Annotated in this window: 57 protein-coding genes and 1 pseudogene (1 of these 58 running past the window's edge); 38 read left to right on the plus strand and 20 right to left on the minus strand. The window is 34.5% G+C overall.

The window, feature by feature from the left end; all coding sequences use genetic code 11:
* Window positions 1–1,171, minus strand: a pseudogene (locus ACRHOC_RS00005) (hypothetical protein); the annotation flags it as partial.
* Window positions 1,172–1,428: 257 nt separating this feature from the next.
* Between ACRHOC_RS00005 and ACRHOC_RS00010 the strand changes: the two are divergent.
* The 5 genes from ACRHOC_RS00010 to rodA are packed head-to-tail and all read left to right on the plus strand — an operon-like array spanning window position 1,429 to window position 7,009.
* Complete coding sequence (locus ACRHOC_RS00010) at window positions 1,429–2,457, plus strand: rod shape-determining protein (RefSeq protein WP_431156434.1); 1,029 nt, start codon at window positions 1,429–1,431, stop codon at window positions 2,455–2,457.
* Window positions 2,458–2,467: 10 nt separating this feature from the next.
* The gene (mreC, locus tag ACRHOC_RS00015) at window positions 2,468–3,289 is read left to right on the plus strand and encodes a rod shape-determining protein MreC (protein ID WP_431156435.1); all 822 of its coding nucleotides are present in this window, start codon (window positions 2,468–2,470) and stop codon (window positions 3,287–3,289) included.
* On the plus strand, window positions 3,282–3,788 hold the full coding sequence (locus ACRHOC_RS00020) for a rod shape-determining protein MreD (RefSeq protein WP_431156436.1): 507 nt from the start codon (window positions 3,282–3,284) through the stop codon (window positions 3,786–3,788). Before mreC ends, ACRHOC_RS00020 begins: the two co-directional genes overlap by 8 nt.
* The gene (gene mrdA / locus ACRHOC_RS00025) at window positions 3,785–5,725 is read left to right on the plus strand and encodes a penicillin-binding protein 2 (protein WP_431156437.1); all 1,941 of its coding nucleotides are present in this window, start codon (window positions 3,785–3,787) and stop codon (window positions 5,723–5,725) included. Before ACRHOC_RS00020 ends, mrdA begins: the two co-directional genes overlap by 4 nt.
* 3 nt (window positions 5,726–5,728) lie before the next feature.
* A complete protein-coding gene (rodA, locus tag ACRHOC_RS00030) occupies window positions 5,729–7,009 on the plus strand; it encodes a rod shape-determining protein RodA (RefSeq protein WP_431156438.1) in 1,281 nt (426 codons plus the stop codon).
* A 69-nt stretch (window positions 7,010–7,078) separates the two neighbouring features.
* On the opposite strand, the gene ACRHOC_RS00035 is transcribed toward rodA, so the two are convergent.
* The 6 genes from ACRHOC_RS00035 to ACRHOC_RS00060 all read right to left on the minus strand — a co-directional run bounded on the left by ACRHOC_RS00035 (window position 7,079) and on the right by ACRHOC_RS00060 (window position 14,882).
* Window positions 7,079–7,276 carry a PLDc N-terminal domain-containing protein gene (locus ACRHOC_RS00035; protein WP_431156439.1) on the minus strand — a complete coding sequence of 66 codons (198 nt, stop codon included), beginning with the start codon at window positions 7,274–7,276 and terminating at the stop codon, window positions 7,079–7,081.
* Window positions 7,277–7,368: 92 nt separating this feature from the next.
* Window positions 7,369–8,805 carry an NADP-dependent isocitrate dehydrogenase gene (locus ACRHOC_RS00040; RefSeq protein ID WP_431156440.1) on the minus strand — a complete coding sequence of 479 codons (1,437 nt, stop codon included), beginning with the start codon at window positions 8,803–8,805 and terminating at the stop codon, window positions 7,369–7,371.
* Window positions 8,806–9,016: 211 nt separating this feature from the next.
* The gene (locus ACRHOC_RS00045; protein ID WP_431156441.1) at window positions 9,017–10,363 is read right to left on the minus strand and encodes a GntP family permease; all 1,347 of its coding nucleotides are present in this window, start codon (window positions 10,361–10,363) and stop codon (window positions 9,017–9,019) included.
* Window positions 10,360–11,760 (minus strand): NADP-dependent phosphogluconate dehydrogenase, encoded by a 1,401-nt coding sequence (gndA, locus tag ACRHOC_RS00050; protein ID WP_431156442.1) that lies wholly within the window; start codon window positions 11,758–11,760, stop codon window positions 10,360–10,362. The genes ACRHOC_RS00045 and gndA overlap by 4 nt, the downstream gene beginning before the upstream one ends.
* Window positions 11,761–11,762: 2 nt before the next feature.
* Window positions 11,763–12,242 carry a gluconokinase gene (locus ACRHOC_RS00055; protein ID WP_431156443.1) on the minus strand — a complete coding sequence of 160 codons (480 nt, stop codon included), beginning with the start codon at window positions 12,240–12,242 and terminating at the stop codon, window positions 11,763–11,765.
* 9 nt (window positions 12,243–12,251) lie between these two features.
* On the minus strand, window positions 12,252–14,882 hold the full coding sequence (locus ACRHOC_RS00060; RefSeq protein ID WP_431156444.1) for a valine--tRNA ligase: 2,631 nt from the start codon (window positions 14,880–14,882) through the stop codon (window positions 12,252–12,254).
* Between the two features lie 186 nt (window positions 14,883–15,068).
* Between ACRHOC_RS00060 and ACRHOC_RS00065 the strand changes: the two genes are divergently transcribed.
* Complete coding sequence (locus tag ACRHOC_RS00065; protein ID WP_431156445.1) at window positions 15,069–15,497, plus strand: DUF1573 domain-containing protein; 429 nt, start codon at window positions 15,069–15,071, stop codon at window positions 15,495–15,497.
* A 29-nt stretch (window positions 15,498–15,526) separates the two neighbouring features.
* Here the strand turns inward: ACRHOC_RS00065 and ACRHOC_RS00070 are convergent, their stop codons facing one another.
* Window positions 15,527–16,855, minus strand: a complete 1,329-nt coding sequence (locus tag ACRHOC_RS00070; RefSeq protein ID WP_431156446.1) for an aspartyl protease family protein — start codon at window positions 16,853–16,855, stop codon at window positions 15,527–15,529.
* Between the two features lie 141 nt (window positions 16,856–16,996).
* On the opposite strand from ACRHOC_RS00070, the gene ACRHOC_RS00075 reads away from it, so the two are divergent.
* The 4 genes from ACRHOC_RS00075 (at window position 16,997) to ACRHOC_RS00090 (ending at window position 20,723) form a co-directional block, all read left to right on the plus strand.
* The gene (locus ACRHOC_RS00075) at window positions 16,997–18,187 is read left to right on the plus strand and encodes a pyridoxal phosphate-dependent aminotransferase (RefSeq protein WP_431156447.1); all 1,191 of its coding nucleotides are present in this window, start codon (window positions 16,997–16,999) and stop codon (window positions 18,185–18,187) included.
* Window positions 18,187–19,200, plus strand: coding sequence for a UDP-N-acetylmuramate dehydrogenase (gene murB, locus ACRHOC_RS00080; RefSeq protein WP_431156448.1), 1,014 nt, complete (start codon window positions 18,187–18,189; stop codon window positions 19,198–19,200). The genes ACRHOC_RS00075 and murB overlap by 1 nt, the downstream gene beginning before the upstream one ends.
* Window positions 19,201–19,386: 186 nt before the next feature.
* Window positions 19,387–19,920 carry an RNA polymerase sigma factor gene (locus tag ACRHOC_RS00085; RefSeq protein WP_431156449.1) on the plus strand — a complete coding sequence of 178 codons (534 nt, stop codon included), beginning with the start codon at window positions 19,387–19,389 and terminating at the stop codon, window positions 19,918–19,920.
* Window positions 19,921–19,931: 11 nt separating this feature from the next.
* Window positions 19,932–20,723, plus strand: coding sequence for an RNA polymerase subunit sigma-70 (locus ACRHOC_RS00090; protein WP_431156450.1), 792 nt, complete (start codon window positions 19,932–19,934; stop codon window positions 20,721–20,723).
* A gap of 53 nt (window positions 20,724–20,776) precedes the next feature.
* Here ACRHOC_RS00090 and aqpZ read toward each other — a convergent pair whose 3' ends face one another.
* Window positions 20,777–21,463, minus strand: coding sequence for an aquaporin Z (aqpZ, locus tag ACRHOC_RS00095; protein ID WP_431156451.1), 687 nt, complete (start codon window positions 21,461–21,463; stop codon window positions 20,777–20,779).
* Window positions 21,464–21,586: 123 nt separating this feature from the next.
* Here aqpZ and ACRHOC_RS00100 point away from each other — a divergent pair, with 123 nt between their 5' ends.
* From ACRHOC_RS00100 to ACRHOC_RS00130, 7 genes are read left to right on the plus strand one after another with little or no spacing between them, the layout of a single operon-like run.
* On the plus strand, window positions 21,587–21,790 hold the full coding sequence (locus ACRHOC_RS00100; protein ID WP_431156452.1) for a membrane or secreted protein: 204 nt from the start codon (window positions 21,587–21,589) through the stop codon (window positions 21,788–21,790).
* Window positions 21,791–21,796: 6 nt separating this feature from the next.
* Window positions 21,797–22,909 carry a glycosyltransferase gene (locus ACRHOC_RS00105; protein ID WP_431156453.1) on the plus strand — a complete coding sequence of 371 codons (1,113 nt, stop codon included), beginning with the start codon at window positions 21,797–21,799 and terminating at the stop codon, window positions 22,907–22,909.
* Entirely contained in the window at window positions 22,900–23,445 is a 546-nt protein-coding gene (locus ACRHOC_RS00110; RefSeq protein WP_431156454.1) for an RNA polymerase sigma factor, read from the plus strand. The genes ACRHOC_RS00105 and ACRHOC_RS00110 overlap by 10 nt, the downstream gene beginning before the upstream one ends.
* Complete coding sequence (locus ACRHOC_RS00115; protein WP_431156455.1) at window positions 23,445–24,689, plus strand: Nramp family divalent metal transporter; 1,245 nt, start codon at window positions 23,445–23,447, stop codon at window positions 24,687–24,689. Before ACRHOC_RS00110 ends, ACRHOC_RS00115 begins: the two co-directional genes overlap by 1 nt.
* A gap of 49 nt (window positions 24,690–24,738) precedes the next feature.
* Window positions 24,739–25,611, plus strand: coding sequence for a lipoyl synthase (gene lipA, locus ACRHOC_RS00120; protein WP_431156456.1), 873 nt, complete (start codon window positions 24,739–24,741; stop codon window positions 25,609–25,611).
* Window positions 25,611–26,609 carry a type I glyceraldehyde-3-phosphate dehydrogenase gene (gap, locus tag ACRHOC_RS00125; protein WP_431156457.1) on the plus strand — a complete coding sequence of 333 codons (999 nt, stop codon included), beginning with the start codon at window positions 25,611–25,613 and terminating at the stop codon, window positions 26,607–26,609. The genes lipA and gap overlap by 1 nt, the downstream gene beginning before the upstream one ends.
* Before the next feature lie 47 nt (window positions 26,610–26,656).
* Window positions 26,657–28,897, plus strand: a complete 2,241-nt coding sequence (locus ACRHOC_RS00130) for an ATP-binding protein (RefSeq protein ID WP_431156458.1) — start codon at window positions 26,657–26,659, stop codon at window positions 28,895–28,897.
* Here the strand turns inward: ACRHOC_RS00130 and lpxK are convergent.
* Window positions 28,894–29,892, minus strand: coding sequence for a tetraacyldisaccharide 4'-kinase (lpxK, locus tag ACRHOC_RS00135; protein ID WP_431156459.1), 999 nt, complete (start codon window positions 29,890–29,892; stop codon window positions 28,894–28,896). The two genes, ACRHOC_RS00130 and lpxK, sit on opposite strands and share 4 nt — an antisense overlap.
* 40 nt (window positions 29,893–29,932) lie before the next feature.
* On the opposite strand from lpxK, the gene ACRHOC_RS00140 reads away from it, so the two are divergent.
* The 3 genes from ACRHOC_RS00140 to msrA all read left to right on the plus strand — a co-directional run bounded on the left by ACRHOC_RS00140 (window position 29,933) and on the right by msrA (window position 32,605).
* Window positions 29,933–31,027 (plus strand): Nif3-like dinuclear metal center hexameric protein, encoded by a 1,095-nt coding sequence (locus tag ACRHOC_RS00140; protein WP_431156460.1) that lies wholly within the window; start codon window positions 29,933–29,935, stop codon window positions 31,025–31,027.
* Between the two features lie 2 nt (window positions 31,028–31,029).
* Window positions 31,030–31,815 carry a zinc ribbon domain-containing protein gene (locus ACRHOC_RS00145; RefSeq protein ID WP_431156461.1) on the plus strand — a complete coding sequence of 262 codons (786 nt, stop codon included), beginning with the start codon at window positions 31,030–31,032 and terminating at the stop codon, window positions 31,813–31,815.
* Window positions 31,816–31,942: 127 nt separating this feature from the next.
* Window positions 31,943–32,605, plus strand: coding sequence for a peptide-methionine (S)-S-oxide reductase MsrA (gene msrA, locus ACRHOC_RS00150; RefSeq protein ID WP_431156462.1), 663 nt, complete (start codon window positions 31,943–31,945; stop codon window positions 32,603–32,605).
* A gap of 26 nt (window positions 32,606–32,631) precedes the next feature.
* On the opposite strand, the gene ACRHOC_RS00155 is transcribed toward msrA, so the two are convergent.
* Window positions 32,632–33,432, minus strand: a complete 801-nt coding sequence (locus tag ACRHOC_RS00155; RefSeq protein WP_431156463.1) for a class I SAM-dependent methyltransferase — start codon at window positions 33,430–33,432, stop codon at window positions 32,632–32,634.
* A 69-nt stretch (window positions 33,433–33,501) separates the two neighbouring features.
* On the opposite strand from ACRHOC_RS00155, the gene ACRHOC_RS00160 reads away from it, so the two are divergent.
* Window positions 33,502–34,152, plus strand: a complete 651-nt coding sequence (locus tag ACRHOC_RS00160; RefSeq protein ID WP_431156464.1) for a hypothetical protein — start codon at window positions 33,502–33,504, stop codon at window positions 34,150–34,152.
* 144 nt (window positions 34,153–34,296) lie between these two features.
* Here ACRHOC_RS00160 and ACRHOC_RS00165 read toward each other — a convergent pair whose 3' ends face one another.
* Window positions 34,297–34,716, minus strand: a complete 420-nt coding sequence (locus tag ACRHOC_RS00165; protein ID WP_431156465.1) for a (4Fe-4S)-binding protein — start codon at window positions 34,714–34,716, stop codon at window positions 34,297–34,299.
* A gap of 107 nt (window positions 34,717–34,823) precedes the next feature.
* Between ACRHOC_RS00165 and kynU the strand changes: the two genes are divergently transcribed.
* The 10 genes from kynU to ACRHOC_RS00215 all read left to right on the plus strand — a co-directional run bounded on the left by kynU (window position 34,824) and on the right by ACRHOC_RS00215 (window position 44,571).
* Window positions 34,824–36,095, plus strand: coding sequence for a kynureninase (gene kynU, locus ACRHOC_RS00170; RefSeq protein ID WP_431156466.1), 1,272 nt, complete (start codon window positions 34,824–34,826; stop codon window positions 36,093–36,095).
* The gene (locus tag ACRHOC_RS00175; protein ID WP_431156467.1) at window positions 36,088–37,506 is read left to right on the plus strand and encodes an FAD-dependent oxidoreductase; all 1,419 of its coding nucleotides are present in this window, start codon (window positions 36,088–36,090) and stop codon (window positions 37,504–37,506) included. The genes kynU and ACRHOC_RS00175 overlap by 8 nt, the downstream gene beginning before the upstream one ends.
* Window positions 37,507–37,512: 6 nt before the next feature.
* A complete protein-coding gene (locus tag ACRHOC_RS00180; protein ID WP_431156468.1) occupies window positions 37,513–37,917 on the plus strand; it encodes a RidA family protein in 405 nt (134 codons plus the stop codon).
* Window positions 37,918–37,935: 18 nt separating this feature from the next.
* Complete coding sequence (locus tag ACRHOC_RS00185; protein WP_431156469.1) at window positions 37,936–39,444, plus strand: M20/M25/M40 family metallo-hydrolase; 1,509 nt, start codon at window positions 37,936–37,938, stop codon at window positions 39,442–39,444.
* Window positions 39,445–39,460: 16 nt separating this feature from the next.
* Window positions 39,461–40,903: an aldehyde dehydrogenase gene (locus ACRHOC_RS00190; protein WP_431156470.1), complete on the plus strand. Its 1,443-nt coding sequence runs from the start codon at window positions 39,461–39,463 to the stop codon at window positions 40,901–40,903.
* A 60-nt stretch (window positions 40,904–40,963) separates the two neighbouring features.
* A complete protein-coding gene (locus tag ACRHOC_RS00195; protein WP_431156471.1) occupies window positions 40,964–41,491 on the plus strand; it encodes a PsbP-related protein in 528 nt (175 codons plus the stop codon).
* Window positions 41,492–42,274, plus strand: a complete 783-nt coding sequence (locus ACRHOC_RS00200) for an SDR family oxidoreductase (RefSeq protein WP_431156472.1) — start codon at window positions 41,492–41,494, stop codon at window positions 42,272–42,274.
* 32 nt (window positions 42,275–42,306) lie between these two features.
* Window positions 42,307–42,783, plus strand: coding sequence for a 3-hydroxyanthranilate 3,4-dioxygenase (nbaC, locus tag ACRHOC_RS00205; protein WP_431156473.1), 477 nt, complete (start codon window positions 42,307–42,309; stop codon window positions 42,781–42,783).
* Between the two features lie 61 nt (window positions 42,784–42,844).
* Complete coding sequence (locus ACRHOC_RS00210) at window positions 42,845–43,930, plus strand: amidohydrolase family protein (RefSeq protein WP_431156474.1); 1,086 nt, start codon at window positions 42,845–42,847, stop codon at window positions 43,928–43,930.
* Window positions 43,930–44,571, plus strand: coding sequence for an O-methyltransferase (locus ACRHOC_RS00215; protein ID WP_431156475.1), 642 nt, complete (start codon window positions 43,930–43,932; stop codon window positions 44,569–44,571). Before ACRHOC_RS00210 ends, ACRHOC_RS00215 begins: the two co-directional genes overlap by 1 nt.
* Before the next feature lie 2 nt (window positions 44,572–44,573).
* On the opposite strand, the gene ACRHOC_RS00220 is transcribed toward ACRHOC_RS00215, so the two are convergent.
* From ACRHOC_RS00220 to ACRHOC_RS00240, 5 genes are all read right to left on the minus strand, one after another.
* On the minus strand, window positions 44,574–44,864 hold the full coding sequence (locus tag ACRHOC_RS00220; RefSeq protein WP_431156476.1) for a Sec-independent protein translocase subunit TatA/TatB: 291 nt from the start codon (window positions 44,862–44,864) through the stop codon (window positions 44,574–44,576).
* A gap of 76 nt (window positions 44,865–44,940) precedes the next feature.
* Window positions 44,941–47,238, minus strand: coding sequence for a M1 family metallopeptidase (locus tag ACRHOC_RS00225; protein WP_431156477.1), 2,298 nt, complete (start codon window positions 47,236–47,238; stop codon window positions 44,941–44,943).
* Between the two features lie 64 nt (window positions 47,239–47,302).
* Window positions 47,303–47,809, minus strand: coding sequence for a DUF6702 family protein (locus tag ACRHOC_RS00230; RefSeq protein ID WP_431156478.1), 507 nt, complete (start codon window positions 47,807–47,809; stop codon window positions 47,303–47,305).
* 40 nt (window positions 47,810–47,849) lie between these two features.
* Window positions 47,850–48,647, minus strand: coding sequence for a hypothetical protein (locus ACRHOC_RS00235; RefSeq protein ID WP_431156479.1), 798 nt, complete (start codon window positions 48,645–48,647; stop codon window positions 47,850–47,852).
* Window positions 48,634–49,449, minus strand: coding sequence for a carboxypeptidase-like regulatory domain-containing protein (locus tag ACRHOC_RS00240; RefSeq protein WP_431156480.1), 816 nt, complete (start codon window positions 49,447–49,449; stop codon window positions 48,634–48,636). Before ACRHOC_RS00240 ends, ACRHOC_RS00235 begins: the two co-directional genes overlap by 14 nt.
* 127 nt (window positions 49,450–49,576) lie before the next feature.
* On the opposite strand from ACRHOC_RS00240, the gene pepE reads away from it, so the two are divergent.
* Window positions 49,577–50,284: a dipeptidase PepE gene (gene pepE, locus ACRHOC_RS00245; protein ID WP_431156481.1), complete on the plus strand. Its 708-nt coding sequence runs from the start codon at window positions 49,577–49,579 to the stop codon at window positions 50,282–50,284.
* Between the two features lie 289 nt (window positions 50,285–50,573).
* On the opposite strand, the gene ACRHOC_RS00250 is transcribed toward pepE, so the two are convergent.
* Window positions 50,574–51,005 carry a GNAT family N-acetyltransferase gene (locus ACRHOC_RS00250; RefSeq protein WP_431156482.1) on the minus strand — a complete coding sequence of 144 codons (432 nt, stop codon included), beginning with the start codon at window positions 51,003–51,005 and terminating at the stop codon, window positions 50,574–50,576.
* A gap of 130 nt (window positions 51,006–51,135) precedes the next feature.
* On the opposite strand from ACRHOC_RS00250, the gene ACRHOC_RS00255 reads away from it, so the two are divergent.
* The 3 genes from ACRHOC_RS00255 (at window position 51,136) to ACRHOC_RS00265 (ending at window position 54,239) form a co-directional block, all read left to right on the plus strand.
* The gene (locus ACRHOC_RS00255) at window positions 51,136–51,903 is read left to right on the plus strand and encodes a M48 family metalloprotease (protein ID WP_431156483.1); all 768 of its coding nucleotides are present in this window, start codon (window positions 51,136–51,138) and stop codon (window positions 51,901–51,903) included.
* A gap of 368 nt (window positions 51,904–52,271) precedes the next feature.
* Entirely contained in the window at window positions 52,272–53,789 is a 1,518-nt protein-coding gene (gene gpmI / locus ACRHOC_RS00260; RefSeq protein ID WP_431156484.1) for a 2,3-bisphosphoglycerate-independent phosphoglycerate mutase, read from the plus strand.
* Window positions 53,790–53,831: 42 nt separating this feature from the next.
* A complete protein-coding gene (locus ACRHOC_RS00265; protein WP_431156485.1) occupies window positions 53,832–54,239 on the plus strand; it encodes a BT0820 family HAD-type phosphatase in 408 nt (135 codons plus the stop codon).
* Here ACRHOC_RS00265 and ACRHOC_RS00270 read toward each other — a convergent pair whose 3' ends face one another.
* Window positions 54,240–55,505, minus strand: a complete 1,266-nt coding sequence (locus ACRHOC_RS00270) for an acetyl-CoA hydrolase/transferase family protein (RefSeq protein ID WP_431156486.1) — start codon at window positions 55,503–55,505, stop codon at window positions 54,240–54,242.
* A gap of 123 nt (window positions 55,506–55,628) precedes the next feature.
* Between ACRHOC_RS00270 and map the strand changes: the two genes are divergently transcribed.
* The 3 genes from map to ACRHOC_RS00285 are packed head-to-tail and all read left to right on the plus strand — an operon-like array spanning window position 55,629 to window position 57,538.
* Window positions 55,629–56,447 carry a type I methionyl aminopeptidase gene (map, locus tag ACRHOC_RS00275; protein ID WP_431156487.1) on the plus strand — a complete coding sequence of 273 codons (819 nt, stop codon included), beginning with the start codon at window positions 55,629–55,631 and terminating at the stop codon, window positions 56,445–56,447.
* Window positions 56,444–56,767, plus strand: coding sequence for a cupin domain-containing protein (locus ACRHOC_RS00280; protein WP_431156488.1), 324 nt, complete (start codon window positions 56,444–56,446; stop codon window positions 56,765–56,767). The genes map and ACRHOC_RS00280 overlap by 4 nt, the downstream gene beginning before the upstream one ends.
* Before the next feature lie 6 nt (window positions 56,768–56,773).
* Window positions 56,774–57,538, plus strand: coding sequence for a class I SAM-dependent methyltransferase (locus ACRHOC_RS00285; protein ID WP_431156489.1), 765 nt, complete (start codon window positions 56,774–56,776; stop codon window positions 57,536–57,538).
* A gap of 100 nt (window positions 57,539–57,638) precedes the next feature.
* On the opposite strand, the gene ACRHOC_RS00290 is transcribed toward ACRHOC_RS00285, so the two are convergent.
* Window positions 57,639–57,671: the end of an FAD:protein FMN transferase gene (locus ACRHOC_RS00290; protein WP_431156490.1), read on the minus strand. Its footprint extends 948 nt past the window's final position; 33 of the gene's 981 nt are visible here — the last part of the coding sequence; the start codon falls outside the window, past its right edge — the gene reads right to left on this strand; it ends in the stop codon at window positions 57,639–57,641.

Here is a 57,671-nt window from a genome sequence, read left to right on the forward strand (position 1 = left end):
TCGATAAATCAAAACATCCTGATAGGTCTGCAACGTTTGTTGCTGTTCCTAATCCAATATCTCCTGTATATCTTAAATACCATATATCACATATTCCCGTTGGAGCGCCTTCTAAGCTGAATCCTCCTGCTGGTTGCATGGCTGGTGCGCCTAAGATATCACCTGTTGCTTGGTCTGTAATCACCCATGTTGAACTGTCTCCTGAAAGTACACTCATGTCTACAAACTCTACTTCAATAAGATCATCAGTCCCTTCACCTACACAGATCTCTGCTGTGGTATCTGTTGTGCCTACAATCTGAATGGCACCACCATTTACTGCATTTCTTGATACTGAGATTGGGTTCGATAAATCAAAACATCCTGATAAGTCTGCAACATTTGTTGCTGTTCCTAATCCAATATCTCCTGTATATCTTAAATACCATATGTCGCATATTCCAGTTGGAGCACCTTCTAAACTGAATCCTCCTGCTGGTTGCATGGCTGGTGCGCCTAAGATATCACCTGTTGCTTGGTCTGTAATCACCCATGTCGAACTGTCTCCTGAAAGTACACTCATATCCACAAACTCTACTTCTATAAGATCCTCTGTACCTTCACCGACACAGATCTCTGCTGTCGTATCTGTTGTGCCTGCAATTTGGATGGCTCCACCTTCAGCATCACAAGATGCCCAAGCCGCTGCGGATTCACCACTAGTAGTGGTGTAGGGTCCGTTTCCTGTAACAAAATTGTTAGCATCATCCCAACGGCCAGCAGTTACTGCCTGTCCTACCCTAGCCTGATTGGCAGCACCCCATTGTACATAAGACACTAAAATTGCAGGATCAGAAGAACCAAATGAGTTGGTACTAAACAAACTTAACCCGTCTTGAGCCTCTGTAACATTGTACACCAAGGACACAGATTCGTCTGGCGATAGCATAAAATCTCCTTCTGTTGGAGTAACTGTACCTACCCTAACGTAAGTACCTGGTCCTAAACAAAGCCAGTAATTAGAGACGTCTTGAAAAGACGCTCCAGTATTGGTCATCGTTAGCAAATCTGTTGCAGGATCGACACTTGTAAAAGTAACACCTTGAGCAAAACTTGATAAGGTTCCCACAATAGATAATGACAAAACAAGAAGCTGTCTCATCATCTTTTGAAATTGTAATTTTTGTTTCATTTTATAATTGCTTTTTTAATTTTCTAAAATTAATTTGAGCATTTAGTATAAAATGTTAGCTATCTAACATAACCTCAAAAATTATATTACTATCATTAAAAATTTGAAAAATACACTCTAAATTTTATGTCACTTTAGTCTATTTCTTCTGAAGTCATTTATCCTTGTAAGATTCTCAATTTAACTGGTGATTATTATTTAGTATTTATTACATTTACATACTAATACATAACCCAAATAACATAACATACTAGCACATGGGATTTTTTGATTTCCTAACAGAAGAAATTGCTATAGATTTAGGTACTGCAAACACCCTTATTATTCATAACGACAAAGTAGTTGTTGATAGCCCTTCAATTGTTGCAAGAGACAGAATCAGCGGAAAAATTATCGCTGTAGGTAAAGAGGCCAATATGATGCAAGGGAAAACCCATGAAAATATTAAAACCATTCGTCCTCTTAAGGATGGTGTAATTGCAGATTTTGACGCTTCTGAACAAATGATCAGTTTGTTTATTAAAAATATACCAGCACTAAAAAAGAAATTCTTCAGTCCAGCACTTCGTATGGTGGTTTGTATACCGTCTGGGATTACTGAGGTTGAAATGCGTGCAGTAAAAGAATCTTGTGAAAGAGTTAATGGTAAAGAAGTTTATCTTATTCATGAACCTATGGCTGCTGCAATTGGTATTGGTGTGGATATTATGCAACCTAAGGGTAACATGATTGTAGATATAGGTGGTGGTACAACGGAGATTGCAGTAATTGCATTGGGTGGTATCGTTTGTGATAAATCTGTAAAAGTTGCTGGTGACGTTTTTACCAACGATATTATCTATTACATGCGTACTCAACATAATTTATATGTTGGTGATCGTACTGCTGAAAAAATAAAAATCCAAATTGGTGCTGCAACTGAAGATTTAGAGTTGCCACCAGAAGATATGAGTGTTCAAGGTAGAGACTTGTTAACCGGTAAACCAAAGCAGGTTCAAATATCATACAGAGAAATTGCCAAAGCACTTGATAAATCAATTTTAAGAATTGAAGATTCTGTTATGGAGACCTTATCACAGACACCACCTGAATTAGCAGCTGATATCTATAATACTGGTATTTATCTTGCTGGTGGAGGGTCTATGCTTCGCGGACTTGACAAACGATTATCTCAAAAAACAGATCTACCAGTCTATATTGCTGAAGATCCATTACGAGCTGTTGTTCGAGGTACAGGTATTGTACTTAAAAACTTACCTAAATACAAAAGCGTATTGATTAAATAAGAGGTAAATAATGCAACAAATCATCAATTTTATAATACGAAACAAAACGTTTCTATTGTTCTTGTTGCTATTTGGTATTTCACTTACCTTAACGATTCAATCACATTCTTATCACAGAAGTAAATTTATAAATTCGGCAAATAGCCTGTCCGGTGGTGTATACGGCACCTTTAATTCAATTGGTAAATATTTCAATTTAAAAGAGCAAAATGAGATACTTGCTGAAGAAAATAAACAACTCAGAAATTTGCTCTTTAATGCACAAAAAAACAAAGATTCGATTTATGTCGATTCCTCTTTTGCAGAAGGACATTATAAAGTTATAACTGCCGAAGTGTATAAGAATAGTTATGCCTTAACGGATAATTATCTTACCATTAATAAAGGGAGAAATGATAGTATTAAGCAAGATTTTGGAGTTATATCCTCAAAGGGAATTATTGGTATTATAGACAATACATCTAATAGTTATGCAACCGTCTTGTCAATACTCAATACTAATAGTAGAATTAACGCAAAAATAAAAGCCACCAACCACTTGGGTACGCTAGAATGGAATGGTTTGTCACCACATATTGCACAACTTGTTGATGTTTCAAAATTTGCTCCTGTAAAATTAGGTGATACCATTGAGACTGGTGGACAGTCTGCAATTTTTCCGAAAGGCATTGGAATTGGTATAGTAGAGAAATTCGAAACAGATATTAGTGGCGATACTTATAATATTGAAGTAAAACTCTTTAACGACATGACCAATCTTGGTACTGTTTATATTATTGAGAATCTTGATAAGGATGAAATTAAAACCCTTGAAAATACTGTAAATGACTAGTTTTGCTGGTATATTGACCTTAAGATTTTTTGCATTACTACTTGTACAAGTTGTCATCTGCAACAATATCAACTTTTTCGGATTTATCAATCCGTACATTTATATCATTTTCATTTTCTTATTCCCAATCCGAGATAGTAGACTCATCCTTCTAACGGTTAGTTTTTTATTAGGTATGATGGTTGATATGTTTTCAGACTCTGGTGGTGTACATGCTGCCGCATCAGTTAGTTTAGCATATGTAAGACCTTTATTACTAAAGGTATCCTTTGGAATGTTATATGAACATCAGAGTGTAAAATTCAGTAACACAGCCCTTGGGAGTTTAATTGGCTATGTAGCACTTGGTACTTTAATACATCATTTTATTCTTTTTACACTTGAAGTTTTTAACATAGGGAACATACTTTTAATTTTAAAAAAGACGTTATTCTCAAGTATCTTTACAGTTATTGTAAGCATCTTAATAATCGTTTTATTTAGTAGGAATAAAAAATGAGAAAACTCCTCTTACTTACTACTGCTATTTTAGTTGGTCTTGTTTTTATTGCACGCTTGTTTTATTTACAGGTCTATGGTGGCTATGAGTATGATGTATTTGAAGACTCCGCAATTAGAAAGGTTTATAATTACCCAAAACGTGGCTATGTATATGATAGAAATGGTGAACTGTTAGTCGCTAATCAACCTTCCTACGATGTCATGGTAATTCCAAGGGAAGTTGAACCTATGGATTCAAGTGAGATTGATGAATTTTGTGACCTATTAAAAATCACTAGAACGGACTATGATAAAAAGCTTGAAAGGGCAAACCGTTACTCACCTCGTTTACCTTCACCTTTTGTTCCGCAGCTCTCCAAATTAGACTATGCTGTCCTTCAAGAAAAAATGAGGAAATACGAAGGCTTTTACATACAAAAACGTTCATTGAGGTTATATCAGACCGATATTGGCGCAAATGTTCTTGGTGACATTGGAGAGGTAAATCGTAGTATAATTTCTAAACAACCTTATTACAATATGGGAGACCTTATTGGAAAACAAGGTATCGAAAAGACCTATGAGAAAACTCTGAGAGGTGTTAAAGGCATTAAGTTCATTCAAAAAGATCGGTTTAATAAAGATATTGGACCATTCCAAGAAGGAAAACTAGACACCTTACCAGTTCCAGGCAAGGATATTAAAATTACCATAGACTCCAAATTACAGGCTTATGGCGAGTTACTGATGAAGAATAAACGAGGTGGTATTATTGCAATTGAACCTAGTTCTGGTGAAATTTTAACTATGGTATCTGGCCCTTCCTACAACCCAAATTTACTCGTAGGAAGAGACCGTTCCAAAAATTTCAATAAGCTATATAGAGACAGTATAGCAAAACCATTATTTGATCGAAGTCTACAAGCGATGTATCCTCCAGGCTCACCCTTTAAAACCTTAAATGCTCTAATCGCTCTTCAAGAAGGTGTTGTGACTACAAGCGATAAATTTAGTTGCTCATTAGGTTATAGATACGGAAACAGAAAAATGGGTTGTCATGTACATCGTAGTCCAGCAGATATGAATCTTGGTATTTATGAGTCTTGTAATGCCTATTTTGCAAATGTTTACAGAAAGATTATTGACAAGTATGATAGTCCCTCTGAAGGTATGGATAAATGGAGCGAACATATAAAGAGCTTTGGTTTAGGAAATTATTTAAATAATGACTTGTCGGTTGGTCAACCTGGTAAAGTTCCATCTGCAGCAACTTATGACAGAGGTTATGGAAAAAACCGATGGTATACCACATTTACAATATCTAATGCAATTGGTCAAGGTGAAGTATTAGCAACACCTATTCAATTAGCTAATATGGCTGCAGCTATAGGTAACCGAGGGTATTACTATACACCTCATATTATTAAAGAAATTGAAAACCAAACTATCCCAAAAAAATTTACTACACCAAAGTACACCACTATAGACAAGGAACATTTTGAACCCGTAATACAAGGCATGTTTGATGTTTATAATAAAGGAACGGCAAAATATGTACAGGTACCTGGTATAGAAATATGCGGTAAAACAGGAACAGCTGAAAACTTTGCCATTATTAATGGGGAGAAAACGCAATTGACCGACCATTCTATCTTTGTTGCTTTTGCACCAAAAGACAATCCAAAAATTGCTATCGCAGTTTTCGTAGAAAACGGGTATTTTGGGAGTAGATTTGCTGGTAAAATGGCCAGTTTAATGATTGAAAAATACATTAATGGCAGTATTACAAGAACTGATTTAGAAACATTTGTTTTGAGCCATACACTTGAACATGAATATGCCAAGCCATTTTCAGAAGAACCCTTTGGCATTAACAGACAAACTACTTTAGAAACTGTTTCACCAGAGGAATATCAAGAATTATTGAATATTAAAGCCAACATCTCCAGCAAGTAGCATATGTTAAGAGAAAACCAAAGGCGATTTAAATTTGATTGGATAACCATTATCCTCTTTATTCTTCTTGTTGGTTTTGGCTATGTAAACATCTTATCAGCTTCGCATATTGGTGAAATTACCAACTACTTTGACATGAGCCAACCATATGGAAAACAAACTGTTTTCATTGGCCTAAGCTTAATTCTTATTGTTTTAATTCTCTCTTTTGAGGCTAAATTTTATGAACGGTTCGCAAGTCTTATTTATATCGTTGCCATACTTTCTCTTTTAGGACTTTTTGTTTTTGGTAAAGATGTTAATGGCGCTAGATCGTGGTATGGCATAGGCAGTATGACTATTCAACCAAGTGAGTTTGCAAAATTTGCCACTGCTCTTGCAGTTGCAAAATATATAAGTGATCTGCAAACCAATATGAAAACTCTTAAAGACCAAATTAGAGTTGCAGCGATAATATTTACACCAGCTTTGTTAATTCTACTCCAGAATGATGCAGGTAGTACTATTGTTTATTTAGCCTTCTTTTTTGTCTTTTACCGTGAGGGTTTACAACAAGTATATCTAGCAGTTGCCTTAGCATTGATTGTTCTTTCGGTTCTCGTCTTAAAGTATGGTATTGTGGTTACGGCTATCGTTTCTGCAATAGTTTTAGGGACACGTTATTTTATGCGAAAGAAAAAGCGTGCCTCACTCATACAATATATCCTTGTTTTAGGTATTAGTATTGGTTTTGCCTATGGTGTCAAGCTCTTTTATGAACATGCCTTAAAACCACATCAACAAAACAGAATAAGCCTTTGGTTGCGACTAGAAAAGGATCCAATTAAACTCGAAAGAATGAAAAAGGCCGAGGCTTACAACCTTATTCAATCTGAGCAAGCAATTAGTTCGGGGCATTTCTACGGTAAGGGATTTTTAAAGGGCACCAGAACAACCGGTAAATTTGTACCAGAACAGCACACGGACTATATTTTTAGTACAGTTGGCGAAGAATGGGGATTTTTAGGAAGTAGCTTTGTAGTGATTTTGTTTGTCACACTCATCGTAAGGATTCTTTACCTAGCTGAATCCCAAAAGTCACAATTTAGTCGTGTTTATGGATATGGTGTGGCTTCTATTCTTTTTGTCCATTTTACCATTAATACAGGTATGGTAATGGGATTAATCCCAACAGTTGGTATTCCATTACCATTTTTCAGTTATGGCGGTTCAGGTCTTTGGGGATTCACCATCTTACTTTTTATTTTTATCAAACTCGATAGCAATAAAATAAACGAATGGTAAAAGAAAAGACTGCCTTCAATTAGACAGTCTTACTACTAGATACATCATCACTGCTATTAATCAATATATCTAAACCTTAATCTTAAATGTTATTGACATTATGTAAAAAAAGACACCAAGCACAGGCAGAAACAGTAATAATACTAACCAAATTACTTTATCTCTAAAACTATTCTGTGATCTAAGCACAACGATACACAGAAACAAGATAATTAGTATGTAACAACCTATGAAAAAATTTACCAATCCTGAATCTACAAGTGTCATGGCGTCTTTATAATTTATTTACATCACAAGAATTTCCAAATACTAACTCTCTAAATTTATTTAAAGGCTTGGGATGTAAATAATTACTTAATCTATTGACCTTGTCCTAGCGAATAGCCACGGACTCCATCAAAAGTGTATAAGTTTTCAGTCTTAATAGCATCTATATCGTGCTCTATAGCCGCTTGTAATACTTCTACAATTTTTCTTTTTGACAATTCTCTCCCTTCTTTAGATGCGTATCTGCATCTCCAATGGTCGGTACAAAACGTTTCATTAAACCCATTAGGCCAAACCTTTATACCTCTATTTGTGATTAGAGACAACTCTAATTCATCATTATTTAATTTTTCTAATTTCTTTGCAAGTTCATTTGCATCTGTTCCATGCCAATCCACAAACAAATCTACACCCACTACTTTTTTATCTCTTGAAGGTCTTCTTTGATACTTTGGAAGCACTAATGGTGTATTATCTTCAAAATGTACTTCTGGAAGTTGTTTTGGTTTATTACCAAGATTAGCAATTACCGCCTCAGCAAATTCTTTTGTACCGACACGTCTAGTGCTCATGATAGGATCATAAATATCATTTGTATGCACACCATCTTCGATTGTACGCAACCATGCATTCTGAATTTTTTCAGCAACATCATTTTGACCAATATGATTCAGCATCATAACAGCTCCATTTATCAGCCCAGATGGATTGGCTACATTTTTACCTGCGATATCTGGTGCTGAACCATGAATTGCTTCAAACATTGCACATTCTTGACCAATATTAGCCGAACCTGCAAGCCCAACTGAACCTGTAATTTGCGCTGCAATATCTGACATCACATCACCATATAAATTCGGCATTACAATGATATCAAAATCTTCTGGTGAGTCTGCAAGAAGTGCTGCACCTATATCAACAATCCAATGCTCGTTGATGATATCTGGGTATTTAGCTGCTACCTCATCAAAAACCTGATGGAACAAGCCATCAGTCTGTTTCATAATATTATCTTTTGTGAAACATGTTACTTTTTTGCGACCATATTTTTTGGCATACTCAAATGCATAGGTTACAATTTTTTCACAACCTGGTCGACTGATTAATTTAAGACACTGAACAACCTCATCTGTTTGTTGATGTTCAATACCAGCATAAAGATCCTCCTCGTTTTCTCTAATGATGACTACATCCATATCTGGATGTTTTGTTGCAACAAAAGGATGTAAACTACGACATGGTCTTACATTCGAATAAAGACCTAGGGTTTTTCTCATGGTTACATTAAGGCTTTTGTAGCCTCCACCCTGAGGTGTTGTTATTGGTGCTTTTAAAAGCACTTTATTTTTTCTTATAGATTCCCAAGCTTCATCAGATATTCCAGTAGAATTTCCTGATAAATACACCTTTTCACCTACCTCAATTTCCTCAAAAGTAAGGTCTGCTCCTGCTGCTTGAAGAATATTTAATGTGGCGTCCATAATCTCAGGACCTATACCATCACCTTTTGCTAAAGAAACTTTTATCATTGTGTTTATCGATTAATTTCTGGACAAAGATGATTAATAATTCGCATATACTATTATATATGTTTTTTATAATAATTATAAATAATAGTTATTGAAAACGATTTCGTATTCGGACAATTCTCAGAAAAATGAAGATTGAAACTTTAAGCGTAGTGAGATTTTTTAAGAAACTTTAACTAATCCTAATTAAGAAGTAGAAAAAGAAAATGCCTTATGTTATAAAAGCAGATAGAATTAAAGCACAAGTAAAACCAGTTATAGCTAATATTGTTGTCATCATCGACCAACTCTGAAAAGTCTGCTTTTCATTTAGACCTAGATATTTTCCAACAAGCCAAAAACCACTATCATTAACATGTGACATAATGCTTGCTCCAGCTGCGATTGAAATGACCAGAAGTGCCTTTTTAGGTTCTGAAACATCATTTAATAATAAGGGAGCAGTTAAACCAGCAGCTGTAATCATTGCAACAGTGGCTGACCCTTGAAGAATTCTAATAATTGCAGCTGCAATAAACGCAAACACGATTATACTTATGCCCTTATCAGCAAAATAATCTGCTAGCATTGTACCTGTTCCTGTATTGACTAAGACCTGTTTAAAAACACCTCCTGCGCCGGTAATTAAAATAATAATGCCTGCTGGTCCTAAAGATTTAGAAGAAATATCTAATAATTGATTCTTAGTAAAACCCTTTTTAATGCCTAATAAATACCATGCAATAATATTGGCAATAATCAGAGCCGAAAAGGGATGACCTATCATACCAATCCAACTAAGAATGTCCTCCGAAACCCTTTCTTTACCCACTAATGGACTATTAAGTATTGTATTTAAAACAATTAGTAAAATAGGAATGGCAATAATAGCAATGATGGATCCTACTGGTGGAAGCTCCTTCTTATTTTTTTCAAAAACCTCAAGCTCTGGAGCTACAACATTAATACGTTTAGAAATATATTTAGCGAATAATGGGCCGCAGAAAATGGCAGTAGGAAAACCAACTATGACACCAAAAAGTATGACCCAACCCAAATCTGCTTTAATAATGTCTGCAACTGCAATTGGACCAGGAGTTGGTGGTATAAAACTATGTGTAATGGCCAATCCTGCTAATAATGGAATACCATATAATAAAAGTGACTTGCCCGTTTTGCGTTGCAAAGCATAAATCATAGGAACCAAAATAATGAAAGCGACATCAAAAAAAACTGGAATAGCAATTATAAAACCCGAAAGCATAAGTGCCCAAGAGGCATTCTTTTCTCCAAATTTTGATAAAAGAAATGTTGCCAATGCTTCTGCTCCACCAGAATTTTCGAGAATTGCTCCAAAAATGGCACCTAAACCTACAACTACAGCCACAAATCCAAGTGTATTACCCATTCCTTCTTGAACGGTTTTAATAATCGAAAGTGGGTCCATACCAGATAAAACACCCACAGTAATACTAGCTATTAGTAATGCAATAAATGCCTGAATTTTAAATCTAAGAATCAGTACCAGTAGTAAAATAACACCGACTAAAACAGCACCAAGCAAAGAATAATCTATCATATCGTTTCCCAGTTAGTATGAAAAAACTCGTCGTAACTATGACCTATTTTCTGGTAAGTATGCGCTCCAAAATAATCGCGTTGCGCTTGAATTAAATTTGCAGGAAGTCTTTTAGTAGTCATAGCAATCCAGTAATCATAAGCAGAATGAAAAGCGCTTAAACTTATCCTTACCTTTAATCCTGTGCCCAAAATATCTTTAATATCTACTTCAAATTTATGAAGCAAGTTTATCACTGATTTGTGATCCAAATAACTTTGTCCATCATTTAATAAATCTATAGATTGTTCCATAAATACCGATCTAATGATACAGCCATTGGTCCAAACTCTAGCAATCTCTGATAAATTCAAGCTCCAATTATAAGCTTTAGAAGCTTGTCTCAATATTTCAAATCCTTGATAATGGTTTATTATGCGTGCAAATTTATAGGCCGATTTTAATGTTTCCAGATTTAGTTCCTCAACTTCTCTCTTAGTCGAAATTTGTTCTGATAGAATTTCACGTTGTGTTTTAAACGAAGAAATATATCTTGCAAAAACGGCAGACGCCATCATCGTATTAACCGATCCTAAATCAAAAGCCACTTTTGAGGACCATGACCCAGTACCCTTATTCCCTGCTTTATCAAGAATGGAATCAATAATATATGTACCATTCTCCTTTTTGGTAAGAATTTGAGCCGTTATATCTAATAGGTAACTGTTTAATTCACTCTCATTCCATTCGGAAAAAATTGAAGCTATCTGATTATTAGAGTATTGTGTTGACAATAATGCATACAATTCGGCCAGAAGTTGCATTTCGACATATTCGATTCCATTATGAATCATTTTAATGAAATGACCCGAACCTTCAGGTCCTAGCAACGCACAGCAAGGCTCATTGTCTTTATCCTTGGCCGCAATACTCTCAAGAATTACTTTTACTTCATTATAAGCTCCATGAGTTCCTCCAACCATTAAAGATGGACCATTTAATGCACCTAAAGCACCACCTGAAACACCACATCCAATATAGCTTATGCCTTTTTTCTCAAGATATGTCTTTCGTCTATTGGTATCCTCATAGTAAGAATTTCCACCATCGATTACAATATCATTTTCTGAAAGTAGTGGCAATAGTTGGTCTATTAGATAATCTATAGCACTTCCAGCTTTAATCATTATAAATATCTTTCTAGGACGCTCTAATGAAGCAACAAACTCTTCTAGTTGGGTTGTACCAAAAACACTATCTTCTGTTTTATCTTCATTTAAGAAATCGGTGACTAAATGAGCTTCACCTTCTACAGCACGATTATATACAGAAAGTGAAAAGCCGTTTTTTATAATATTATGACTTAGGTTACTTCCCATAACACCTAAACCAATAACACCAAATACCGACTTTGCCATATTTATAATTTTGTAATAATTTCTTTTATCAACATATCAGGAGTTTGAGAGATATCTACATGTATACCATATTCTGGAACCTCTAAATCTGCAAATTGAGAGTTTAATAATTTAGAAGACATATAGTGTCCTTTTCTATTATCCATTCTCGCTTTAATGACCTCCTTAGTTCCTGCTAAATATACCCAGTTTATTTTAGATGAACTTTCAGAACTTAAAATTGCTCTATAGTTTTCTTTTAAGGCCGAACATGCTAAAACTCCACCTTTACCCTTTGACCAATCACCAATATTTTTTGCTAGAATCTTTAACCAAGGTAAACGGTCTTGATCATTAAGGCTTTTACCATTTGACATTTTTAAAATATTCTCTTGAGGGTGAAAATCATCTGCATCATAATAAGGAATACCAAGTTCTTCCGATAAGCCACTCGCTATAGTAGACTTTCCTGAACCACTCACTCCCAATACAATAATTACCATGCTTTAGATTTAGTTGCTCAAACTCGAAAGGCTAGTTTTTATAGTTTCAATCTTAGCTTTTGCGTCGGCTTCCTTTTTACGTTCTGATGCCACAACCTGTTCAGGTGCATTATTAACAAAACGCTCATTTGAAAGTTTCTTCTGAACAGATTTTAAAAATCCTTCAGTATAAGACAACTCTTCCGTAAGTTTTTTAAGCTCAGCTTCCACGTCGATACTGCCTGCCATAGGAATAAAATACTCATTGGACTTTGCTCTAAATGTTAAGGCGCCATCTACTGCCTTATCGACACCATCAAACTGACTTAGATTTCCTAGTTTGATTATAACGGCATTAAAGGTATCCTTACTCTGCTCGTTATTAATAAAAAGACATTCGATCTTTTCTTTAAAAGGAATGTTCTTTTGTTTTCTAATATTTCTAATGCCTGAAATTACTTCTGCGGCAAAATCAAATTCAGCAATAATACCCTCATTAACATCAGTTTTTTCAGGCCATCTTGAGATAATCAGTGCTTCTTCCGGCTCACGTTCTTCTATATATTGCCAAATCTCTTCGGTTAAGAACGGCATAAAAGGATGAAGAATTTTTAGAAGATCTTCAAAAATGGATATTACACCATCTAAAGTTTTTTTGTCTATTGGTTGTTGATATGCTGGCTTAATCATTTCTAATGTCCAGCCACAAAAGTCATCCCATATTAATTTATAGGTTGCCATTAGGGCATCACTTAACCTGTACTTACTAAAATGATCTTCGATCTCTAGTAAAGTCTTTTGAAATTTAGATTCGAACCATTCTAAGGCAATTTTACTCGAGGTTGGTTGCGCTATCGCTTCGTCTACATCCCAACCTTTTATAAGTCTAAAAGCATTCCAAATTTTATTAGCAAACTTCTTTCCTTGATCACATAATTCCTCATCAAACAAAAGGTCATTACCTGCTGCAGAGCTTAAAAGTAGTCCAACTCTAACACCATCAGCGCCATATTGTTCTATGAGCTTCAATGCATCAGGAGAATTTCCTAATGACTTAGACATTTTACGCCTTTGTTTATCCCTAACTAAACCAGTTAGGTAAACATTTTCAAAAGGTCTTTCATTTTTATATTCATATCCAGCAACAATCATCCTGGCTACCCAGAAAAATAAAATATCAGGCCCTGTTACCAAATCATTAGTTGGGTAGTAGTATTTTATTTCTTCATTTTCAGGATTACGTATACCATCAAATACACTCATTGGCCACAACCAAGAAGAAAACCATGTATCTAATGCATCCTTATCTTGACGTATATCTTCTTTTGAAATTGATATCCCTTTTTCATTAATCTGAGAATAGGCTTCATCTAAATTATTAGCTACCACAAAATCGTTCTTACCATCACCATAATAGTAGGCCGGAATTTGTTGTCCCCAATATAACTGGCGGGAAATATTCCAATCTCGAATATTCTCCATCCAATGTCTATATGTGTTTTCAAATTTCTTTGGAAAAAGCTTTACTTCTCCAGTTTGCAATACGGCTTCCAAGGCTGGTTTAGCTAAATCTGTCATTTTTAAAAACCACTGATCACTAAGTCTTGGCTCGATTACAGCTTTTGTACGCTCAGAGGTTCCTACCTTATTAATGTAATTTTCAGTTTTTACCAATTGCCCTATTTCTTCGAGCTCCTTTGCTATTGCTATTCTAACAGCAAATCGGTCCTTACCTTCATAATGCAATCCAAAACTATTTAGGGATGCATCCTCATTAAAAATGTCTATAACCTCTAAATCATGCTTATCACCCAGAACTTTATCATTTTCATCATGAGCTGGTGTTACCTTAAGACAACCCGTTCCAAATTCTATGTCAACGTATTCATCTTCTATAATTGGAATAACTCTACCACAAATAGGAACAATAGCTTTTTTACCCTTCAAATGCTCAAAACGTTCATCATTAGGATTGATACAAATCGCGGTATCTCCGAAAATGGTCTCTGGTCTGGTAGTTGCAATCGTTAACGTTTCGTCACTACCTTCAATTTTGTATTGTAAATAATAAAGAAGTCCTTGTTTTTCAACATATTCAACTTCTTCGTCAGATAAAGTAGTTTTTGCTTCTGGATCCCAATTTACCATTCTATATCCACGATAAATTAGGCCTTTGTTATAAAGGTCAATAAACACACTTATTACTGCTTCTGACATATCCTCATCCATAGTAAATTTAGTGCGTCGCCAATCGCAAGAACATCCTAATTTTTTTAACTGCTCTAGAATAACTCCTCCATACTCATGCGTCCAATCCCAAGCATGTTTTAAAAATTCATCTCTCGTAAGATCATTTTTATCAATACCATCTTCTTTTAATTTTGCAACCACCTTAGCCTCAGTTGCTATCGAAGCATGGTCTGTCCCAGGTACCCAACACGCGTTTTTACCTAATAATCTCGCACGTCTTATCAATACATCTTGAATCGTATTATTTAGCATATGTCCCATATGTAATATTCCTGTCACATTTGGTGGCGGAATAACAATAGTATATGGTTCTCTGTCATCTGGTTTGGAATGAAAAAACTCATTATCCATCCAGTAGTCATACCATTTCTTTTCTACTGACAATGCGTTATATTTCGATGGGATTTCCATGTTTTGGTATTGTTTTTGCTAAGTAACTGACAAAAGTACTTATATTTCTTTTTTTGAAAAATTATTAGTCCATATATATGTATTCAAGTTTTGAAATACTGTTAAATAGAATGCATTACGTCTAATTAATTTTGAGGAGATTAAAAAAGTAAGTAGCTTTGATTATATCAATTTAAAATTTAAATGATGAAAAAATTAGTAGCAATTTTGTTTGTAGGTGTAATGAGTCTAGGCCTTTATGCACAAGACAAAAAAGTAGCAAAGATTGAATTTAAGACAGAAATTATTGATTATGGCACAATAGAAAAGGGTGCTGATGGTGTAAGAGTTTTTGAATTTACAAATACTGGAAATGCTCCATTAATAATCTCAAACGTAAAATCTACTTGTGGTTGTACAGTACCAAAGAAACCTAAAGGTCCTATTATGCCTGGTGAAACTGGTGAGATTGAGGTAAAGTATGATACCAAAAGAGTTAACCCAATTAGAAAAACAATTACAGTAATTTCTAATGCTGAGCGTCCTACTGTGGCGTTAAAAATTAAAGGTCTTGTTGTTGATCCTGATAAAACAAGTGTATTAGAAAAGAAAAGTAAAAGTATGATCGAGCAATAAATTTGATCACATTATAAAGATATGAGCTCTCAATTTGAGGGCTCATTTTTTTTGAAGGCATCATCTAATTTAAACCTAAAGGACATACTCTTACCATCTCGCTCAACGCGCAATCGAATTTGTTTCCCTGTTTTACCATGAAATATCCTGTTGATTTCAGGTAACTTATAATCGTAAGCATGTTTACCATTAATATTTATTAAAATATCACCAACCCTAAGTCCCGATAGAAAGGCATTAGACGATTTTCTAAGTTCTACAATCTTATAAGCCGGCTTTAATTTCATTATGTAGTTAATCGAAAAATTAATCTGAACCGAATTGTTGTTATTATTATCACTGTAATTATCATAGGATGGCATTCTTATTTCTTCCTTCACAAACATAGATCCATTATGCTCTAATACTATACCACTATTATTATAAGTAAAGGGATCCTTAAAAAAACTATTCTTTCTTAAATACAATTTCTCATTGGAGTAATCAAAAAACATATTGAAACGCTTTAATATATCACCTCCTAGACTTCCGTTTCTTTCCTTGTAAATTTTAGTCTTGTCTATCGAGAGCGAATCAGGAAAGGCGACATTTGCTTTAGGTAAATTAAAATCGCTTATTGTGAAATTTTCCACTTTAGAACGATCGCCATAAACAGAACCACTTAAACCTTGACCCAAATAATCTACAAATTTCATATCTGGCCTTACCGTAATGTTTTTATCCATATCTTCAAATAACCATAAGGCATCGCTACTACCAGTATCAATTAATAACTTCACATCAATTTCTTCTGAATCTATAATGACTTTAGTATCTACAAATGGCTTTTTACCATGAATTGTCATTGGCAATGTTCGCCACTTTTTTGAAGTTTTAGGCTCAAAATCCTCAGTATTATGAAGCTTTAAATACTTGCCTGTATAATTAATCTCAACTACAAAATCTTTAAACACATCATAACCGATTATGCCATGTACTAAAAACCCTATTCTTGGAGTGAAATTTATAGCATCATCAAAGACAACAAATAAATCCTGATTATCACTTATGGCATTACCAATTTTAAATTTATTCTCTGTTGATCGCAACGCCTTTAATTTACCCTCTGCTCCAAGTCCATGTAAGTAAAATGTTTTTGCGTTTTTAAGGTCTAAAGAATCTTTATCGGACAAATTAAAAAGTATCGGCTTGCTTACTCCTGTGTCTAAGACGAAAGACAGCTCTACACCATTCACTTCTATGGGAATAATAATGAGATTACTAATAAACTCAAAGTCTATTCTATTACTACTCTTTTCCTTTAAAACAAATTTCCCTTGTGCATTTAAAACAAAAGCACCAAGCAGAAGCAAAGACAATATTGTTTTTTGGATGAAAGGTTTCAAGATTGATGTAATTTATTTTAAGTTACAAATCTTTAACTTATAACATTTTTTATGAGTAATTTTTTAAATAAACTTTAAGAAATTTAAGACCTTTGTATCTTAAAGTTATAATGAATGCCAACGATTTCTTCAAAAGGTTTTAAAATGCCTCAATCACCAATTAGAAAATTGGTACCATACGCTGAGGAAGCACATAAACAAGGGAAGACTGTGTATTATTTAAACATTGGCCAACCCGATATTAAAACTCCTGCCATAGCTCTTGATGCTGTAAAGGTACATTCCCTAGATATTTTAGCATATTCTAGATCTGAAGGTTCAGAAGAGTATAGAAAAAAAATTGCCCAATACTATGATCGCAACGCCATTAGTATATCTTATGAAGATATTATTGTAACAACTGGCGGTAGTGAAGCTTTACTTTTTGCTTTTGGTAGCATCATGGACGAGGATGATGAGATTATTATTCCTGAGCCATTTTATGCTAATTACAATGGGTTCTCTACGGCATCAGGTATTAATGTAGTTCCAGTAATTTCTAAAATTGAAGACAATTTTGCATTGCCACCAATTGAAGAATTTGAGAAGTTAATTACGCCAAAAACAAAGGCTATTCTTATTTGTAATCCTGGAAATCCAACAGGCTATTTATACTCTAAGGAAGAAATTAAAAAACTTGCTTCTATTGTAAAAAAACATGATCTGTTCTTAATAGCAGATGAAGTTTATAGAGAGTTTGTTTATGATGGTGTTCAGCATTATTCGGTTTTACAAGAACCTGGATTAGAAGACCATGCTATCGTTGTTGATTCGGTTTCGAAACGATACAGTATGTGTGGCGCTAGAATTGGCTATCTCGTATCAAAAAACAAGGAGGTAATACAAACTGCATTAAAATTTGCACAAGCACGATTAAGTCCTCCAACCTTAGCCCAAATCGCAAGTGAGGCCGCCTTAGATACACCTCAAAGTTATTTCGATGATGTCATTGACGAATATGTGAAAAGAAGGGATCTTCTTGTGAGTGAGCTGGAAAAAATTGAAGGTGTTAAGGTTGCAAGACCAAATGGTGCATTTTATTGCATCGCCGAATTGCCGATTAAAAACTCTGACCATTTTGCACAATGGCTTTTAGAATCTTTTGATTATGATAATAATACGGTAATGGTTGCTCCAGCAGCAGGTTTTTATTCTACACCTGGTGTAGGACAAAATCAAATTAGAATTGCCTACGTATTAAATGAAGATAGTTTAAGAACTGCTGTTAAAGTTCTTTCTGAAGCGCTTAAAATCTATAAGGATTAATGAAAATTCAAAAAAATATTTCATTAAAACCATTCAATACTTTTGGCATTGATGTTAATGCTAGTAATTACTGTGACATTAGGTCTAATGATGAGCTTATTTCATGCCTCGATTCTATTCCTGAAAAGGAAATAGTTATTCTTGGTGGCGGCAGCAATATGCTACTCACTAAGGATATAGATGCCTTAGTAATACATTTAAATCTTAAGAGTATAACTGTAGAAGAAGAGAATGACGATTCTGTTATCGTTAAGGCTCTTGCAGGAGAGAATTGGCACGAATTTGTATTGTGGTGCTTAGACAATGATTTTGGAGGCGTAGAAAATTTATCCCTAATACCAGGAAATATTGGTACTGCACCCATACAAAATATTGGTGCTTATGGTGTTGAGCTTAAAGATGTTTTTGTGAGTTGTGAAGCTTTAGAAATAGAAACGAAACAGATCAAAACATTTACGGCTTCAGATTGTCAGTTTGGCTATAGAGACTCTATATTTAAGAATAGCCATAAAGGAAAATACATCATTATAAGCGTAAATATTAAACTTAGTAAAAAGAATCACACACTTCATCTAGACTATGGTGCCATTAAAGACCAATTAAAAGAATCTGGAATTTTAAGTCCAACAATTAAGGATGTCTCTGAGGCTGTAATCGCTATAAGGCAAAATAAGTTACCTGATCCTAAAAAGATAGGAAACAGTGGTAGCTTTTTTAAGAACCCAGTAATATCAGTTGAATTATTTAAAGCATTACAGAATAACTTTGATGATGTCCCTCACTACAAGATTTCTGAAAGCGAAATAAAAGTTCCTGCAGGTTGGTTAATCGAAAAAGCGGGATTTAAAGGAAAAAGATTTAACAATTATGGTGTTCATAAAAATCAAGCCTTAGTGCTAGTTAATTATGGTGGTGCTAAAGGGGAAGATATTTATAAATTGGCTTTATTAATTAAATCAACCGTAAAACGCCTTTTTAACATAGACATAGAGCCTGAAGTGAACGTTATATAAAACAAAAACCACATTGCTACCAGTGGCTTTTGAATCTAGAATAATTTTATAATATGCTATTAATCAGTCTCTTATAAAAAAGTAATTATTCTAAAAAATTATAACATCGATACTACTAAAAGTGTATTTGCCTATATTTACGCATTGAATATCAATTACGGATGTTTAAAAAAATAATTTAACACTTTGAGTATAACGCCTACAGAGAAAAAGATCATCGAATTACTTCAAAAGGAAGACCAACGTGCTTTGAATTTACTTTATGAGCATTACTCAAGTAGTCTGTATGGTGTCATTTTAAAAATTACAATTAACGAAGAAATTGCCGAAGATGCCTTGCAAGAAACCTTTGTAAAGGTTTGGAAAAATGCAAGAAAGTATGACCCAAGTAAGGCTAAATTATTTACTTGGCTGTTTCGAATAGCACGTAATACAGCCATTGACAAACTTAGAAGTTTCAATAATCGATTTCAAAAAGAAGTCCAAATTGACACTTCGAACGTATATATCTTACCTTCTAGCAATTTGAACCAAGATGTTTTAGATATAAAAGAGCATGTTGGCCGGCTAGAAGAAAAGTACCAGGTGGTGTTAAAAGCCTTATTTTTTGAAGGGATGACCCAACAAGAAGCAAGTGAAGAACTCGATATTCCACTAGGTACGATTAAATCGAGATTAAAAATAGGATTAAGAGAATTGAAAAAAGTCTATGATCCTTAAACAATATTAAAATGGAAAAAGAACTACATAATTTTTTGGAGTCTGACCTGCTAAACAAATATTTAGTTGGTGATACTACAATAAAAGAAACTCAAGAGGTGGAGTATTTTATTTCCAAATACCCTGAGGCATCAGATGCATTTGATAAACTTCAGAAAAATTTAGAAATAATTGCTAAAGCTGGTGCAGTAGATGTACCTAAGCATATTTTAAAGGATATCCTCAATACTCTTGAGGAAGACAACTCACCAAAGGTCATTCAACTTGTGCAACACAAAAAGACACCATGGTATAGTATTGCGGCGAGTGTTGCAGCAATACTATTTGCTGTGACTTCTTTCTTTCTTTATCAGAAAAATCAAAACTTACTAGAAGAGAACAATATTGTTATTGATGAAATTTTTGATTTAAGGGGTGATATTGAAAATAATAACTTAAAATTGGGAGAATTATCGGAGCAATTAATGAAGCTCAACAATCCTGATGCTAAAAAATATGTCATCAATGGAAATGAAAGAGCTAAAAACTTAAAAACCGTTGCCTATATAAATCCGGTTGATAAAACCTCTATGATCGATGTTATTACCTTACCACAATTACCAGAGGAACAACACTATCAGATTTGGGCAGAGTTGCAAGACCGAATGGTGAATCTAGGAATCATTAATGAAGCTGACCGTAAACTTAAGCCAATTCCGTATATGGAAGATGCACTAGCGCTTAGTATTAAAATTGGTAAAAAGGGAGAAGAAACTAACGAAAATAATACAGAGGTTGCAGAAATATCTCTGAAGAATGAGTAATTATAAAGTACAATAAAAAAGGCGCTAAATAGCGCCTTTTTTTATTTTCAATATTATTCTTTTTCGAATAGTACTTTGTGGATAAGCCCACCAATAATTGCACCTACAATCGGTGCTACCCAGAATACCCATACCTGAGCTAAATGACCACCATCTGAAAATAATGCCTGACTTAGAGATCTAGCAGGATTAACCGATGTATTAGATATTGGAATACTTATTAAATGTATAAGTGTTAAAGCTAGCCCTATTGCAATCGGAGCAAAACCTTTAGGTGCTCTAGCATTAGTACTTCCTAAAATAACCAACAAGAAAAATGCGGTTAATACAATTTCTGCAATTAACACTGCTGTTAAACTATAACCATCAGGTGATAAATCACCATACCCATTTGAAGCAAATCCTCCAACGGATTCAAAACCAGATTTACCTGAAATAATTAAATAAAGAACTGAAGCCGCTGCAATGGCACCAACGACCTGTGCTATTATGTAACCTATTAAATCCTTAGCTTCAAATTTACCTCCAGCCCAAAGACCTATAGATACAGCTGGGTTAAAATGTCCACCTGAAATATGACCTACTGCATAAGCCATGGTTAAAACAGTTAAACCAAAAGCTAAAGCTACTCCAGCAAATCCAATACCTAATTCTGGGAAACCAGCGGCAAATATTGCACTACCACAACCACCAAATACCAGCCAAAATGTTCCAAAAAATTCTGCGAAAAGTTTTTTCATAATTGATATAATTAATTAGTTAATATTGTTAATAAGACACACTTAATTTTCTTTAAGTCACAAATCAATGTTTCTAAAAAAATAAAGTAAAAGCGTATCTTTGCACAGTATTAAGGTACGAAAATGAAATTATTACTTCTCACATTAGGATTATTAGCATTGGCTGTAGCAGGTATAGCCATTAAAATTTGGGCAAAAAAAGACGGTGAATTTGCGGGCACTTGCGCAAGCCAAAACCCTATGCTCAATCAAAACGGTGAAGCTTGTGGTTTTTGTGGTAAAACACCAGACCAGTTTAAAGACTGTAAAGAACCTCAACATTCTTAAACTTTAATGAGTTTTACAACTACTCTGCTTACTTTATTAATTATTATAGTTAGTATACAGGTAGGCTACTATCTTATTTTTCTTTTTTCGTTTGGACTAAAAAAAACAGGTAATAAATTAAAACGCAATCTGCCAATATCAGTTATTATTTGTGCTAAAAATGAAGCTGAGAATTTAAAAATTAACCTCCCATACATACTAGATCAAAATCACAGTAATTTTGAGATTGTACTGGTAAACGATAGTTCTTCTGATGATACTTTAGAAGTAATGGAGTCTTTTCAGTCAGAAAACGAGAATGTTACCGTTGTTGATGTAAAAGTAAACGAAGCCTTCTGGGGCAATAAAAAATATGCGCTTACTCTTGGTATTAAGGCATCAAAAAATGATTTTTTGGTTTTTACAGATGCAGATTGCCGACCAGATTCTAATGATTGGTTAGCACATATTTCAGCTTGCTTTTCTAATACAAAATCTATCGTACTCGGCTATGGTGCTTATGACAAGAAAAAGTATTCGTTTCTAAATAAAATTATTAGATATGAGACATTAATTACAGCAATGCAATATTTCTCATACACCAACATTGGAATGCCATATATGGCTGTTGGCAGAAATTTGGCCTACAGAAAAGAAGTCTTTTTTAATAATTCAGGGTTCAACAATCACATGCATATTAAATCAGGTGATGATGACCTTTTTATAAATGAGGTAGCAAATAAATCTAATACAATAGGATGTGTAACAGAAGGAAGTTTCACAATTTCTAGTCCTAAAACTTCCTTTAAAGATTGGATAGCTCAAAAAAGAAGACATATTAGTACTGCAAATCTCTATAAGACCAATCATAAATTAATTCTAGGGCTTTATTATTTAAGTCAACTTATGTTTTGGATATTAGCTTTACTTTGTTTTCTTTTTTATGAAAACTGGCCAATTATATTGGGATTAGTTCTTACTCGGATAATAGTACAATACATAGCAGTAGGTCTAACAGCCAAAAAATTGAAGGAATTGGATTTAATTGTCCTCACACCGATTTTAGATTTATTTTTAGTTATCTCTCAATTATTTATCTTTAGCAATAATCTTATATCTAAACCGAAGCATTGGAAATAGCAGAAGCAATTAAAAAGGCAAAAAAGAATGATCAGATTGCTTTCAATTTTCTTTTAGATACATTTTGGAATGATGTTTATTCTTTTCAATTAAAGCGCACCAAGAACGAAAATGATGCCGAGGATATAACCATTCAGACATTCTCTAAGGCATTCGATAAAATAAGCACTTACAACGAAGATTATAAGTTTAAGACCTGGTTAATTACCATTTCCAAGAATATCCACATCGATCTTATTCGGGCTCAAAAGAAATCGATTCGAAATACCTCAAAAGATAATGAGGAGACCTATTTTGATATTGTCGATGATTCGCCTACTCCAGAAGATAAGATTATTACAGAACAAAATCTTGCGAAACTATTAAGAGACATTAAAAAATTGAAACCGCATTATCAAGAGGTTATTAACTTAAGATTTTTTCAAGAGTTGAGTTATAAGGAAATTTCAGAGGAACTGAAAGAACCAATGAATAATGTGAAGGTTAAACTTTTACGCGCCAAAAAACTTCTTGCAGAAATTATTACTAAGAACTAATGTTCAATGCACTTAAGAAATTAGGACCAGGACTTTTATTTGCAGGCGCTGCAATTGGCGTTTCTCATCTTGTACAATCCACCAGAGCAGGAGCTGATTTTGGTCTAGGTTTACTTTGGGCACTGCTCTTAGTAAACATTTTCAAATATCCATTCTTTCAATTTGGACCTCGTTATGCCGCAGCTACTGGCGAAAATTTACTTCAAGGCTACTATAAACTAGGAAAGGGCTTTCTCATCATTTACTTCATTATAAGTTTAGCGACCATTTTCACCATACAAACTGCAGTTACAATTGTTACCGCTGGTTTAGCGAATTCTTTGTTTGGCGATGTTACACTATTTAATGGTAACTTTTTGGGTGCAACAAGTATTCAGATATGGACACTAGTTATTCTAAGCGTTTGCTTAATATTCTTATTTATAGGCAAGTATAGTACACTCGATAAATTTATTAAAATCATAATAGTCACACTAACCATAAGTACTTTAGTAGCTGTTGGATTTGCAATTAATGGTGCATCAAGTATTATTTCAGTTGCTCAGGTACTGCCAAAAGGCACAGGTGAAATTGCATTTTTAATTGCTTTTATGGGATGGATGCCTGCACCATTAGACATTTCGATTTGGCATTCAATCTGGGCTATAGAAAAGAAAAAGGACCAAGGCCAGTATACTCCAAAATCTGCTCTTCTCGACTTCAATATAGGTTACATAGGTACCATTATTCTTGGAATTGCGTTTTTAACTTTGGGCTATTTGGTTATGTATAATTCTGGTGAATCATTTAGTAATCAAGCAACATCATTCTCTAATCAGTTGATTGATTTATATTCAAAAACCTTAGGTAACTGGGCCTACATTTTTATTGGGATTGCCGCATTAACAACAATGTTTAGCACCACAATTACCACATTAGACGCGTCTCCGAGAGCTATGAATACAAGTCTTCAATTACTGCTAAAAAAAGAGTTTCCTAAAGGGTATCTTTTTTGGATTTTAACCCTTACCATAGGGACATTAGTTATTTTCTTTGCCCTGGCTTCAGAAATGGGTTTATTAATAAAAATTGCTACAATATTATCCTTCATTACAGCACCTTTCTATGCCATAATTAACCTAAAACTCATTACTAGTAAGCACACACCAAAAGAATGGCAGCCTAGATTAGGGCTTCAGATTTTATCTTGGATTGGAGTGCTATTTTTGTTTGGATTTAGTGCCTGGTACTTAGTAACACTGTAAGTATTTTTTATTAATTACTTCGTATCTTTGCTAACTGAAAAGAAAAAGCATGGAAACGAAAGTCGCTTCAAATATTTTACCCGAAAGAAAACCTAAATGGTTACGTGTAAAACTGCCTACAGGAAAAAAATACACAGAGCTTAGAGGATTAGTTGATAAATATAAATTGAATACAATTTGTACGTCTGGAAGCTGTCCAAATATGGGTGAATGTTGGGGAGAAGGTACAGCAACCTTTATGATCTTAGGAAATATTTGTACACGGTCTTGTGGTTTCTGTGGTGTGAAGACTGGGCGACCAGAAACTGTGGATTGGGACGAGCCAGAAAAAGTAGCGCGCTCCATTAAAATTATGCAGATAAAACACGCAGTCTTAACAAGTGTTGACAGAGACGATCTTAAAGATATGGGCAGTATAATGTGGGCTGAGACTGTGAAGGCTGTAAGAAGAATGAATCCAGAAACAACATTAGAAACATTAATCCCAGATTTCCAAGGTATAGAACGTCATATCGATAGAATTATTGAGGTAGCTCCAGAAGTGGTATCACATAATATTGAAACTGTAAGAAGACTAACAAGAGAAGTTCGTATACAAGCCAAATATGATCGAAGTATGGGCGTTTTAAAGTACCTTAAAGCACAAGGACAACGCAGAACTAAATCTGGTATTATGCTTGGACTTGGAGAAGCTAAAGAGGAAGTTATTGAAACACTTCACGATCTAAGAGAAAATGATGTTGATGTTGTTACCATTGGACAATACTTACAACCAAGTAAAAAACATCTACCAGTAAAGCGATTCATCAATCCAGATGAATTTAAAGAATATGAAGAAATAGGTCTTAACCTCGGATTTAGACATGTGGAAAGTAGTGCATTGGTTAGATCCTCTTACAAAGCCCAAAAGCACATAAAATAATGATAACCGTTGCCATTAATGGTTTTGGACGAATAGGGCGTCGGGTGTTTAGACTAGCCCTAGAAAACCCATCTATAAATGTTGTTGGTATTAATGACTTGGCTGATACAAAAACCCTGAGCCATTTACTAAAATACGATAGTATTCATGGTGTACTTAATGGAGATGTGTCTTATGACGATAGGCATATAATTGTAAACGATAAAAAAATCCCATTAACAAACCAAGAACACCCTTCCCTTTTAGATTGGCATACTTTAAAGCCAGATTTTGTTATAGAAGCCACAGGTAAGTTTAAAGACAAAATCACCCTTCTGGATCATATAAAAAATGGTGCTAAAAAAGTTATACTATCAGTGCCACCTTTAGAAGATGATATAAAAACTATTGTTTTAGGCGTTAATGAAGATGAACTTAACGGTACTGAGAATATAATTTCTAACGCTTCCTGTACAACTAATAATGCGGCTCCTATGATTGCTCTTATAAAAGAACATCTAGGAATTAAACAAGCATACATAACGACGGTCCACTCCTACACTACAGATCAAAGTTTACACGATCAACCACATAGAGACTTAAGAAGAGCACGTGCAGCAAGCCAATCCATTGTACCTACTACCACTGGTGCTGCAAAAGCACTTACTAAGATATTTCCAGAACTATCGGATGTTATAGGTGGTTGTGGAATTAGAGTTCCTGTAGCGAATGGATCACTTACCGATATTACCTTAAATGTAAAAAAGCAAACCTCAATAGAAGAGGTTAATAACATCTTCAAATTAGCTTCTGAGAACGCGTATAAAGGAATTTTAGAATACACCGAAGACCCTATCGTTTCTATAGATATTGTAGGAAATCCACATTCTTGCGTATTTGATTCGCAAATGACTTCAGTTATTGGGAACATGGTCAAAATAGTGGGATGGTATGACAATGAAACCGGGTACAGTTCGAGAATTTTGGAATTAATTTGCAATTTATCGAAGAAATCGTAGCTTTTGTCGAATAAATAATTATATTTGTTCAACTAAAGGAAGCTGAAATGTCCCGAATCAAATACTACATATTTGTAATTTTAGCGTGTTTTAATGCTTATTTATCCGCTCAACAAGATACTGTTGAAGACGTGGATATGCTCGCATTGAGATTACAGAATTTTGTCGATCAAGCAAAACTTGAAAGCGACCGAGGCGACTATTATAATGCCAAAGACAACCTCAACAAGGCTTTGGATGTTGCGAAAAAGATAGACGATAAATCGAGTCAAGGTATTATATATACTAAAATTGCGAAAGTTCAATTCTTGGTTAATGAACATGAGCAGGCCACAGTTTCGTTAAACAATGCTTTAAATATTCAAAGAGAAATAGACGATTACGGTAATAGAGCCGTAAGTTATAATATTAAAGGTGTTTTCTTAAGCGCTAAAGAGGATTATGAAAATGCCCTCGATTATTTTAATTCAGCAAAAAATTTATTTGAACAAGAAGGTCTCGAGGAGTATGTATCTGAAGTTACGCTGAACGAGGCAAAGGCCCACATTGCTTTAGAACAATATGATGAAGCGAAAACCTTATTAGATCGCACGATTATACTTGCCAACAAATATGATCAGCAACGACGCTTGAGTAGTGCTTTGATTCAATCGGGTAAAGTTTATTGCGCATTGGATAGTCATGATTTAGCATTAAATCAAGTAGAACAAGGTCTTAACATCGCAGAGGTCAACAATATTATAGAAAACGTCAATACTGCTTATATCACCTTTAGTGAAATCTACAGTAATGATGGTGATTACAAGAGCTCTCTTAATTATTTGAAACGACACATTAAACTGTCAGATTCGCTATTAAATATTAAGAGAGAAAATTTAGCTAATAATATCCCAGGCCAGTACCTCAATGATTACAAGAATGCTGAAAATGAGCAACTTAAGGCACAAATTGAGGAAGTACAATCAGAAAGTGATTTTACTAGAATAACTACAATATTAAGTATAGCATTAATAACAATTCTTTCACTTTTAACGCTATCACTATATAAAAACAATAACATTAGACTTAAGACCAACAATATGCTCCACAAGAAAAATGATGAGCTTATTGTTGCAAAGGAAAAAGCAGAATTAGCATCAAAGACTAAAGCAAACTTCCTGTCGACTGTTACACATGAGTTAAGAACACCATTGTATGCCGTAACTGGTTTAACAGGAATGTTATTAGATGAAGATCCAAAAGAACATCAAATTCCCCATTTAAAATCTTTAAAATTTTCAGGTGACTATCTCCTTACATTCATAAATGACATTCTTCAAATCAATAAAATTGAAGCAAATAAGGTAGAATTAGATCCAGAAAAATTTAACCTCAAAACTAAAATTGAAAATGTAATGTCCGCATTGAGCAATTCGGCCAATGACAACGGAACTAAATTACATTTTGACTACGAAAACGGTCTACCAGAAACTTATTTTGGTGACCAACTTAAGATCTCCCAAATCTTAATTAACCTACTTGGTAATGCTATTAAATTCACAAAAGATGGTGACATCTGGGTTAGAGCGAGCAAAATAGATCAGAAAGACAAGATCTGTACTGTGCGTTTTGAAATTGAAGATAATGGCATTGGTATTACAAAAGAAAAACAAGACCAAATGTTTGAAAGCTTCTCGCAAGGCTCAGTTCAAATTAATAGAAAGTACGGTGGTACTGGTCTTGGTTTATCTATTGTAAAAGGTCTCATTCAGATTCTTAAAGGAAAAATTTACTTGAAGAGTGAACTTGGCAAGGGTACAACTTTCTTCTTTGAAATTCCTTTAGAAATTACTGAGAAAGTAAAAATCGAAGACAAATTAGAAGACAACAAAAAACCAAGTAAAATGGACGGCTTAGACCTAAGTGATGTTAAAATCCTAGTTGTGGAAGACAACAAAATTAACCAAATGATCACCAAGAAAATTCTCAACAAAATGGGCTTACACTGTGATGTTGTAGATAATGGTGAAGCAGCAGTAGAGCAGGTTAAAAAAGTAGAATACAAAGTAGTCTTAATGGATATTCACATGCCTGGAATAAGTGGTTTGGAAGCAACTAAGATTATAAGAACATTTGATAAAGACTTAACCATATTCGCACTGACTGCAGTTACCTTAGAAGATAAGATGCATGAGTTTGGAGAAGCTGGTTTTAACGATATTATTTCAAAACCATTTAAACAAGAAGATTTTGAAAATAAACTTTACGATGTTCTTACTGGTAAAGAGGTTGTTTCTAGTTTCTTTTAATCAGTGTAGTTCTTAATTATTGCTTCAAATTTTGAAGCATCATCAAGTCGAAATCTAATAGGTAAATAAAATAGGTTTTTCTCAAATCCTTTAATACTTTTTAATCTCACAAAGTCCTTTTCAGTTGTAAGGATGAGCTCTTTTTTTAATAAAAGGTCTATTTCATGTGACCTAAAGTTGTGATGATCTGGATATTCGATATGATCAAATGTTAGTCCTTGATTAGTTAAATAATCTACAAGTGGTTTTGGGTTAGCAATTCCAGTAACTAATGTAAATTTTGAGAGAGCTTCTAATTTTAATGCATTATCAGAATTTAAAACAACATCACTATAATCTATATAGCTAAAAAATGCACTTTGCTTATCATTTAAATGTAATCTTTCTAAAATGGTAGCCTTTTCATCCTCATTTAAAGTTGGCTTGCATTTAGTTACAATAACTACGTCAGCACGCTTCCTTCCTACCTGTGGTTCTCTAAGATTCCCAGTAGGTAGCACAAAATCCTTATAATAGGGTTTATCATAAGAGGTAAGTAAAATATTAAATCCAGCTTTTACACGTCTATGTTGAAAAGCATCATCTAGTAAAATGATTTCTGGTGCGTCATTTAGTTTCAATAAACTCTCAATTCCATTTTGTCGGTCTGCATCTACAGCAACCTTTATATCTTGAAATTTATTATGAAATTGATAAGGTTCATCTCCAATAGATTCAACAGTAGAATTTTCACCAGCCAATAAAAAACCTTCCGTATTGCGTTTATAACCTCTGCTTAAAGCCGCAACAGATTTATTCTCCTTTAATAGCGTAATTAAATATTCTATCATTGGTGTTTTACCTGTGCCACCTGTGCTCAAATTACCTACACAGATTACTGGCACATCATAACTTTTAGATTTAAACACACCATAATCAAATAGTTTATTTCTTAGGTAGGTTACTACATAATAAATCGGTACTAAAGGAAATAATATAATTCGGATGAATTTCATTGCTACTAAAATATGCTATTTTTGAAACAAATAACCAATTATGATTATACAAGACGTTATTAATCACCTTCATGAATTAGCACCATTAAACTATGCTGAAGATTTTGACAATGTAGGGTTACTAGTTGGAGATAAAAATCAGGAAGTTAATGGTATTCTTGTAACGCTAGATACACTTGAGTCGGTCGTTGATGAAGCCATAGAGAATAACTGTAATTTAATAGTAAGCTTTCATCCCATAATTTTTAAAGGTCTAAAAAAATTGATAGGTAAAAATTATGTAGAACGTGTTGTGATTAAAGCAATAAAAAATAATATTGCCATTTTCGCAATACATACTGCTTTAGATAATGCTTTTAAAGGTGTTAATTCTATTATTTGTGACCAACTAAATCTTAAAAACAAGCGTATACTTATACCACAAGCCGGTTCTATAAAAAAACTTCAAACCTACGTCCCGACGAGTCATGCCGATTCATTGAGAAATGCACTATTTAAAGCTGGGGCAGGTCGTTTAGGTAATTACGAATCTTGTAGTTTTAATTTTGATGGTGAAGGCACCTATCTTGGTAATGAAAATTCAAATCCAACATTGGGCACAAAAGGAGAATTACATAAAGAAAATGAAACAGCAATTTCAGTGATTTTCAAAAAACATCTTGAGCCTAAGATTGTTAGTACACTATTACAAGAACATCCTTATGAAGAAGTCGCCTACGAAATAATGGTATTGAACAATACCGATGCGAATACAGGTATTGGAATGCTCGGTGAATTGGATGAACCCATGAACGAAGTAGATTGTTTAAAGTGGATTAAAACCACCTTTAATTCGGGCGTCCTTAGACATTCACAACTACAATCGAAGCCAATTAAAAAAATTGCAGTCTTAGGTGGATCTGGTAGTTTCGCAATTGGAGCGGCAAAGGCTTCGGGTGCTGATTTATTTATAACATCAGATTTAAAATATCACGACTTCTTTAGTGCAGAGGATGATATTGTGCTTGCAGACATTGGACATTATGAAAGCGAACAGTTCACAAAATCCTTTTTAGTGGACTATCTCTCGAAAAAAATTACTAGTTTTGCAATCATTTTATCAAAGACAAATACAAATCCGGTTAAGTATTTATAATTATGGCAAAAAAAGCTGAAGTTTCTGTCGAAGAAAGATTGAGAGCACTATATGATTTACAATTAATTGACTCTCGAGTAGACGAAATAAGAAATGTCAGAGGTGAGCTTCCTTTAGAAGTAAGAGATTTAGAAGATGAAGTAGAAGGCCTTACTACACGATTAGAAAAATTAAATGATAGCCTTGCTGTTATCGACGATGAGATTAAGGGGAAGAAGAACTTAATTGAAGAGGCGAAAGCTTTAATCAAAAAATATAGTGAGCAACAAAAGAATGTTAGAAATAACAGAGAATACAACTCATTAACTAAAGAGATTGAATACCAAGAACTTGAGATTCAATTAGCTGAAAAGCACATTAAAGAATTTAAGGTTCAAATTGAGCAGAAAAAAGAAGTTATTTCTGAAACAAAGGATCGTTTAAAAGATCGTAACTCTCACTTAAAACATAAAAAAGGAGAGCTTAACGAAATTCTTAAAGAGACTGAAAAAGAAGAAGAAGCATTACTTGCTAAGTCAGCAGATTTTCAAAAGAAAATAGACGAGCGTTTGGTAAATGCTTATTTAAGAATAAGAAACAATGTAAAGAACGGATTAGCTGTAGTACCAATTGAAAGAGGTGCGTCTGGTGGATCCTTCTTCACTATTCCTCCACAAGTACAAGTTGAAATTGCTTCAAGAAAAAAGGTGATTACCGATGAGCATAGTGGTCGTATACTTGTTGATGCACAACTTGCTGAGGAAGAAAAAGCAAAAATGGATAAATTATTTGCTAAGCTGAGCAAGTAGTTTCTAATTACAATATTTATGAAGCCTTTACGAAATGTAAAGGCTTTTTTATTTAATATAATTTTAAAACTATTCCTATTAAGGAATATTAATTTTGCTCGTCTAATAGGAAAAGAAAAAACAAAAGATGAAGAAATTATTTTTTTTATTAAGCATAGCTGTTTGTTTCAGCTGTCATAACCAAGCACAAGTAAACCCTAAACAACAGGCTGTTATAGATGCAGAACCTGTTGAAGTACCAATTAAAAATGGTAAGGCCAGAGCTTATTTTGCAAGTGGCTGTTTTTGGTGTGTAGAGGCTATTTATGAAAGTGTTAGAGGTGTTGAAGAAGTAATTAGTGGCTATTCTGGTGGATTTACTGAAAACCCAACATATGAGTTAAGTAATACAGGACGTACTGGACACGCTGAGGCCGTTGAAGTAATATATGACCCTAACGTTGTTAACTTCTCTACCTTAGTAGATGTTTATTTTGGTTCTCAAAATCCAACACAAGTTCTAGGGCAAGGACCAGATAGAGGACCTCAATACCGATCAATTATATTTTATCAAAATAGCGATCAAAAGAAAATAATAGAGGCAAAAAAGGAAGCACTCGCTAAAAAACTAGACGCAACAATTGCGGCTGAAGTTTATCCATTTCAAAAGTTCTGGATTGCCGAAGGGTATCATCAAGATTTTGAAAAAAGAAATCCAAATCAGCGTTATGTGAGAGCTGTTTCTATTCCGAGATTAAATAAATTTAAGTCGAAGTTCCCTGAACTACTTAAAGAAAACTCTAAACATTAATATAATGCCTGTTATCAAAACAGGCATTACTTTTTTATTGCTTTTATCTCAAACAGCATTGGGTATAATTGGTTTTCTAATTTATACATACCTGATTCGGTTTTAATTAAATTAGGAAACACATCATAAGGACTTTCATCATACTCATTAAGGTACTCGATCTCTAAACCAGATTCAATGAGTGCGTTTATAACTTCACTCAATCCATGATTCCAACCATACTCTTTGCTTACGATTTTAGAAGATCCATCAGCATAGGTGCCTTCATATTCCTCATATATAACCTCATTTTGATTGTAGTGATACCTCATCTCAGCTTTACCGTCAACATAATCAAACATCCAAAGTATTGGATGAAATTCTACCATATAAAAAACACCTCCTGGTTTTAAGCGTTCCGTAATCATTTTAGCCCAAGGTTTCAAATCGGGCAACCAACCGATAACACCATAACTAGTATAAACAATATCAAATAATTCGGTAACAAAATTCGACGTATCCAGAACGTTACAACACACAAAATTTGCATCGAGCTGAAGTTCCTCATTTAATTGCTCAGCTAGCCTTATTGCTTCATCACTCAAGTCAATACCAACACATTTTGCTCCTAACCTACTCCAACTAAGTGTATCTTGACCAAAATGACATTGAAGATGTAATAGAGATTTCCCTTCAACATGCTCCAATGCACTTAATTCATAAGAATTTAATGAGGTCTTACCATCTTTAAATGCCTGTAAATTATACATCTCACTCTTTGCATGCACCTCAACCTTTTTGTTCCAAGTTTCCTTATTTACCTCAAAATAATTAGTATGCTCATCCATCCTTGCTTAATTTTGTTCTAAATTATAATAAGTTTTAATATGAGATATATTTCTGCAGTACTAATTTGTTTGACATTAATTTTTTCCTGCAAATCAGATAATAATGAGACAAAGTTATCTGAAGAAGAAAAAGAATTGTCTGTAGCTGAAAAAATTGCTAACGCACATGGATTTGAAAACTGGGATAATGTTTCAGAAGTCCAATTCACTTTTAAAGTTGATAGAGATACCGTAAAAGGTAATGGAAGATCTTGGATATGGAAACCCAAAAAGAATGAAATTACAATGACTGTTGGTAACGCTAAAGTAAACTACAAAAGACACGAGATGGACAGTAGTCATATTGGCGCTGACAGAGCTTTTATAAATGATAAATATTGGTTCTTAGTACCTTTTCAACTTGTTTGGGATGCTTCAGCAACACTTTCAGAACCGGTTAAAAAAGAATCACCTTTAAGCAAAGAAACTTTAGACATGATAACCATCACCTATCCGTCTGAAGGTGGCTATACACCTGGAGATGCCTACGACATTTTTTACGATGAGAATTATTTAATTAAAGAATGGGTTTTTAGACAAGGAAATTCTGAGACACCTTCGTTAGCCACAACATTTGAAAACTATCAAGATTTTAATGGAATTAAAGTAGCCATAGATCACAAAAAGGACGAGGGTAAGTGGAATTTAAACTTTGCTGATGTAAGCATAACATTAGACTAACATTTAAATTAAATTTTGGCATTACTTTTGTAACCTACAATGTAAGGTTCGCGTCTTAGTTTCGACTTTAAACGTATATCTTACATTTTCCGCCCTTGGGCGTCTATATATTTTCACCAGCGCTTTGTTAACAAGGCGCTTTTTTTATCCCTTAAATTCATGATTTACGTGTGCACCATCACAATAAGGTTTATTCTGTGATGCGCCACATCTACAAAAAGCAGTGGTTCTATTCTTTGTTTCTTTAGAACCGTCTTTGTGCGTTACGTTTAAGGTTCCATAAACCAAAAGCGGTCCATTTTCTAAAACCTCAACTTGGGTTTCTAACTTCTGAGCTGACTTATCAGACGCATCATTCATATAATAGCTCAACGCACCTGATGGGCACTTCTTAACTGTATTTACCAATTCATCGGTACTTGCAGCATCGATTTTAATCCATGGTCTTTCTTTAGGCTGAAAAACACTTGGCAAGCCTTTGACACACATTGCTGAGTGAATACACTTGTCTGCTTCCCAAACTACTGTAACTTCTCCGTTTGAATACTCTTTTGTTTTGCCCATTTTTATCTCTTTTCCTTAAAGATAATGAATTTTATTGAGCGAAAAATTGGCTTTACTGCCTCATCTTTAATTCTTATTTTTGTTAGCAACCGTAAAATATTTCTGCATTGTACGATTTTAAATCAGGCTTAGAATGCGCGCTTCAGTTAGATAAAGATGATGAACTTTCTCATTTTAGACATCAATTTCATATTCCAAAACATAGCGACGGATCGGATAGTATTTACCTATGCGGCAACTCACTTGGATTACAACCTAAATTAACGCAAGAGTATATATCCCAAGAATTAAATGATTGGGCTAAACTTGGTGTAGAAGGTCATGTTCATGGTAAAAACCCATGGTTATCCTATCATGAGTTGCTTACCGATAAAATGGCAGAAGTTGTAGGTGCAAAACCCATTGAAGTTGTGGTAATGAATACACTTACCACGAATCTTCATTTAATGATGGTATCCTTTTACAGACCCACAAGCAAACGTTATAAAATTCTTATAGAAGGTGATGCCTTCCCTTCAGATAAATATGCGGTAGAATCGCAATTACGTCATCATGGTTTTGATGATAAAGACGGACTGTTGCTTTGGAATTCTCGCGAGGGAGAAGAATTGCTTCGATATGAAGATTTAGAGCAGATCCTGAATAATCATGGTGATGAAATCGCCTTGATTATGATTGGTGGTGTTAATTACTATACAGGGCAATTTTTTGACTTAAAACGCATCACAGAATTAGGTCATAGTTATGGTTGCGTCGTTGGTTTTGACTGTGCTCATGGTGCTGGTAATGTAAATTTAGATTTACATAATTCTGGAGCTGACTTTGCCATATGGTGCAGTTACAAATATCTTAATTCTGGACCAGGAAGTCTCAGTGGTGTTTTTGTGCACGAAAGGCATGCCTACAACAAAGAATTAAACCGTTTTACTGGTTGGTGGAGTCATAATAAAGAAACACGTTTTAAAATGCGTGATGATTTTGATATGTTACCAGGAGCAGAAGGATGGCAACTAAGTAATCCTCCTATTCTATCTATGGCAGCAATAAAAGCATCGTTAGATATTTTTGCTGATGCAGGTATGAATAATCTTATTTCAAAATCTCACAAACTAACTGCTTATTTTGAATTTTTAGCTAATAGTATTGGCAATGACAGCATAAAAATAATTACACCTAAAGATAAAAATGAACGTGGTTGTCAGTTGTCTATTCAGGTGAAAAATGCGGATAGGACACTTCATGATAAACTTACGGAAGCAGGTATAATTAGTGATTGGCGCGAACCAGATGTTATCCGTTGCGCACCTGTCCCACTATATAATTCATTTGAAGATATTTATAACATGGTAGAACGATTAAAGGTAATTTTGAATGGCTAATCAAAAACAAAACATTCTGATAATTGGTGCTGGCTTATGTGGAAGCTTATTAGCGTTACGCATGGGACAGCGAGGTTATAATGTAACAGTTTATGAAATGCGACCAGACTTACGTAAAACCGATATCTCGGCAGGTCGTTCTATTAATTTAGCATTTTCAGATCGTGGTAACAAGGGTATGAAACTCGTTGGTCTAGAAAACAAAGTCAAAGAACTTTGTATACCAATGCATGGACGAATGCTACACGACAAAGATGGAAATACCTTTATGTCTAACTATAGTGGTCGAAACGATGAATATATTAATTCGATTTCTCGTGGAGGACTTAATGCTTTGCTTCTAGATGAAGCCGAAAAGCATCCAAATGTGACTATTCATTTCAATAAAAAATGTAAATCTGTAGATTTTGAAAATACAACTGCACGTTTTAAAGACTACCTAACGGAAGAGGAATTTATTGAAGATGCAGACTGTATTATTGCCACAGATGGTGCAGGATCTGCTTTAAGGAAGAGTTATTATCTTGAAAAGAAATTTTTGTTTAGTTTTTCTCAAGAATATCTTACCCATGGTTATAAAGAGTTGACCATCTTACCTAATGAAAATGGTGAATACAAAACCTTTAAAAACGCCCTGCATATTTGGCCTCGAGGTGACTTTATGGTTATAGCACTGCCAAATTTAGATGGAAGTTTTACCGTTACGCTCTTCTTAAGTTATAATGAAGGCGAATTCAATTTTAATAATCTTACTTCTCCAGAAAAGGTTACTGAATTCTTTAAGAAGGAGTTTCCTGACGCTTTAGAGTTAATGCCAAACTTAGTTGACGATTTCTTCGAAAATCCGACAGCTCCATTAGGAACTGTAAAGTGTTCTCCTTGGCATTATAAAGGTAACACCTTGTTAATGGGAGATTCTGCTCATGCTATCGTTCCTTTTTATGGTCAAGGTATGAATGCTTCATTTGAAGATGTAGTGGAATTTGATGCTGTGCTCGATAAGTTCGAAGGCGATTGGGAAGCCATATTTTCAGAATTTGGGAAGACCCGAAAAAAAGACACAGATGCCATTGCTGATTTGGCTTTAGACAACTTTTATGAAATGAGAGACCATGTTGCCAACCCTATTTTTCAGCAAAAGCGAAAAATAGAAATGGCCTTAGAACAACACTTCCCGAATAACTACTTTTCAAAATATAGTTTAGTTACCTTTAATGAAGATATTGGCTATAGGGAAGCGATGCTTAGAGGACGTGCCCAAGACAAGGCCATACTAAATATGTTAGTAGATAGAGATATAACTACGCCATATGATGATTCAAATATTGCTGAATTACAGCATATTTTGAGAAAAATTAAAGAAGAAACGGAAGCCATTCTTCAAGACGATAGAGTGGCTGGATTACAATAATAAATTATGGATAATAAAAAAGTAACACCACGAGGTGCTTATCCTCACGTAAAACAAGTCGGTGATTTTATTTTTGTTTCTGGTACAAGTTCAAGACGACCAGATAACAGTATAGCTGGTGTTGACATTATTGATGAAATGGGTACCAAGCGCCTTAATATTGAAACGCAAACTCGAGAAGTATTAAAGAACATCGAACGAAATCTGCAAACTGTAGGTGCATCCTTAAAGAATGTAGTAGATGTGACTTCGTTTTTAGTAAACATGAATGATTTTGCAGGTTACAACAAGGCTTATGCTGAGTTTTTTGATAAGGAAACAGGTCCTGCCAGAACTACTGTAGCTGTGCATCAATTACCTCATCCCGATCTAGTAGTTGAGATTAAAGTTATGGCTTACAAGAAATCCTAATCTTAGAAAGTATTCTCTATGAAATTTAATTTTCCAATACTTTTTTCCATTTGCATATTTAATGTATGCCTCTATGCTCAGACAAATTGGGACAAAATCATTGAGGAAAATTTAAAAGAAGTTGTAGTTCAGCATAAGTCTTTTGTGAGCATTCCTAATCTGCCTGAAGACATGGATCTTATGCTAAAAAACATAAATTGGGTTGCAGACCATTATAGCGCTCTTGGTTTTAAAGTAAATTTACTTGAATCTTCTACACTACCATTGTTACTTCTAGAGAAGGTCTATAATTCAGAATATAAAACAGTATTGTTTTATTTTCATATTGATGGCCAACCTGTAGATCCAAAAAATTGGGATCAAGAAGATCCATTTAACCCAGTTTTAAAGCGTCAAGACAGCAATGGTAAATGGGAAACGCTCAGCTGGGAGGCAATAAATAAAGATTTAAATGATAACTGGCGGATTTTTGCAAGAGCTGCAGCCGATGACAAAGCTCCTATAGTTATGTTATTAAATGCATTAAAATTTTTAAATAAAGCAGAAAAGGCGCCTACTTTCAATATTAAAATAATATTTGATCCTGAAGAAGAATATGGGTCTGATGCGTTTTTATCCACCATAAATACTTACAAGGACCGTTACGCATCGGATGCCATGATCATTATGGATGGACCTGCTCACGAATCTAACAGACCAACCTTAACATTTGGTTGTCGTGGTATTGCCACATGTACAATCACGACCTATGGTGCAAAACTACCACAGCACAGTGGCCACTATGGAAACTATGTTCCAAATCCTGTATTCTCACTATCTAGAATTTTATCTAGTATGAAGGATGAAAACGGCAAGGTTCTTATTAATAATTTTTACTCTGGGATTCAATTGTCTTCAGAGGAGCAAAAGATTCTTAATAATGTCCCTGATGACCTTGAGGCTTTAAATTTAAGACTTGGCATTAATCAATCTGAAAAAGTGGGTAATAATTACCAAGAGGCACTTCAGTACCCATCGTTAAATGTAAGACAAATCGAAACTTCTTGGAAAGGAGATAAACCCAAAACTGTTATTCCAGAAATAGCAAGTGCAAATATTGATGTAAGATTGGTAAGGGAAACAGATGGAAAACAACAACTAGATAAAATAAAAACGCATATTGAAAATTTAGGGTATACAGTTTTAGACAGGGACCCAAGTGATGAAGAACGGCTCAGAAATTCTAAAATTGTAAAATTTACGAGATCAAATGGAGTAAATGCCTTTAGAACAAATTTAAACTCTCCATTAGGCTCTGCATTGAGAGCCAGTCTTACAGAATTTTATGGCGAAACTCCAATTTCAATACGAACGATGGGAGGAACAGTGCCTATTATATCTGCAGTAAAAACGTTAGATATACCAGCAATTATTGTTCCTACAGTAAACATGGACAACAACCAACATAGCCCAAATGAAAATATTCGTTTAGGCAATATTAGAGATGGCATTAAAACGTGTATCGCAATCCTACAAACAGAGCTTTAGACAGTGAAAATAATTTATGAGTAACATTAAAAACTTCATAAACGGAAACTTTCAAAATCCAATTAATAACAATTGGATAGATAATTATAATCCTTCTAATGGCGATGTTTATGGCCAAATCCCAAACTCGTCGTCCGAAGACGTTGAAGAAGCTTTTGAAGCTGCCAAATCTGCTTTTAGTCAGTGGTCGCAAACCACATTAGAAGAGCGTAGTCGAATTCTCATTAGAATTTCAGAATTATTGGAAGAAAATCTTCAGCGTTTTGCGGAAGCTGAGAGCATTGATAATGGCAAACCTTTATCACTAGCAAAAACGGTTGACATCCCTCGTGCCGCTAGTAATTTTAGATTTTTCGGAAACGCAATTACGCAATTTGCTAGTGAAAGTCATGAATCTGTAGGGCAAAATGCCATCAACTATACCTTAAGACAACCCATTGGTGTTGTAGGCTGTATATCACCTTGGAATTTACCGCTATACCTGTTCACTTGGAAAATTGCGCCTGCTTTAGCTACTGGCAACTGTGTAGTGGCAAAACCTAGTGAGGTTACTCCAATGACAGCATATATGTTAGGCGAGATATGTAATGAAGCAGGTCTGCCGAGTGGTGTTTTAAATATTGTACATGGTTTAGGTTCTAGCACAGGCCAAGCCATTATAGAACATCCTGGCATTAAAGCAATTTCTTTTACAGGTGGAACAGCTACTGGAGCGCACATAGCCAAAGTTGCAGCTCCTATGTTTAAAAAACTATCCCTTGAACTGGGCGGAAAAAACCCAAATATCATATTTGCAGATTGTGATTATGATCATATGTTAGCCACCACAGTGCGTTCATCCTTTGCAAATCAAGGACAAATATGCCTTTGTGGGAGTCGCATTTTTATTGAAGCATCCATTTACGATAAATTTAAAGCTGACTTTATTGATAAAGTAAAGCAGCTTAATGTTGGACACCCTTCGGAAAAAAGTACAGATATTGGTGCACTGGTCTCTAAGCCACATCTTGAAAAGGTAAAAAGCTATATTGAGATCGCTAAAGCAGAAGGTGCTAATATATTATATGGAGGCAAAGAGGTAACAGTTGAAGGTTTTGAAGATGGATATTATCTACAACCAACAGTTATTGAGGTTCATAATGATGAATGTCGGGTAAATCAGGAAGAAATATTTGGGCCAGTTGTCACTCTAATGCCCTTCACTACGGAAGAAGAAGTACTAACTATGGCCAATAAGGTAAAATATGGATTATCTGCTACCTTATGGACAAACAACTTAACCAGAACCATGAAATTCTCTTCAAAATTAGAAGCTGGAATAGTCTGGGTAAACACGTGGATGATGCGCGATTTAAGAACACCATTTGGTGGTGTAAAAGCCTCTGGAGTTGGACGAGAAGGTGGGTTTGAAGCGCTTCGATTTTTTACCGAGCCAAAAAATATTTGCATCAAATATTAGATCAAATTGGAGCTGTTAACTAGTTTCCGTATCTTTTATACATCATAAAAACCAAACATCATGAAAACCAAATTTTTAACTAGCCTACTATTTGTGGCATTTTTAGGATTAAATGCCCAATCTGATTATCAATTGCTAAAAAAAGATGATTTTGCAATTTCTTATCCAACCGATTGGGAGTCTAGCAGTCAATTATCACAACCTGGGATGCAATTTCTTTTATTATCAGATGAATCAACACAGAATAATGATAAATTTAGAGAGAATATAAATTTGACAACGGAAAACTTAGGCGGTCAAAATCTTACTATGGATGAATATGCTCAACTTTCTATAGATCAAATTCTAACACAAATTCCAAATTCTAAATTAGAATCAAAAACTACATCTAAATTAGATGGCCAAGAATCTAGAGAGATTATATGGTCTGCGGATTTTGGTAATGGGATGGTTCTGAAATTTAAGCAGTTATTTACACTTTATAATGGGAAGGCCTACGTATTGACTTTTTCTTCATCTACTGCTGAATATGATCAATTCGTTACTGTGGCAGACACAGTATTTGACAGTTTCAAATTTGCAAAATAAATGAACTTAGAACTCAACAATAAGTACGCTTTAGTCTGCGGTAGTACAGCAGGTATTGGTAAAGCAACAGCAATCGCCTTGGCTAATGAAGGAGCTATCGTTACCCTTGTAGCAAGAAACGAAGAAAAACTCAAGGCCACACTGGCAACATTACCTCAGCATAGAAAGCATGACTATATCGTTGCTGATTTTTCTAATCCTTCAGAGCTAAAGGAAAAAATTGAAAATTACATTGACAAAAACCATGGCTTTCATGTATTAATTAATAATACTGGTGGTCCAGCAGGAGGACCAATTTTTAAGGCAAAAGTAGAGGAATTTGAAAATGCTTTCACACAGCATCTTAAATGCAATCATATACTGGTACAAGCAACAGTGCCTTATATGAAAAGTGAAGATTATGGTAGAATTATTAACGTTATTTCGACATCTGTAAAACAACCCTTAGATGGATTAGGCGTGAGTAACACCATTAGAGGAGCGGTAGCCAATTGGAGTAAAACTATGGCAAATGAACTAGGCAGTTTTGGTATCACTGTCAACAATGTACTACCTGGTGCAACAAGTACAGAGCGCCTTTCAGAAATTATTAAAAATAAAGCGACAAAAACAGGTAGGTCTATCGAAGAGGCTTCTAATGCAATGAAAGCTACGGTCCCTGCAAAGCGTTTTGCTAACCCAGAAGAACTTGCAGATGCTATAACATTTTTAGCTAGTGGAAGAGCTGGATATATCAACGGAATAAACCTCCCTGTTGATGGTGGCCGAACAAAAAGTTTGTAATTTTATAGGAAGCAAAATCAAATTCAAAAATCATGAGTAAATTATTTCCTCCCATTAATTTTAAAGCTTGGATTGAAGAACATAGACATTTATTAAAACCACCTGTTGGCAATAAAGTAGTTTGGAAAGATGCCGACGTAATCGTGATGGTAGTTGGTGGACCGAATAGTAGAACAGACTATCACTATAATGAAACTCCTGAGTTTTTCTATCAGATTGAAGGTGATATCATCCTGAAAGTCATGGAAGATGGTGAATCCAAAGATATACATATAAGAGAAGGTGAAATTTTTGTATTACCACCAAAAATCCCACACTCACCAAGAAGAGGACCAAACACAGTAGGTTTAGTTATTGAATATCCACGTCCAGAAGGAGTTAAAGATAAATTGCAATGGTACGAAGAGGACGGAAGTCTAGAGTACGAAGAAGAATTCACTTTAGACAATATTGAGACTGATATGCCTGCAATATTCGATAGATATAATAAAAGAAAAAGTAAGGCATGAAGTTTTGGGCGCTTCATAAATTTAAACTTAATGAAATCCCTTTTTGCGTTTAGAAAACAAAATGGAAAAACGAAAACTAAGAATTAACGGTCATTCGCATCTTCTTCCCTATCCAGAAGAAATACCAGATTTTATGAGAGATAAAGGTATTTTTTGGGTAGATAAAGACCGAAAATTTATGCTTCAAAAGGACTGGAATAGACCCATAACCGATTCTAGTTTCTTTTTAGATGAGAAGCTGGCATGGATGGAGCATTTTAAAATTGACCATGCTGTTGTTCTAAACCTTTCACAATTGTATGGAAACGGTCTTCGTCTTGAAGAAATGAAGCAAGCTTTACGGTTTCAAAATGATTTTAATGCTAGGATACAACATGATCATCCAAGCAAATTTACCTGTGGATTTGTTGTACATCCTGGCTTTGTTAGAGGTGCCTGCTGGGAAATAGAACGCTGTGTAGAAGTTTTGGGCATGCGCTTACTTTGTCTGCCAACACACTACATGGATACTATAGGGACATGGCGTTGTATTTTTGATGAAGAAAATGAACCTATTTTTGAACTTGCTGATAAATACAATCTTGCTGTTGAAATTCATCCTTATGACGGTGAAAAATTTATAAAATTAGAAAATACGTCTTGGCGTTTTCATCTTATCTGGATGTTAGCCCAATGTGCCGATGCTTATCATTTTTTAACCTTAAATGGCTATTACGAGAAGTATAAGAATATGCGTGTTTGTTTTGCTCATGGCGGACAACTTGCACAGATTAATCTTGGAAGACGAATTCAAGGTTTTGATGGTAGACCCGATTTATTTGAAGATAAAATACATCCAAGGAAAGCTGTTGGTCATAAAAATATCTTTTTTGATACACTTGTACATGATACAGGTTCTTTAGAATTACTGATTAAAAATCAGACTTCAAAACAAGTTATTATGGGATTAGATGATCCCTATCCATTAGGCGAAATGGAAAGCGAACAACAATCTTCTTATCCAGGGAAAATTTTAGATTTAGCTATTGATAGAAATATCATCACAGAAGAAGAAAAAAGCGAGATTTGGGAAGACAATGTTATCCAATGGCTTTGTGGAGACGATACCAAAGCCAAAGACGCCCTTATTAATAGAATTTTGAGTTAATGTACTTTTTACCTGAAGCGCTCGATAAATATATTGTAGACCACTCCGAGGACGAACCACAATTACTACAGGAGCTTACAAGAGAAACCTATCAAAAAGTTTTACAACCAATTATGTTAAGTGGTCCTTATCAAGGACGTGTTCTAAGTATGCTCTCTAAACTCATTTCTCCTAAGTCGATATTAGAACTTGGAACATTCACTGGTTACTCCACATTGTGCCTCGCTGAGGGCTTAGATAAAAATGGTATAATTCATACTATCGACATCAACGAAGAACTAGAAGACTTTCAAAGAAAGTACTTTAACAAGTCTGGCTTTGGAAATCAAATAGTGCAACATATTGGTAATGCCATAGATATTATACCAAATATCAAAGAGGAATTCGATCTCATTTTTATAGATGCTGACAAACCTAATTATTCAAATTATTTTCATCTAGTTATTGATAAACTAAAAAGTGGAGGCATACTATTATCCGACAATGTGCTTTGGCATGGTAAAGTAGTTCAGAAACTTAACCCAAAGGATATTTCCACAAAATCGGTTTTGGAATACAATAATCTTCTTAAAAATGATAATAGGATCGAAACGATTGTTTTACCTATAAGAGATGGCCTTACAATCAGTAGAAAAAAATAAATTTAGCGATCGCGTTTTAACGATCCTGTAAAATCTTCAAGATCGTCCTTAACTTTATTTAATTCCTCATTAATATTTTTAGTTACCTCTGTATCTATAACATTATTTTCTTTAGCACTTTTTGTTACTTCATGCTTAATATCATTAGTTGCATCTTTTAGCGTGCGCATACCCTTACCTAATCCTCTTGCAATCTCAGGTAATTTGTCTGCACCAAAAACGAGAACAACAATAAATAGTATAAATACTATTTCGGTACCTCCTATAAATAAAAATGTCTTTAAATAAATCACAATGCAAATATAGAGTGACTTTAGTTAATAAAAAAAGCCGACCTATTAAAGTCGGCTTAATATTATATATAGGTTTTTAGTCTTTTAATTGATTCTTAAACTTGTCGAACTCACTTTCTTTAACTTCTCTTGGCCATGAGTTATTAGACGTATCAACATCAGCAGTTTCTAAATCAGGATCTACTATAATTGAAACTATTTCTTTATCACTTGCAATAGCTCTTTTTGCTTCCTTATCATTCAATCTCCAAATTTGAGCTGGATAAGTTATTTTTTCTTTTGTCCCGTCCTTATAGGTGTATTCCACAATTAATGGCATTACTAATCCACCAGGTTTATCAAAAGTTACCTCATAAAAGTACTTCGGTGTAGACTTTAATTCTTGTCTTTCTTCAGGTGTAAAGTTATCCATCAGGTATTCTTTTACTGTTGGTAAGTTCTCCATTCCTCCTTCACTCGCCAATGCTTCTTCATAACCTTCTTTACCTTCTTCAATAAAGTATACCAAACTATTAGGATCTATTCTGTAACGCTCTGCTAATTGCTTTCCTTCTTCATTAGGTGTATTTGTTACGGCATATTTCTTTACCTCTTTAACACCAATATCAGTATAATCTGTTGTGTAGAACCATCCTCTCCAGAACCAATCTAGGTCAACAGCAGATGCATCTTCCATTGTTCTGAAGAAATCTTCTGGTGTAGGATGCTTAAATTTCCAACGGTTAGCATATTCTTTAAATGCATAATCGAATAATTCACGACCCATTATAGTTTCTCTTAATATATTAAGTCCTGTTGCCGGTTTTGCATAAGCATTACTTCCAAATTGGTAGGTATTAAGCCCTTTAGTCATTATAGGTGCAATAAAATCTTGGTTTCCACCCATATATCTTACGATATTCTTAGCAGGACCTCGTCTTGAAGGATAAGCTGTTTGACCTTCAGAAAGTGCATCAGGATACCACTCTCCAAAATCTTGTTCAGCAATGTACTGAACAAAAGTATCAAGACCTTCATCCATCCATGTCCATTGACGCTCATCACTATTAATAATCATAGGGAACCAGTTGTGCCCTACTTCGTGGATAATAACACTCATCATACCAAACTTAGTACGATCTGAATATGTTCCATCTGGATTAGGGCGCCCAAAATTGTAACTAATCATTGGGTACTCCATACCCATTGGTGCATGTGCAGAAATAGCTTTATGGTAAGGATAATCAAATGTCATACGCGAATAACTCTTTAGTGTACTCGCTACAGTCTTTGTAGACCATTCTCCCCAAAGTGGATTTCCTTCTTTCGAATAAAGAGACACAGCCATAACGTCTTTAGTCTCTAACTTCACTGCCATCATATCCCACAAAAATTTGCGCGATGTAGCAAAACCGAAGTCACGAACCATTTGAGCTGACAGCTTCCAAGTTTTCTTATCCTTACTCTTAGACTTTTCAGTAACTCTTGCCTCTTCTTCAGTTACAATTACAACAGGCTCATCATAAGATTTTTTGGCCTTTTTGTAACGCTTCATCATTTCCTTTGTAAATACCTCTTCTCTATTGGTAAGATAACCAGTACCATCTAAGATATGGTCTGCAGGTACTGTAATGTTTACGTCAAAATTTCCGAATGGTAATGCAAACTCATCACGACCCCAGAATTGAGAATTTTGCCAGCCCTCAACATCGTTGTAGACCGCCATTCTTGGGTAGAATTGTGAAATGACATAAATACGATTATCATTTTCTGGGAAATACTCATAACCAGATCTACCGCCATCTTTTACGTGATCATTAATGTTATACCACCATTTTATTTGAAATGAAAATTTGTCTCCAGTATTCATTGGTTTTGGCAGTTCTACGCGCATCATCGTGCGATTAATCATAAATGGTAAATCTTTTCCATTCACATCTTTCACATGCTCAATATTGAAACCACCATCAAAGCGTTCTGATAAATAAGATTTTACCGCTCTATTTGAAGTTGTAGCAGGACCAAAACCCGTACTATTAATCAAAGGCGTTTTAGAATCTCTTGCACGCATATTCTGATCTAATTGTACCCACAAGTAACTTAATTGATCAGGCGAATTATTTGTATAGGTTATCGTCTCATCTCCATATAATCTTGCATTATCATCATCTATCTCTATATCCATTTTGTAATCAGCTTGTTGCTGATAGTACGCAGGACCTGGTGCACCAGAACCAGTTCTATACATATTTGGAGTAGAAAACTCCTCATAGAGTTGCTTAAATTTATTTTCGTTGGTATGACCAGGTTGACGCTCTGGCTTAATTTCATTTTGTGCATAAGTTCCAAAAGAGAACAGCATAGTAGCACATAAGAAATACTTCAAAATTTTCATAAGAAATTGGTTTTTTTTTAAATGATGTCGAAAATAGCCAATTTATGGCTGTTTGAGGAAGGTTTTAATCAAAATTTAACAAGCAATTATCCTTATCAGAAATTAACAAAAAACTCTTGTTAATATTATTGACTTTTAGACGTACAATATTCTGTTGTTCTGAGAAAACATCAAAAAGCACCCTATTCTGAATACTTATGGAATTTATGTCTGAAATATTTTCAATTTCAAGATAACAGTAGACTATGTCATCTTTATATTCTTTACCCAAAAAATTAAATGCTACATCTTGTCCATTAACATTGACAAGTAACTTATCTGCGATATATCGCTTCATATAACCTTCAGTTTTTGGCGATTCTTTACCAGAACCAAGAACTATGGTTTCATCATAGCGCTCTTGAATAAGTTTTTCGAAGTCATCAATAAATATCTGAGTAATAATCTGTATACTTCCTTTATCCTTTACATAAGCAACCTCTGTTACACTGACATAGTACTCATGTTTAGCAGTACTTACTACAAGGAGTGGCAAGACCAGTAAAACAAGAATTTTTTTAAGCGTTTGCATTTCTATTTTTTGGAGTAACGATTCAATAATTGCGCCAAAACTAATCATTTGAAGAAGAGTTCCTGTTTTCTAAATATGCTTTTAACTTTAATTTTAAGAAATCAATGGCTTCAAGATCATTTCTACGCTGACATAACTGCAAAAATCCTTCATCTTCCTGACAGAAAAGAAAATACTCTGTCCTCAAATTATCTTCTAATGCAACATTCTCAAAAATTATGTCTTCGTACTCGCGTTTTAAGCGTTCGATACAGTTGTTTCTATTGTCTAATTCAACAATCTTCTTCAATTTCTTTGTCCGACCACTGATACTATTTAGAAGCTTATGAAAATTAACGCCAAAGCCAAAACCTATGTAACCCCAAGGCCCTGCATCAGCATCATATAATTTACGTTCATTCAAGGTTAATGGTTTACCGGTATAACCTGGTATCCCTAAATCATAAAAATTAAGTTCTGTCTTTGCATCTGAATTTTCTAAATCTGATTCTAAACTTCCAGTGAGGATTTTACCAACAATGACTTCATCCAATTCATTGACTTTTTCTATCAATTTAATCTCAAGATATCCTAAATCATAGATTTCCTTAGATATTACAACTTCCTTCGATTGGTATTTTAATCCAGAAATAAAAAGTGTATCGCTTACTTCAGCTTCGATAATAAAACTACCTGCTTCATTAGAAACTGTATATTTTGGCGCAGTTTTGTTTAAAATGTGAATGCCCTCAACATCATCAGCAGATATAAGTTGCCCTTTAAGCTCTTTGCGCTGGGCGGAAACAACAGTAATTAGAAAAACAAATGAGGCAAATAAATATTTTCTAATCCTTATCACTTTTGGATTTTAGATACGATTTACTGAGCTGATTAATTCGTTCAAGAAATTCAACTTCCTTATCCTTCGCCAATAAAGACGGATCTACACCTTCTTTTTCAACATAATCAGCAAAGGCATCGACCTCATCTAGAGGAATATCAAAATTGGCATGAATAAAATTAAGGCTGTATTGTTCAAGTGCTTTTTTAAATGGAGTTTGTCTTAATGCCCTTTCTCTTTTATCTCCACTATCACCTTCTATATCTGCAACTTGACTTACTAAAAAACTAGCAAGATTTACCAAATTTAGCATATTGTCTACTCTAGGATTATATTCATTAAAAGCAACATTCTCTGCCTCCGTTTTGTAATCTGCAGAAAACTTAAAATCTTCTATATGATCGAGACCAAAATAAACTTCATCTAAACTAACGTTATAGGTCCTCACATTCTCCAAATCAGCCCCAAGATTTCCTGTAAGACCAAAGGGCAATAATACAACCTCATCTAGTTTATTAACCTCCTCAACTAAAATAACGGTCATTTGTTTAGACACTAAAATTTTGTCATTGATAACCACAGTAAAATCTTTGAACTGTAGCGCTCCAAACTCAACCACATCATTCAGAGCGACATCAATTTTAAATTCCCCATTTTCATCTGTTACAGTACCTTTATTTGCAGATGTGTTATAAACAGTGACGCCTTCTTTATCTGCAGAAGTAACAACAATTCTACCATTAACATTCACACGTTGAATATCTTGAGAATAGGTATTTAGTGAGAAAACACAACAAAGAAAAAGTAGTATTCTTTTCATTTCAAATTTTTAGATTAATAAAGTTCGTACTAAATCTTCAATTCTCACAATATTTACTTGGTAAATGTTTGTTAAATAGGTGCTCGTAAACTATTTTTAGGGTGGATTAATTAATTATAAAAAATTCGTGAAGAATTTGCTTGTTGCTAGTACCTCTACTATTCATGGTAGTGGGTACCTGGAGTACTTACATGATAATTTAAAAGAACTTTTTAAAACAACCGACGAAGTTCTTTTCATACCTTACGCTCGCCCTGGCGGGAAAAGTCACCAAGACTACACTTCTCTGGTGCAAAAAGCCTTCCAAAAAATTAATAAATCGATAAAAGGAATTCACGAATTTAATGATCCTGTAAAAGCTATTAACGAAGCCAAAGGAATCTTTACAGGTGGCGGAAATACATTCGTTTTAGTTAATCAGCTCTATAAAAACAATCTAATTGAAGCACTACGCAATGCCATAGAAAGTGGCACACCATATCTTGGTACTAGTGCTGGCAGTAATATCTGTGGATTAACGATGCATACCACTAATGATATGCCAATTGTTCATCCACCTAGCTTTAAAACACTCGGTGTTTTTCCTTTTAATATTAACCCTCATTACTTAGATCCAGATCCAAATAGCACTCATATGGGAGAATCAAGAGAAACGAGGATAAAGGAGTTTCACGGATTTAATACTCATCCAGTAATTGGACTTAGAGAAGGAAGTTGGCTAGAAATAAAAGATGATAGCATAACCTTAAAAGGGCAATTAATGGCACGTGTTTTTAAATATGATGAGCTGCCGTATGAAATCCCAACCAATACAGATCTAACTAATTTTCACTAATAAATACAATTTAATTAATGTCAGTATAAAAAATATCAACCAATCGAAATAGTCTTTCTCAAATTAGCTAAACTCAAAAATTGAGTTCATTTCGATAATAACATAAGGTTTCATTTGAAGCCTAACCAAAAACAACACTTAAGTGAGGCATTTAGTCCCGGTATTTAATCCCCGCCCTCATTTAATGTGTTGTTTGCTTTTATGAGGGTTGGAAATCTTGTTAAAGTATACCAATCAGATTTTAATTCTGACAACACCTTGAATTAAAACTTAACTATTCTAAGTAAATTTAGTTATCAATTTTTTTAAGAAAATGATATCCCAAAATTTCATAGCCTTCATTATAATAAAATTTGTGAGATGGATAATTCTGAACATAAGTATTGAGCTCTAGTGATTTACAGCCCTTAGACTGGGTATAATTTTGAATCCAACCCATAAAACTTTTACCTAGCCCTGAACCTCTATATTCTGGTTTGATGAATACATGGTCTAACTCAACTGATTTACCAACGTAATGCCTTGTACAAAACCACAGTCCGGCAACTCCTATTAATGTATCATCATCAAAAATTCCAGCACATTCATAATTTTGATTAGACATTTCTTCAAAACGCACTTTTAAATCATCCTTAGATACTTTCCCATCATTTAATTCATGTACCAAAGGAATAATTAGGCGGTACTTCTCTTTCTGAATTATCTGAAAATCAAATGCCATATTATCTCATTTTGAAAGTTAAAAGTAACTTATTAATTTCTCAAAACACTAATTACACTACCAATAAAGATGACTTTTAGATAAGTTATGTGTCTAACTTTTGTAACTTATTCAACCAAATTAAACCTTTATGAGAAGAGGCAGTTTTAAAATCAGACTAATTATAGGATTAGCGATAGTTGCATTTGCATTTATACGTCGATGCAGCCAACAAGAAGTTAACCCTTACACAGGTAGAACCCAAGCTATTTCATTAACTCCAGAACAAGAAATTGCAATTGGATTACAAAGTGCTCCTGGTATGGCACAACAACATGGTGGTCTTCACCCTGATAACCGTTACCAGGTCTTGGTAGATAATGTTGGGAATAAACTCGTTCAAAATAGTATAGCCGAACAAACCCCTTATAAATATGAATTTCATTTATTGGCCGATCAACGTACTATCAACGCGTTTGCCTTACCTGGAGGACAAATATTCATTACTTATGCCTTATTCTCAAAATTGGAAAATGAAGATCAATTAGCTGGTGTATTAGGGCATGAGATTGGCCATGTTCTAGGTAAACACTCCAATGAGCGTATTACGGATTCCAAATACTGGCAAACTCTTATCATGGGAGCAGGAGCAATTGATATGGGTGCCGTAGCACAACAGGTTGGCCAAGGAACACTATTAAAAAACGGAAGGGATGATGAATTAGAGAGTGACGAATTAGGCGTTCATTTTATGATAGATGCTGGCTACAATCCAGAAGAGATGATTGGTGTAATGAAAATACTAAAAGAAGCCGCTGGCCCGAATCGAGTACCAGAATTTCAGAGTACGCATCCAGATCCAGAAAATAGGATAGAACATATTAGAGATGCCATTAGAAAATACAAAAATGCGTCTTAGACTAAGACGCATTTTTCAACTAACTAACTCAAATAATTGTCTATTTTAGACATTTATGATTTTTAATAATCAATAACTATACCTTTTATTGAAATAGGTTTCATTTATCTCACAAATTGAAACCAAGACTTATATCTTTTGATATACCAAATAGACGACATAAATCTAAATCTGTTACAATACTGTGCATGAAATAACAGAATATTAACGATTTGAAAACAAATATGTTAAGATCGTCCTAATTTCTTTTTGTGAGAATACATATCCTTTATAAAAAAATAAGAATTAAATAACTCAAGATTTTTTTAGTGAAGCAATTTGTTATCACTGATGATATAGTATATTTGAATTCCTAAGTTTTTTAAAAGATGAACAAAAAAGTCATTTTAATGATATTAGATGGTTGGGGTAAATCTCCCGACCCAAAGGTTTCTGCAATTGATAATGCTGAAACTCCATTTATAGATTCCCTATACAAAGATTTTCCAAATGCCAGTCTTAGGACTGATGGTCTTCATGTTGGTTTACCTGAAGGTCAAATGGGTAATAGTGAAGTTGGACATATGAATCTTGGAGCTGGTAGAATAGTATATCAAGATTTGGCTAAGATTAATCTTGCAGTCGAAAACGACACTTTAAAAGATGAAAAAGTACTTCAAGACGCATTTGAATTTGCTAGCAAAAATGACAAAAAAGTGCATTTACTTGGATTAGTGAGTGATGGAGGTGTTCATTCGCACATTAATCATTTATTTGGATTAATAGATGTCGCAAATACTTATGGTATTGAAGATTTATATGTACACGCATTCACTGATGGTCGCGATGTTGATCCGAAATCGGGTTATGGTTTTATATCTGATTTAGAAGACCATCTCAATAAAACTACCGGAAAACTAGCTACAGTTTCAGGACGCTATTATGCAATGGACAGAGACAAACGCTGGGAACGTGTAAAACTGGCTTATGATGCTATCGTTGAAGGAAAAGGTGTTCCTTCAACAAATATACTTGCGTCTATTGAATCTAGTTATGAAGATGATGTCACTGACGAGTTCATTAAACCAATTGTAATATCAGATAATCAAGGTAATCCAACAGCAAGGATTGAAGAAGATGATGTTGTTATTTTCTTCAATTTTAGAACAGATAGAGGAAGACAGTTAACACAAGTATTATCTCAAGAAGATTTTCATGAGTATAATATGCACAAACTGAAGCTTTACTATGTGACACTGACAAACTATGATGACAGTTTTAATGGTATAAACGTTGTATTTGAAAAAGACAACCTTAGTGAAACACTAGGAGAAATATTAGAAGCAGCAGGTAAACATCAGATAAGAATTGCTGAAACTGAGAAATATCCTCATGTTACCTTTTTCTTTTCTGGTGGACGCGAAGAACCATTCGCAAATGAACAAAGGATTCTTAGAAACTCACCAAAAGTGGCCACTTATGATTTAAAACCAGAGATGAGTGCTTATGAACTTAGAGACGCATTAGTACCAGAATTACTAGAAGGTACAGTAGACTTTGTTTGTTTAAATTTTGCAAATGGTGACATGGTGGGTCATACTGGTGTTATGGAAGCTGCGATAAAGGCCTGTGAAGCTGTTGATGTTTGTGTAAAAGATGTGGTTACTACAGCATTAAATAGCGATTATACAACAATTCTTATTGCGGATCATGGCAATTGCGAAACTATGATAAATCCAGATGGAACACCGCATACAGCACACACCACAAACCCAGTGCCAGTGATATTAATTGATAAAGATTTAAAGGCAATCAAAGATGGAATACTTGGTGATATTGCACCAACGATTTTAAAACTTATGGGTATACCACAACCCGAAGCAATGACACGTCATAGTCTTGTATAATTTTTGTTTTTTGATATATTTATACCATAATCACTATTGGTAATGAAATTAAATGAACGATTGATAATAGCAGTAGATTTTGATGGTACGATTGTAGAAGATGCTTACCCTAAAATTGGTAAAACCCGCATTTTCGCTTTTGAAACATTGAAACGATTACAAGAAGATGGGCACCGATTGATTCTTTGGACGTATAGAAGTGGCACAAAACTTAGAGAAGCTGTAGAGTTTTGTCAAAAAAACGGCATTGACTTTTATGCTGTGAACGCAAGTTTTCCTGAAGAAAAATTTGATTACAGTAGGAGCCGAAAAATCCACGCAGACTTATTCATTGATGACAGAAATATTGGAGGTATTCTTGGATGGGGTGAAATCTATCAAATGATAACCAATGAAACACCAAATATCAATTCTAAAAAAGGGAAAGGCCTTTTTGGATGGTTTAAATAACTAAACCAGCTCAAAGTAAGCCTTATCAATCTCCTCCCTGTGGTCTGGGTGTGCAATATTAACTAAACCCTTAACACGCTCTTTAATGGTTTTTCCATATAGATTAGCAACACCATATTCGGTTACGACATAATGCACATGCGCTCTTGTAGTAACAACACCTGCACCTGGTTTCAGTGTTGGAACAATTCTGCTAATTCCATGTTTCGTAACAGATGGTAGTGCAATAATAGCTTTACCGCCTTCACTTAAGGATGCACCTCGGATAAAATCCATTTGCCCACCGACACCAGAATACATTTTAGAACCAATAGAATCAGCACATACCTGTCCTGTCACATCCACTTCCACGGCCGAATTAATAGCAACCATTTTAGGATTTTGTTTTATAACAGAGACATCATTTACATAATCTGAAGATCGCATCTCTACAAAAGGATTATCATTCACATAATCATATAAACGTTGTGAACCCATTAAAAATGTTGCCAAAGCTCTACCTGGATTTACACCTTTGTAATTACCATTAATAACATCCTTTAGAATTAAATCGATTACACCATCTGAAAACATTTCAGTATGTAAGCCTAAATCTTTGTGGTTATGCAGACGCGTTAAAACAGCATTTGGAATATTACCAATTCCCATTTGAAGCGTACTTCTATCATCAATAAGCTCAGCAATATAATCGCCAATTCTAGTTTCGACATCTGATGGCCCTGTAACCGGAAATGCTGGAAGTGGAACATCTACCTCAACAAATGCATTAATCTCAGTGACATGGATAATACCGTCACCAAATGTTCTTGGCATTTGCTTGTTCACTTGGGCAATCACATAATCAGCATTATCAATTGCAGCTAAAGTCGCTTCAACCGATACTCCTAACGAACAATAGCCATGTTTATCGGGCACACTTACATGAATAAGTGCCACATTGATATCAACAATATTTCGTTTGAATAGCAGAGGAAGTTCACTTAAGAAAACAGGTGTATAAGATCCATTGCCTGCGTGCAATGTATGTCTTACGTTTCTACCAATAAAAAAAGAGTTAACATGAAAACTTTCAGCAAGTTCTGGATTGGCATATGGTGCATCGCCTTCAGTATGTAATTGACAAATCTCTACATTTCGTAATTCCTCATGGCGAGAAGCCAAAGCCTCAACCAGAACAGACGGCACTGCTGCTGCTGCTTGGATATAAATCTTATCATTTGATTTAACTACTTTTAATGCTTCTTCTGCACTTACTGTTCTATACATTGATCTACGATTTAGATTACAAACTTACCTTAGAAATTATTGATAAAAACTGTCTTTTATCATATTTTAATAAAATTAGAAAATTGTTATAATTCTCTATCTTTGCCTCCTAATTAGCGTAGCATGATAATCGTAAAAACAAGAGAAGAAATTGAGTTAATGCGTCAAAGTGCACTGGTTGTTTCTAAAACTCTAGGCATGTTGGCGAAGGAAGTTAAGGAAGGTGTTACTACCAATTATCTCGATAGAATTGCAGAGGAGTATATTAGAGATCAAGGTGCAATTCCTGGTTTTAAAGGATTATATGATTGCCCATCTACACTATTATGTAGCGTGAATGAAGCAGTGGTACACGGCCTACCAACAGATCGTCCTCTGGAAGATGGTGATATTGTATCGATAGATTGTGGCGCTCTGATGAATGAATTTTATGGAGATCATGCCTATACCTTCGAAATAGGTAATGTCGATGAAGCTACGAAGAAACTTATTAGAGTAACCAAAGAATCACTCTATGAAGGTATAAGACAATTAAAAGTTGGTAATAGAGTTGGAGATGTTGGATTTGCTATTCAGAAATATTGTGAGGCCGAAGGTTATGGCGTCGTTCGCGAGCTTGTTGGACACGGTTTAGGTAAAAAAATGCATGAAGATCCTGAAATGCCAAATTACGGTAAACGTGGTCGAGGTAAAAAATTCATCGAAGGAATGGTTGTTGCCATAGAGCCTATGATTAATATGGGAACACACAGAGTAAAACAACTGAAGGATGGTTGGACAATAGTTACTCAAGACGGGAAACCAAGTGTACACTTTGAACACGATGTTGCCATTATAGATGGTAAACCTGAAATCTTATCTACCTTCGGATATGTACACGAGGCATTAGGAATTACTTCTAACGAAGAAGACGAATTCAGACAAAAAGCTTTGGTGTTATGATGTTTGAAACTGAATTGTCCAAAATTGAAGCCAAAGAAATAATTAAGGGTTTTAAGGGGAAGTTTATTCATACCGATTCAATGACCGTTTCTTTTTGGGAGGTTGAAGCTGGTTCAGAGCTTCCGCTTCACAACCATATTAATGAGCAGGTTTCTCATATTATGGAGGGCGAATTTGAAATGACAATTGGAAATAAAACTAAAGTTTACACGTCTGGATCTATAATGGTAATTCCATCAAATGAAGAACATTCTGGTAAAGCCATTACCGATTGCAAGATTTTAGATATTTTCAACCCTCCTAGAGAAGACTATAAGTAATTTAATTTGAAATCTATTTTTAAGTTCATTCTTAATTTTATACCTAGACCTCTATTAATAAGGTTAAGTTACTTAGTCAGGCCAATTTTTGCATTTTTTCTTAAAGGAGATTTATATACAGACCCTATCGATGGTAGGAACTTTCGGAAATTTTTACCTTACGGTTATGGTACCCAACGACCTAATGTATTATCACCATCTACCCTATCTCTAGAGCGCCATAGGCTGTTATGGCTTTTTTTAAAAAATGAGACTCCATTTTTTAAAGACAACTTTTCTTTACTACACTTTGCTCCTGAACAATGTTTTTATAAACGTTTTAAAACCTTTACTAACATAGACTACACAACCACAGATTTAAATTCTCCTATTGCTGATGTAAAAGCTGATATATGTAATCTACCATTTAAAGAAAATCAATTTGACGTGATTTTATGTAATCATGTATTAGAACATATTCCTGATGATAAAAAAGCCATGGAAGAACTCTATCGTGTTTTAAAACCTAGAGGTTGGGGTGTTTTTCAAATTCCGCAAGACCTAAATAGATCAACCACCTTTGAAGATGACTCGATCACTGATAAAAAAGAACGCGCAAAGGTATTTGGACAATATGACCATGTACGCGTATACGGTAGAGATTATTTTGATAAACTAAGAACTGTTGGGTTTAAAGTAGATGAAGTTGACTATACAGCACAACTATCAAAAGAAGATGTAAATAGATATAGATTATCATCGGGTGAAATCATACCTTTTGTTAGAAAATAAAAAAGTTGCACCAAAAACGAACAAAGGCACAACTTTTTATAATTACAAATAGTGATTAATAGCAATTATAAGACACGGATAAATACATTAAGTCACCTTTTTATTCTGGAAAATTATTAAGACTTAAGGTCCG

This window comes from Winogradskyella poriferorum (assembly GCF_050618035.1).
GTDB lineage: Bacteria > Bacteroidota > Bacteroidia > Flavobacteriales > Flavobacteriaceae > Winogradskyella > Winogradskyella poriferorum_A.

Excerpts from the sequence above, each read along its gene's own strand:
- gap (WP_431156457.1), top strand. The coding sequence starts at position 25,611 with ATGATAACCGTTGCCATTAATGGTTTTGGACGAATAGGGCGTCGGGTG.
- ACRHOC_RS00035 (WP_431156439.1), bottom strand. The coding sequence starts at position 7,276 with ATGACACTTGTAGATTCAGGATTGGTAAATTTTTTCATAGGTTGTTAC.
- ACRHOC_RS00020 (WP_431156436.1), top strand. The coding sequence starts at position 3,282 with ATGACTAGTTTTGCTGGTATATTGACCTTAAGATTTTTTGCATTACTA.
- ACRHOC_RS00270 (WP_431156486.1), bottom strand. The coding sequence starts at position 55,505 with ATGTATAGAACAGTAAGTGCAGAAGAAGCATTAAAAGTAGTTAAATCA.
- gndA (WP_431156442.1), bottom strand. The coding sequence starts at position 11,760 with ATGGCAAAGTCGGTATTTGGTGTTATTGGTTTAGGTGTTATGGGAAGT.
- murB (WP_431156448.1), top strand. The coding sequence starts at position 18,187 with ATGAAAATTCAAAAAAATATTTCATTAAAACCATTCAATACTTTTGGC.
- ACRHOC_RS00045 (WP_431156441.1), bottom strand. The coding sequence starts at position 10,363 with ATGATAGATTATTCTTTGCTTGGTGCTGTTTTAGTCGGTGTTATTTTA.
- ACRHOC_RS00265 (WP_431156485.1), top strand. The coding sequence starts at position 53,832 with ATGAAATTAAATGAACGATTGATAATAGCAGTAGATTTTGATGGTACG.
- ACRHOC_RS00190 (WP_431156470.1), top strand. The coding sequence starts at position 39,461 with ATGAGTAACATTAAAAACTTCATAAACGGAAACTTTCAAAATCCAATT.
- ACRHOC_RS00175 (WP_431156467.1), top strand. The coding sequence starts at position 36,088 with ATGGCTAATCAAAAACAAAACATTCTGATAATTGGTGCTGGCTTATGT.
- ACRHOC_RS00155 (WP_431156463.1), bottom strand. The coding sequence starts at position 33,432 with ATGGATGAGCATACTAATTATTTTGAGGTAAATAAGGAAACTTGGAAC.
- ACRHOC_RS00200 (WP_431156472.1), top strand. The coding sequence starts at position 41,492 with ATGAACTTAGAACTCAACAATAAGTACGCTTTAGTCTGCGGTAGTACA.
- ACRHOC_RS00215 (WP_431156475.1), top strand. The coding sequence starts at position 43,930 with ATGTACTTTTTACCTGAAGCGCTCGATAAATATATTGTAGACCACTCC.
- ACRHOC_RS00100 (WP_431156452.1), top strand. The coding sequence starts at position 21,587 with ATGAAATTATTACTTCTCACATTAGGATTATTAGCATTGGCTGTAGCA.
- gpmI (WP_431156484.1), top strand. The coding sequence starts at position 52,272 with ATGAACAAAAAAGTCATTTTAATGATATTAGATGGTTGGGGTAAATCT.
- msrA (WP_431156462.1), top strand. The coding sequence starts at position 31,943 with ATGAAGAAATTATTTTTTTTATTAAGCATAGCTGTTTGTTTCAGCTGT.
- lpxK (WP_431156459.1), bottom strand. The coding sequence starts at position 29,892 with ATGAAATTCATCCGAATTATATTATTTCCTTTAGTACCGATTTATTAT.
- ACRHOC_RS00210 (WP_431156474.1), top strand. The coding sequence starts at position 42,845 with ATGGAAAAACGAAAACTAAGAATTAACGGTCATTCGCATCTTCTTCCC.
- ACRHOC_RS00195 (WP_431156471.1), top strand. The coding sequence starts at position 40,964 with ATGAAAACCAAATTTTTAACTAGCCTACTATTTGTGGCATTTTTAGGA.
- rodA (WP_431156438.1), top strand. The coding sequence starts at position 5,729 with ATGTTAAGAGAAAACCAAAGGCGATTTAAATTTGATTGGATAACCATT.
- ACRHOC_RS00225 (WP_431156477.1), bottom strand. The coding sequence starts at position 47,238 with ATGAAAATTTTGAAGTATTTCTTATGTGCTACTATGCTGTTCTCTTTT.
- ACRHOC_RS00255 (WP_431156483.1), top strand. The coding sequence starts at position 51,136 with ATGAGAAGAGGCAGTTTTAAAATCAGACTAATTATAGGATTAGCGATA.
- ACRHOC_RS00055 (WP_431156443.1), bottom strand. The coding sequence starts at position 12,242 with ATGGTAATTATTGTATTGGGAGTGAGTGGTTCAGGAAAGTCTACTATA.
- ACRHOC_RS00140 (WP_431156460.1), top strand. The coding sequence starts at position 29,933 with ATGATTATACAAGACGTTATTAATCACCTTCATGAATTAGCACCATTA.
- ACRHOC_RS00130 (WP_431156458.1), top strand. The coding sequence starts at position 26,657 with ATGTCCCGAATCAAATACTACATATTTGTAATTTTAGCGTGTTTTAAT.
- ACRHOC_RS00165 (WP_431156465.1), bottom strand. The coding sequence starts at position 34,716 with ATGGGCAAAACAAAAGAGTATTCAAACGGAGAAGTTACAGTAGTTTGG.
- mrdA (WP_431156437.1), top strand. The coding sequence starts at position 3,785 with ATGAGAAAACTCCTCTTACTTACTACTGCTATTTTAGTTGGTCTTGTT.
- ACRHOC_RS00145 (WP_431156461.1), top strand. The coding sequence starts at position 31,030 with ATGGCAAAAAAAGCTGAAGTTTCTGTCGAAGAAAGATTGAGAGCACTA.
- ACRHOC_RS00240 (WP_431156480.1), bottom strand. The coding sequence starts at position 49,449 with ATGAAAAGAATACTACTTTTTCTTTGTTGTGTTTTCTCACTAAATACC.
- ACRHOC_RS00250 (WP_431156482.1), bottom strand. The coding sequence starts at position 51,005 with ATGGCATTTGATTTTCAGATAATTCAGAAAGAGAAGTACCGCCTAATT.
- ACRHOC_RS00105 (WP_431156453.1), top strand. The coding sequence starts at position 21,797 with ATGAGTTTTACAACTACTCTGCTTACTTTATTAATTATTATAGTTAGT.
- mreC (WP_431156435.1), top strand. The coding sequence starts at position 2,468 with ATGCAACAAATCATCAATTTTATAATACGAAACAAAACGTTTCTATTG.
- nbaC (WP_431156473.1), top strand. The coding sequence starts at position 42,307 with ATGAGTAAATTATTTCCTCCCATTAATTTTAAAGCTTGGATTGAAGAA.
- ACRHOC_RS00060 (WP_431156444.1), bottom strand. The coding sequence starts at position 14,882 with ATGGAAATCCCATCGAAATATAACGCATTGTCAGTAGAAAAGAAATGG.
- ACRHOC_RS00040 (WP_431156440.1), bottom strand. The coding sequence starts at position 8,805 with ATGATAAAAGTTTCTTTAGCAAAAGGTGATGGTATAGGTCCTGAGATT.
- ACRHOC_RS00065 (WP_431156445.1), top strand. The coding sequence starts at position 15,069 with ATGAAAAAATTAGTAGCAATTTTGTTTGTAGGTGTAATGAGTCTAGGC.
- ACRHOC_RS00090 (WP_431156450.1), top strand. The coding sequence starts at position 19,932 with ATGGAAAAAGAACTACATAATTTTTTGGAGTCTGACCTGCTAAACAAA.
- ACRHOC_RS00230 (WP_431156478.1), bottom strand. The coding sequence starts at position 47,809 with ATGCAAACGCTTAAAAAAATTCTTGTTTTACTGGTCTTGCCACTCCTT.
- ACRHOC_RS00075 (WP_431156447.1), top strand. The coding sequence starts at position 16,997 with ATGCCAACGATTTCTTCAAAAGGTTTTAAAATGCCTCAATCACCAATT.
- ACRHOC_RS00180 (WP_431156468.1), top strand. The coding sequence starts at position 37,513 with ATGGATAATAAAAAAGTAACACCACGAGGTGCTTATCCTCACGTAAAA.
- map (WP_431156487.1), top strand. The coding sequence starts at position 55,629 with ATGATAATCGTAAAAACAAGAGAAGAAATTGAGTTAATGCGTCAAAGT.
- ACRHOC_RS00280 (WP_431156488.1), top strand. The coding sequence starts at position 56,444 with ATGATGTTTGAAACTGAATTGTCCAAAATTGAAGCCAAAGAAATAATT.
- lipA (WP_431156456.1), top strand. The coding sequence starts at position 24,739 with ATGGAAACGAAAGTCGCTTCAAATATTTTACCCGAAAGAAAACCTAAA.
- ACRHOC_RS00185 (WP_431156469.1), top strand. The coding sequence starts at position 37,936 with ATGAAATTTAATTTTCCAATACTTTTTTCCATTTGCATATTTAATGTA.
- ACRHOC_RS00010 (WP_431156434.1), top strand. The coding sequence starts at position 1,429 with ATGGGATTTTTTGATTTCCTAACAGAAGAAATTGCTATAGATTTAGGT.
- ACRHOC_RS00115 (WP_431156455.1), top strand. The coding sequence starts at position 23,445 with ATGTTCAATGCACTTAAGAAATTAGGACCAGGACTTTTATTTGCAGGC.
- aqpZ (WP_431156451.1), bottom strand. The coding sequence starts at position 21,463 with ATGAAAAAACTTTTCGCAGAATTTTTTGGAACATTTTGGCTGGTATTT.